At 48.7% G+C, this 57671-nt stretch carries 50 protein-coding genes and 1 tRNA gene (1 of these 51 running past the window's edge); 39 read left to right on the plus strand and 12 right to left on the minus strand.

Going from position 1 to position 57671, the window contains the following annotated elements:
- Positions 1–48: 48 nt before the first annotated feature.
- Positions 49–3570 (minus strand): pyruvate:ferredoxin (flavodoxin) oxidoreductase, encoded by a 3522-nt coding sequence (gene nifJ / locus WKT05_RS03065; protein WP_340412857.1) that lies wholly within the window; start codon positions 3568–3570, stop codon positions 49–51.
- Positions 3571–4375: 805 nt separating this feature from the next.
- Here nifJ and WKT05_RS03070 point away from each other — a divergent pair.
- The 12 genes from WKT05_RS03070 to WKT05_RS03125 all read left to right on the plus strand — a co-directional run bounded on the left by WKT05_RS03070 (position 4376) and on the right by WKT05_RS03125 (position 19834).
- Entirely contained in the window at positions 4376–5542 is a 1167-nt protein-coding gene (locus WKT05_RS03070; protein WP_340412858.1) for a CD0519/CD1768 family membrane protein, read from the plus strand.
- 92 nt (positions 5543–5634) lie between these two features.
- Entirely contained in the window at positions 5635–6009 is a 375-nt protein-coding gene (locus tag WKT05_RS03075) for a hypothetical protein (protein ID WP_340412859.1), read from the plus strand.
- Between the two features lie 199 nt (positions 6010–6208).
- Positions 6209–8737: a YhgE/Pip domain-containing protein gene (locus tag WKT05_RS03080; protein ID WP_340412860.1), complete on the plus strand. Its 2529-nt coding sequence runs from the start codon at positions 6209–6211 to the stop codon at positions 8735–8737.
- The gene (locus tag WKT05_RS03085) at positions 8730–10910 is read left to right on the plus strand and encodes a YhgE/Pip domain-containing protein (RefSeq protein ID WP_340412861.1); all 2181 of its coding nucleotides are present in this window, start codon (positions 8730–8732) and stop codon (positions 10908–10910) included. Before WKT05_RS03080 ends, WKT05_RS03085 begins: the two co-directional genes overlap by 8 nt.
- A 191-nt stretch (positions 10911–11101) precedes the next feature.
- Entirely contained in the window at positions 11102–12442 is a 1341-nt protein-coding gene (locus WKT05_RS03090; protein ID WP_340412862.1) for a DUF3798 domain-containing protein, read from the plus strand.
- A 77-nt stretch (positions 12443–12519) separates the two neighbouring features.
- Positions 12520–14115 (plus strand): sugar ABC transporter ATP-binding protein, encoded by a 1596-nt coding sequence (locus tag WKT05_RS03095; RefSeq protein WP_215507819.1) that lies wholly within the window; start codon positions 12520–12522, stop codon positions 14113–14115.
- Entirely contained in the window at positions 14108–15178 is a 1071-nt protein-coding gene (locus WKT05_RS03100; protein ID WP_251374905.1) for an ABC transporter permease subunit, read from the plus strand. The genes WKT05_RS03095 and WKT05_RS03100 overlap by 8 nt, the downstream gene beginning before the upstream one ends.
- Complete coding sequence (locus tag WKT05_RS03105) at positions 15171–16319, plus strand: ABC transporter permease subunit (RefSeq protein ID WP_215507821.1); 1149 nt, start codon at positions 15171–15173, stop codon at positions 16317–16319. The genes WKT05_RS03100 and WKT05_RS03105 overlap by 8 nt, the downstream gene beginning before the upstream one ends.
- A gap of 110 nt (positions 16320–16429) precedes the next feature.
- Positions 16430–17182: a formate/nitrite transporter family protein gene (locus WKT05_RS03110; RefSeq protein WP_340412863.1), complete on the plus strand. Its 753-nt coding sequence runs from the start codon at positions 16430–16432 to the stop codon at positions 17180–17182.
- 128 nt (positions 17183–17310) lie between these two features.
- The gene (locus WKT05_RS03115) at positions 17311–18189 is read left to right on the plus strand and encodes a radical SAM protein (protein ID WP_340412864.1); all 879 of its coding nucleotides are present in this window, start codon (positions 17311–17313) and stop codon (positions 18187–18189) included.
- Complete coding sequence (locus WKT05_RS03120; protein ID WP_340412865.1) at positions 18189–19532, plus strand: aminotransferase class I/II-fold pyridoxal phosphate-dependent enzyme; 1344 nt, start codon at positions 18189–18191, stop codon at positions 19530–19532. The genes WKT05_RS03115 and WKT05_RS03120 overlap by 1 nt, the downstream gene beginning before the upstream one ends.
- Positions 19529–19834 carry a hypothetical protein gene (locus WKT05_RS03125; protein WP_340412866.1) on the plus strand — a complete coding sequence of 102 codons (306 nt, stop codon included), beginning with the start codon at positions 19529–19531 and terminating at the stop codon, positions 19832–19834. The genes WKT05_RS03120 and WKT05_RS03125 overlap by 4 nt, the downstream gene beginning before the upstream one ends.
- 209 nt (positions 19835–20043) lie before the next feature.
- On the opposite strand, the gene WKT05_RS03130 is transcribed toward WKT05_RS03125, so the two are convergent.
- The 9 genes from WKT05_RS03130 to pgeF all read right to left on the minus strand — a co-directional run bounded on the left by WKT05_RS03130 (position 20044) and on the right by pgeF (position 28704).
- On the minus strand, positions 20044–21090 hold the full coding sequence (locus WKT05_RS03130; RefSeq protein ID WP_340412867.1) for a DUF4179 domain-containing protein: 1047 nt from the start codon (positions 21088–21090) through the stop codon (positions 20044–20046).
- The gene (locus WKT05_RS03135; protein ID WP_340412868.1) at positions 21087–21602 is read right to left on the minus strand and encodes a sigma-70 family RNA polymerase sigma factor; all 516 of its coding nucleotides are present in this window, start codon (positions 21600–21602) and stop codon (positions 21087–21089) included. The genes WKT05_RS03130 and WKT05_RS03135 overlap by 4 nt, the downstream gene beginning before the upstream one ends.
- Before the next feature lie 295 nt (positions 21603–21897).
- The gene (locus WKT05_RS03140) at positions 21898–24270 is read right to left on the minus strand and encodes a homocysteine S-methyltransferase family protein (protein WP_340412869.1); all 2373 of its coding nucleotides are present in this window, start codon (positions 24268–24270) and stop codon (positions 21898–21900) included.
- Positions 24267–24893, minus strand: coding sequence for a hypothetical protein (locus WKT05_RS03145; protein WP_340412870.1), 627 nt, complete (start codon positions 24891–24893; stop codon positions 24267–24269). Before WKT05_RS03145 ends, WKT05_RS03140 begins: the two co-directional genes overlap by 4 nt.
- Complete coding sequence (locus WKT05_RS03150) at positions 24886–25749, minus strand: methylenetetrahydrofolate reductase (protein WP_340412871.1); 864 nt, start codon at positions 25747–25749, stop codon at positions 24886–24888. Before WKT05_RS03150 ends, WKT05_RS03145 begins: the two co-directional genes overlap by 8 nt.
- 107 nt (positions 25750–25856) lie before the next feature.
- Complete coding sequence (locus tag WKT05_RS03155; protein WP_340412872.1) at positions 25857–26942, minus strand: glycosyltransferase; 1086 nt, start codon at positions 26940–26942, stop codon at positions 25857–25859.
- Entirely contained in the window at positions 26935–27729 is a 795-nt protein-coding gene (murI, locus tag WKT05_RS03160; RefSeq protein WP_340412873.1) for a glutamate racemase, read from the minus strand. The genes WKT05_RS03155 and murI overlap by 8 nt, the downstream gene beginning before the upstream one ends.
- A 119-nt stretch (positions 27730–27848) precedes the next feature.
- Positions 27849–27924, minus strand: a tRNA-Ala gene (locus tag WKT05_RS03165).
- Between the two features lie 54 nt (positions 27925–27978).
- Positions 27979–28704, minus strand: a complete 726-nt coding sequence (gene pgeF, locus WKT05_RS03170) for a peptidoglycan editing factor PgeF (protein WP_340412874.1) — start codon at positions 28702–28704, stop codon at positions 27979–27981.
- 57 nt (positions 28705–28761) lie between these two features.
- On the opposite strand from pgeF, the gene WKT05_RS03175 reads away from it, so the two are divergent.
- The 15 genes from WKT05_RS03175 (at position 28762) to WKT05_RS03245 (ending at position 44719) form a co-directional block, all read left to right on the plus strand.
- Positions 28762–29832, plus strand: a complete 1071-nt coding sequence (locus WKT05_RS03175; RefSeq protein WP_340412875.1) for a hypothetical protein — start codon at positions 28762–28764, stop codon at positions 29830–29832.
- 16 nt (positions 29833–29848) lie between these two features.
- Entirely contained in the window at positions 29849–30688 is an 840-nt protein-coding gene (locus WKT05_RS03180; protein ID WP_340412876.1) for a mechanosensitive ion channel family protein, read from the plus strand.
- A complete protein-coding gene (locus tag WKT05_RS03185) occupies positions 30685–30927 on the plus strand; it encodes a DUF951 domain-containing protein (RefSeq protein WP_215507841.1) in 243 nt (80 codons plus the stop codon). The genes WKT05_RS03180 and WKT05_RS03185 overlap by 4 nt, the downstream gene beginning before the upstream one ends.
- A gap of 79 nt (positions 30928–31006) precedes the next feature.
- Positions 31007–33745, plus strand: a complete 2739-nt coding sequence (secA, locus tag WKT05_RS03190) for a preprotein translocase subunit SecA (protein WP_340412877.1) — start codon at positions 31007–31009, stop codon at positions 33743–33745.
- 17 nt (positions 33746–33762) lie between these two features.
- The gene (prfB, locus tag WKT05_RS03195) at positions 33763–34872 is read left to right on the plus strand and encodes a peptide chain release factor 2 (protein WP_215507845.1); all 1110 of its coding nucleotides are present in this window, start codon (positions 33763–33765) and stop codon (positions 34870–34872) included.
- Positions 34873–34929: 57 nt separating this feature from the next.
- Complete coding sequence (locus WKT05_RS03200; protein WP_340412878.1) at positions 34930–36993, plus strand: Tex family protein; 2064 nt, start codon at positions 34930–34932, stop codon at positions 36991–36993.
- A 339-nt stretch (positions 36994–37332) separates the two neighbouring features.
- A complete protein-coding gene (locus tag WKT05_RS03205) occupies positions 37333–37989 on the plus strand; it encodes a YitT family protein (RefSeq protein WP_215507847.1) in 657 nt (218 codons plus the stop codon).
- Positions 37990–38149: 160 nt separating this feature from the next.
- Entirely contained in the window at positions 38150–38584 is a 435-nt protein-coding gene (locus WKT05_RS03210) for a hypothetical protein (protein ID WP_340412879.1), read from the plus strand.
- Between the two features lie 330 nt (positions 38585–38914).
- Positions 38915–40888 (plus strand): methionine--tRNA ligase, encoded by a 1974-nt coding sequence (metG, locus tag WKT05_RS03215; RefSeq protein ID WP_340412880.1) that lies wholly within the window; start codon positions 38915–38917, stop codon positions 40886–40888.
- A gap of 8 nt (positions 40889–40896) precedes the next feature.
- Positions 40897–41670, plus strand: a complete 774-nt coding sequence (locus WKT05_RS03220; RefSeq protein ID WP_340412881.1) for a TatD family hydrolase — start codon at positions 40897–40899, stop codon at positions 41668–41670.
- The gene (rnmV, locus tag WKT05_RS03225; RefSeq protein ID WP_340412882.1) at positions 41658–42206 is read left to right on the plus strand and encodes a ribonuclease M5; all 549 of its coding nucleotides are present in this window, start codon (positions 41658–41660) and stop codon (positions 42204–42206) included. The genes WKT05_RS03220 and rnmV overlap by 13 nt, the downstream gene beginning before the upstream one ends.
- Positions 42199–43071 (plus strand): 16S rRNA (adenine(1518)-N(6)/adenine(1519)-N(6))-dimethyltransferase RsmA, encoded by an 873-nt coding sequence (gene rsmA, locus WKT05_RS03230; RefSeq protein WP_251374907.1) that lies wholly within the window; start codon positions 42199–42201, stop codon positions 43069–43071. The genes rnmV and rsmA overlap by 8 nt, the downstream gene beginning before the upstream one ends.
- Entirely contained in the window at positions 43071–43409 is a 339-nt protein-coding gene (locus tag WKT05_RS03235) for an ArsR/SmtB family transcription factor (RefSeq protein WP_215507852.1), read from the plus strand. The genes rsmA and WKT05_RS03235 overlap by 1 nt, the downstream gene beginning before the upstream one ends.
- Positions 43410–43471: 62 nt before the next feature.
- A complete protein-coding gene (locus WKT05_RS03240) occupies positions 43472–43702 on the plus strand; it encodes a glutaredoxin family protein (protein ID WP_215507854.1) in 231 nt (76 codons plus the stop codon).
- Between the two features lie 144 nt (positions 43703–43846).
- Complete coding sequence (locus WKT05_RS03245) at positions 43847–44719, plus strand: DUF1002 domain-containing protein (protein WP_340412883.1); 873 nt, start codon at positions 43847–43849, stop codon at positions 44717–44719.
- A 62-nt stretch (positions 44720–44781) separates the two neighbouring features.
- Here the strand turns inward: WKT05_RS03245 and WKT05_RS03250 are convergent, their stop codons facing one another.
- Positions 44782–44979 (minus strand): DUF1858 domain-containing protein, encoded by a 198-nt coding sequence (locus WKT05_RS03250; RefSeq protein ID WP_148473268.1) that lies wholly within the window; start codon positions 44977–44979, stop codon positions 44782–44784.
- Between the two features lie 61 nt (positions 44980–45040).
- Positions 45041–45277, minus strand: coding sequence for a glutaredoxin family protein (locus WKT05_RS03255; protein ID WP_215507860.1), 237 nt, complete (start codon positions 45275–45277; stop codon positions 45041–45043).
- Positions 45278–45423: 146 nt separating this feature from the next.
- Here WKT05_RS03255 and WKT05_RS03260 point away from each other — a divergent pair, with 146 nt between their 5' ends.
- The 12 genes from WKT05_RS03260 to WKT05_RS03315 all read left to right on the plus strand — a co-directional run.
- Positions 45424–45930: a zinc ribbon domain-containing protein gene (locus WKT05_RS03260; RefSeq protein WP_340412884.1), complete on the plus strand. Its 507-nt coding sequence runs from the start codon at positions 45424–45426 to the stop codon at positions 45928–45930.
- A gap of 9 nt (positions 45931–45939) precedes the next feature.
- Positions 45940–46374 carry a peptide-methionine (R)-S-oxide reductase MsrB gene (gene msrB, locus WKT05_RS03265; protein WP_340412885.1) on the plus strand — a complete coding sequence of 145 codons (435 nt, stop codon included), beginning with the start codon at positions 45940–45942 and terminating at the stop codon, positions 46372–46374.
- Between the two features lie 69 nt (positions 46375–46443).
- Positions 46444–48702 (plus strand): 5'-nucleotidase C-terminal domain-containing protein, encoded by a 2259-nt coding sequence (locus tag WKT05_RS03270; RefSeq protein ID WP_340412886.1) that lies wholly within the window; start codon positions 46444–46446, stop codon positions 48700–48702.
- A gap of 238 nt (positions 48703–48940) precedes the next feature.
- A complete protein-coding gene (locus WKT05_RS03275; protein ID WP_285814621.1) occupies positions 48941–49192 on the plus strand; it encodes a Veg family protein in 252 nt (83 codons plus the stop codon).
- Between the two features lie 42 nt (positions 49193–49234).
- Positions 49235–50080: a 4-(cytidine 5'-diphospho)-2-C-methyl-D-erythritol kinase gene (gene ispE / locus WKT05_RS03280; protein WP_340412887.1), complete on the plus strand. Its 846-nt coding sequence runs from the start codon at positions 49235–49237 to the stop codon at positions 50078–50080.
- Positions 50052–50690 (plus strand): hypothetical protein, encoded by a 639-nt coding sequence (locus WKT05_RS03285; RefSeq protein ID WP_340412888.1) that lies wholly within the window; start codon positions 50052–50054, stop codon positions 50688–50690. Before ispE ends, WKT05_RS03285 begins: the two co-directional genes overlap by 29 nt.
- Before the next feature lie 498 nt (positions 50691–51188).
- Positions 51189–51803: a TetR/AcrR family transcriptional regulator gene (locus WKT05_RS03290; protein WP_340412889.1), complete on the plus strand. Its 615-nt coding sequence runs from the start codon at positions 51189–51191 to the stop codon at positions 51801–51803.
- Between the two features lie 107 nt (positions 51804–51910).
- Positions 51911–53680 (plus strand): ABC transporter ATP-binding protein, encoded by a 1770-nt coding sequence (locus WKT05_RS03295; RefSeq protein WP_340412890.1) that lies wholly within the window; start codon positions 51911–51913, stop codon positions 53678–53680.
- Positions 53677–55401: an ABC transporter ATP-binding protein gene (locus WKT05_RS03300; protein ID WP_340412891.1), complete on the plus strand. Its 1725-nt coding sequence runs from the start codon at positions 53677–53679 to the stop codon at positions 55399–55401. Before WKT05_RS03295 ends, WKT05_RS03300 begins: the two co-directional genes overlap by 4 nt.
- 25 nt (positions 55402–55426) lie before the next feature.
- On the plus strand, positions 55427–56017 hold the full coding sequence (locus WKT05_RS03305; RefSeq protein ID WP_340412892.1) for an MptD family putative ECF transporter S component: 591 nt from the start codon (positions 55427–55429) through the stop codon (positions 56015–56017).
- Positions 56017–56745 (plus strand): energy-coupling factor transporter transmembrane component T, encoded by a 729-nt coding sequence (locus WKT05_RS03310; RefSeq protein WP_340412893.1) that lies wholly within the window; start codon positions 56017–56019, stop codon positions 56743–56745. Before WKT05_RS03305 ends, WKT05_RS03310 begins: the two co-directional genes overlap by 1 nt.
- Positions 56742–57671 carry the 5' portion of an ABC transporter ATP-binding protein gene (locus WKT05_RS03315; RefSeq protein ID WP_340412894.1) on the plus strand. It continues 453 nt past the right edge of the window, so 930 of the gene's 1383 nt are visible here — the first part of the coding sequence; the start codon lies at positions 56742–56744; its stop codon lies off the right edge, out of view. The genes WKT05_RS03310 and WKT05_RS03315 overlap by 4 nt, the downstream gene beginning before the upstream one ends.

Genomic DNA, 57671 nt, shown 5'->3' on the forward strand with positions numbered 1-57671 from the left:
GCGAAAAAAGACCCCCGCCGAAGCGAGGGCCTTTGAGAAAAGCTGAGATTAGTTTTCTTCAGACAGTTCTTTGTAGCGTTTGTAGGTTTGTTTTGCATCTTCTTCCGAAGCGTCGAGAAGTTCTTCGCCTTCTTCGGGGGAGCGACGGAGCAAGGATGCGTAACGGTTTTCGCTCATAAGGAATTCGCGATAGGACTTGGAGGGTTCCTTGGAATCCATCTTGAAGGGATTTTCGCCCTTGGCGATGAGCTCAGGATTGTAGTGGTAAAGTTGCCAGTAGTTACTTTCGACGGCTTCTTTTTGTTGTTTCGTCGCATAAGCCATGCCCTTGGTAATACCGTGGTTGATACAGGGCGAGTAGGCGACGATGAGAGAGGGTCCGTCGTAAGCTTCGGCTTCTTTAATGACCTTGATTAAGTGGTTCATATTGGCACCGAGGGCGACCTTGGCGACGTAGATGTCGCGGTAGCTCATGGCCAACAGACCCAAGTCTTTCTTGGCGGTCTTCTTACCGGCAGCGGCAAATTGTACGACAGCACCCTTCGGGGTAGCCTTCGAAGATTGACCGCCGGTGTTGGCGTAAAGTTCGTTGTCAACGACGAGTACGTTGACGTCGGCGCCGGTTGCGAGGACGTGGTCCAATCCGCCGTAGCCGATGTCATATGCCCAGCCGTCGCCGCCGTACATCCAGAAGGATTTCTTGGTCAGTTGTTCTTTGTGAGCCAGGACATAGTCTCTTGCGACTAACGCTTCGCCGTCGAGATCCAAACGTTTCAGTGCGTCGATTACGGCGTCGCTGCGTTCGCGGGTGCCTTCGCCTTCATTGTAGTTGTCGACCCATTCCTTAAAGGCAGCTTTTGCTTCCTTGTCGTCGATGGCGGCGTTGACCTTTTCCAGTTCCATGGCGACCTTTTCACGTTGTTGACCGGTAGCCAGGTACAGACCTAAGCAGAATTCCGCATTGTTTTCAAACAACAGGTTGGACCATGCGGGACCGAAGCCTTGGTGGTTGGTGGTGTAAGGTGCGATGGGGAATGCGCAGCCCCAAGCTTGGGAACAGCCCGTGGCATTGGCGATGTACATTCTGTCGCCGAAGAGTTGGGTGAGAAGTTTCGCATAGGGGGATTCGGAACAGCCGGCACAAGCGCCCGAGAATTCGAGGAGCGGTTGTTCGAATTGACTACCCTTAATGGTGAACTTGTTCATGGGATTTTCCTTGTGGGACAAGGTCATGGCGTAATCCCAGTTTTCTTGTTCCGGAAGTTGCGATTCGAAACCTTCGAAGACAAGTGCTTTTTCCTTAGCCGGGCAAGTTTGTACACAGTTGCCGCATCCCGTACAGTCGAGGGGATCCACTTGAATGGCAAATTCGTATTGATCGAAGCCCTTGGCGGGGAGGCTGCGGAAGTTTTCCGGTTTGTTCTTTGCTTCTTCTTCATTTAACAAGAAGGGGCGAATGGCTGCGTGGGGGCAGACGAAAGAACATTGGTTACATTGGATACAGTTATCCGGTTGCCAACGGGGTACGTGAACGGCGATGCCGCGTTTTTCGAATTTCGAGGTACCCAAGGGGATGTAGCCGGATTCGTAGCCTTTAAATGCGGATACGGGCAGATCGTCCCCGTGAAGTTCCGTAATGGGAAGCATCATGTTGCGGACGTAATCCGATAAAGTCGGATCGACTTTCGGTTCTTCCACGGTGAGGTTCTTCCATTCGGCGGGAACGTCGAATTTGTGGAGGTTTTGATAGCCCACTTCGATGGCCTTGTAGTTCATGTTGACGATCTTGTCGCCCTTGTGTTGATAGGATTTCTTGGCGAATTCCTTCATTAAGCGTTCGGCTTCATCCATGGGGATGATTTCGGCGAGCTTAAAGAATGCGGATTGCAAAATCGTGTTGGTACGACGACCTAAGCCGATTTCTTCAGCCAATTCAACGGCATCGATGGTGTAGAATTGAATGTCGTTTTCTGCCAAATACTTTTTAACCTTGTTAGGCAGGTGTTCGGCGAGGGTTTCGTCGTCCCAAGTGGTGTTCATTAAGAAGACGCCGCCCGGACGAATTTCGTTGACGATGTCGTAGCGGGTAATGTAGCTTTGGTTGTGGCAAGCGATGAAGTCGCCGTAGGTAACGGCATTACTGTTACGAATCGGTTCGTGGCCGAAGCGCAGGTTGGATTTGGTGATCCCGCCGGTCTTCTTGGCGTCGTATTCGAAGTAAGCTTGAACGTACATATCCGTGTTGTCGCCAATGATCTTAATGGAGTTTTTGTTGGCACCGACGGTACCGTCGCCGCCCAGACCCCAGAACTTGCAGTTGATGATCTTGGGATTACGAATAACGAAGCTGCGATCCACCGGCAAGGAACGATAGGTAACATCGTCGACGATACCGACGGTGAAGTCGTCTTTCGGTTCGTTTTGATTTAAGTTTTCGAAGATGGCGTTAATTTGTGCGTGGTCAACGTCTTTCGAGGAAAGGCCGTAGCGTCCGCCGTAAATTTCAGGCGCATCTTTGGTATTGTTGTAAACAGCGGAAACGTCGAGATACAAGGGATCTCTGCCGCCCGGTTCCTTGGTACGGTCGATGACGGAAATCCGTTTAACGCTCTTGGGCATTTCAGCTAAGAAATGTTTTTTGGAGAAGGGGCGATAGAGGTGTACTTGTAAGTAACCGGTCTTTTGGCCTTCTGCATTTAAGCGATCGACGGTGTCTTTAACCAAACCGCTGACAGAACCCATACCGACGATGACGTGTTCTGCATCGTCTGCGCCGTAGTAATTAAAGAGGCGATAGTCCGTGCCCTTTAATTCGTTGACTTTGTTCATGTAGCTTTCTACGATTTCGGGAAGACGGTCGTAGAAGGTATTAATGGATTCTCTGGATTGGAAATAGGTATCCGGGTTTTGAACGATCCCTCTTTGTTTCGGGCGTTCCGGATTCATGGCGTTTTGTTTGTAGTGTTCGACGGCATCCCAGTTTAAAAGATTGCCCAGATCTTCGTAATCGAAGACTTCGACTTTTTGAATTTCGTGAGAGGTTCTGAAACCGTCGAAGAAATGCATGAAGGGTACGCTGCCTTCAATGGCTGCCAAGTGGGCGACGGCGGCCAAGTTCATGGTTTCTTGAACATCGCCGGATGCGAGCATGGCCCAGCCTGTTTGACGGCAAGCCATAACGTCGGAATGATCCCCGTAAATAGAAAGAACGTGGGAACCTAAGGTACGAGCGGCAACGTGCATAACGCCCGGATAAAGAGAACCGGCGGTACGGAACATACTGGGGATCATCAGGGCCAGACCTTGAGATGCGGTGTAGGTCGTGGTTAATGCGCCTGCTTCCAGCGAACCGTGCAAGGTAGCTGCAGCACCTGCTTCGGCTTGCATTTCTACTAAACGTACTTCTTGTCCGAAAAGATTCTTCTTGCCGTCAGCTGCCCAGCTATCGACTGAGGCTGCCATGGGGGAAGAAGGGGTAATCGGGAAAATTGCTGCTACTTCGGTAAAAGCGTAAGAGACATAAGCCGCCGCTTCGTTACCGTCCATAGACTTATAGACTTTTTCGGTCATGTACACACTCCTTAACATTCTTTCGAGATGATGTTCTATTGTCGGCGGACCGACAGGTGCGGGGAAGGGTTGTGTGAAAACGTTAACACATCGGGCTTCCTCGTCCTCAAAAAACATTATATACAAAGGGTTCTGAAAATGGTAGGTGAATTTCAGAATTCTATCAAAAACACAATTTCTAAAGAATTTTGTCGACAAACAACAATATTGGCGGATGTAAATTGAAAAAACAAAAAAATGAACGAAGGAAAAGGGGAAAGTTAAAACTTTCACGGTCCGAGGCAAAAATTTTCGGCTGTTTTTTAAATCAAAGGTGAGAAAAATGACGAAGCTTCATTAAAATGTGCGGACCGAATGATTCGATGGTCGAAATTTTCAGGGACAGCCGTTGCAATGGTTAACCCGGCCCGATTTTGCGCGCCCATCTTCGGCAGGCGGGAAAGTCGACGAAACAAGGGAAGCGAACCGCCGCATCGACGATAAAGCGAATCCCAAGGCGGAGGTTCACGCACGAAAGAACGATAGGAGGAAAAATTATTTTTGACGGGAAGGACGGTCGGGGTCGGGATTCCGGTTCATAGAATGCTTTTCATCGAGACGTAGTTAATTGAAAGAAGAGATAAATTCTCGTAGAAAAAGTCGTCATAAAAAAGGAGTTGGGCGATTTATTTTTCCTTAAGAGGCCGTGAAGATTTGATTGATCTCGTAGAGAAATTCGATTATAATATACATTTAAATAATCAATTCTCTGTTACCGGAGATGAATCCGAAAAATTTAGGCGCAAACAGGTGTACGGAGGTTTTTATGGACAGCATGAACGGAAAGAAGAAAGTAAAAGCCATAGGTGTCGAGACCTTTGTGTTTCTCGTTATACTTCTCGGCGGATTCTATTTAATCGGTCACAAAATGGGCGTCGGCATGATGTTCAAGACCATGATGGCCACGGCCCACGATCTGCTCTTGTCGACGGTCTTTTTAATTATGGCCATGGCCGTGTTGGCAGGCGCCATTAGCGGCGTCATGTCGGAATTCGGCGCCATCGCCCTGATTAATAAAATCTTCGCGCCCTTGATGAAACCCGTCTGGGGACTTCCCGGTGCCAGTGTCACCGGTGCCGTGGCCACCTTTTTGTCGGACAATCCGGCGATTATTTCCTTTGCAAAGGACAAGACCTTTACCCAATACTTTAGGAAGTATCAAGTGCCCGCCCTTTGCAATTTAGGGACTTCTTTCGGCATGGGCCTCATCGTCACCACCTTTATGATTGCCCAAGGCGAGGAATTTATCGCGCCGGCCATTATAGGAAATCTCGGCGCCGTGATCGGCTCCGTCGTCAGCGTGCGCCTGATGCTGATTCAAACGAAAAAATATTACGGCGACGCGGCTGAAGATCCCTACGACGAAACCTTGACGGCGGAAGATCTCGAAGGCAAAAATGAATTCCGCTACATTCGCGAAGGCAATCTCTTCCAACGCACCTTGGATGCGCTCCTCGAAGGGGGAAGAAACGGCGTGGATATGGGCGTGTCCGTCATCCCCGGCGTGCTCATCGTCTGCACCTTCGTCATGATGATTACTTTCGGACCCGGCGAGGGTGGCCAATACACCGGCGCGGCCTACGAAGGCGTGGAATTTTTGCCCTTGGTCGGTCAAAAGCTGCAATTTATCTTTGAACCGATTTTCGGATTCCAATCGCCGGAAGCCATCGCCTTTCCCATTACGGCACTTGGCGCCGTCGGGGCGGCGATTTCCCTCGTACCGAACTTTATTGCAACGGGCGTGGCCCTGCCCAACGACATCGCCGTCTTTACGGCCATGGGCATGTGCTGGTCCGGTTATTTAAGCACCCACATCGCCATGATGGACGCCTTGGATTCCAGAGAATTGGCGGGCAAAGCAATTTTGTCCCACACCATCGGCGGCTTGGCGGCGGGCATCGCAGCGCACTTCATTTTTATGCTCATCGGTTAAGACACAAAGGCGCGGAGGAATCTGCGCTTTTTTTATTGCCCTTTACGGGATTTGTGTTAAAATCATGTAGAAAACCGTGAAAGAAATGGGGAATGAATTTGCAAAGTTTGAATAAAAAAAGATTACGATGCTATGCCATTCTCGGCATCGCCATGATTTTATTGAGGCAAGGGGTAATGGCCGCGGGATTTATGCGGGCGACCACGAATTTCATCGCCGCATGGGGCATGGCCCTTGCGGGGATCGGCTTTGTCGTCTTTCACCTTGAATTGCGCCGCGGCCGGGGCATATCTCCTGAAGGCGAAGAAGTGCTCTTCGGCGGGCCGATGCTTCACGGCGGGCTTATCGTCGCCTTGTCGCTGTTCTTTTTTGCGCTGACATTGGCAAAGGGCCTGATTATCGGCGTCCTCTTCGGCGGCCTGCTTCTGCTTTTTACGAAGTTAATTCGCAATGTAAAACAATCATAGATGAACAGCCATGGGATCTCTGCGGAGATCCTGTTTTGATTTGAGGCCTGTCTTTTTTTATTTTCAAAATATGGGAAATAAATGGAGAAGGAAAAGAACGGAAGATTGTGTATTTGCCCCTGTGGCGGGTAAAAATTATAAATCGGAGAAAACCATTTAGCGACCGGTACGGATCAATCGTATTTTGGAAAGAGCCTTTATGAAAAAAGTAATGACAATTTTAAAACGGGATTTTAAGCGGATACTGACCAACGAGGCGGCACTTCTCGTTCTCGTGGGCATTTCTTTGCTTCCGTCTTTTTACGCGTGGTTCAATATTGCCGCAAACATGGATCCCTACGGAAATTTGGATCAGGTAAAGATCGCTGTCGCCAACGAAGACACCGCCGTGCCCTTTCAGGGGAAGGACCTTAATGCCGGCGACGAAATCGTGGCGGAACTAAAAAAGAACGACCAGCTCGGGTGGACCTTTGTGGATAAAGAGGCGGCCATCGAGGGAGTAAAGGCGGGGGATTACTACGCCGCCATCGTCATTCCTTCGGATTTTTCCTCGTCTTTTCTGTCCATTTTAGATGAAGGCGCCATTCGCTTCCCGGCCCTGGATTACTACGTCAACGAAAAACTCAACGCCATCGCGCCGAAGATCACCTCCACAGGGCTCGGTACTCTGGAAGCACAAATCGACAGTCGCTTCGTGGCCATGAGTTCGGAGATTTTAGGGGAAAAAGTGGCGAAGGCCACGACGGATTTCCGCGGCGAGACGGAGGAAAAGCGCGACGACGCCATTCAAAGCCTGGGCAAGGTGAGTCAAAACCTGGCGGAATATGAAACGGTGTTAAAAAACATGGACGGCGAGCTGAATCGCCTGTCGGAATTGAGCCGCGGCGCCCGCAAGGACGTCTCGGCTTTAAAGGATGCGGTAAAAAAAGGCGAAATCACTTTAGATGAAGCTTCGGCGCTCCTGGAAGAGACCCGGCGGCAAAGTGAAAAAATCGCCGGCGCCTACGAAAACATGATGGACGACATGGATCGCATGGCGCGCATGGCCGACACCTATTCCGAGAAAAAGTACTTATCTTTGGACCGAGACTTTACTTATGAAAAACAGCGCATCGAGCGCAGTCTCGTGGACATGGAATTGATTAACGACATAAACAGACGAATTCTGAGGGATTTGGACACGCTCTCGCCCATACCGAAAGAGGCGCGGCCCCTGGATGTCGTAGGGCGTTGGCAGCAAATCAATAAAAGGAACGGCGCCCTCTTGGACGCCGCGAGGGAGCAAAATGCGGCCATAAAATCGGCGAGAATCTCTCTCGAAGACAGCCACCGCACGATTCAAAATCGCCTGAAGGAATCCTCCGATGCCCTCGACGATTTAAGACTGGATTTTCGGAGCAGCGTTCCTCCGATCATGAATCAAAGCTTCGATTTGCTGAATCAAGTGGAAGGACATTTTTCTGCAAGCTTATCCACCATGCCCGTGCTCCTGGACGAATTTGATCGCCTGCTCGGCGACATGGAGGCCATGACCGAAGAGGCGCACAAAACCGTGGCGAACAGCTTGGATAGCTTGAAGCGGGCCCAAGACAGCATTTCCGGCTTGCAAAAGGATTTGGGGCAGTTGGCTCGAGGGCCCCTCTACGAAAAAATTCGCGAGGCCACCCATGTGGACGAAAAGACATTTACCACCTTTATGGAAAGTCCGGTGAAGATCAACGAACACGTGGTTTATCAAAGCGAGAACTACGGCAGCGCCATGACGCCCTTTTTCACGAACCTGGCCCTTTGGGTCGGCGGCATGATTCTTATTTCGATTATAAAAATCGACGTAGACAGAGACGAGTCCGTGGAACCATTGAGCTTTAAAGGAGCCTACGTCGGCCGCTGGGCCCTCTTTGCCTCGATCGGCCTGATTCAGGCCCTTATCGTCAGCGTCGGCGACCTGTGGCTTTTAAAGGTCCAGTGCGCCCATCCCTTCCTCTTTGTGCTTACGGCCCTCTTGTCCTCCCTGGCCTATGTGTCCATGATCTATTCCTTGGCGGCCACTTTCAGAAACATCGGCAAGGCCATCGCCGTTATCGTGCTGATCCTGCAAATTCCCGGCGCCTCCGGCACCTACCCCATCGAAATGATGGCGCCCTTTTTCCGCTCCATCTATCCCGCGCTGCCCTTCCACTACGGCATCGACGCCATGCGGGAGGCCATGCTCGGCGTGTATGGATTCCATTTGGGAAAATATTGGCTGATTTTGCTGGCCTATTTGCCCCTGTCTCTTTTCATCGGCCTGGTCGGTCCTCGGATCTTCGGCGGTCTCAACCATATTTTCGATTTAAAACTGGCGGAAAGCGAGCTGATCCACGGCGATCTTCCGGAGAAACAAAGCATTATGAGCGGCGACTTGATCCCCATGATTTTATCCCAAGATACTCGGGGCTTGGCGCAGGTGAAGGATAAGCACGCGCGCTTCTTTGCCGGCTACGAAAAAAAGAAGTACTATGCCTTTGTGGCTCTGGCCCTGGTACCCGGCATTTCCCTCTGTCTGCTCCTGGGCATGGACACCAAGATTCGCTACCTGGTCATTTGGGTCGCCTCCATCATCGCCTTTGCCACCTATTTGATTTGGCTTGAATATTACCGCCGCCGCTACGAAGTGGAAGCGGAGTGGTTGGCCCTTTCCGAATCGGAAGTATTGGATCGATTGAAAGAGAGGGACGCCCATGAATAAAATTAAGAACCATATTAAGGAAGATTTTTCCAGAATTAAAAACAACAGCATCGTCCTCGTGGTGTTTTTGGGCATTAGTTTGATTCCCTGCCTCTACGCCTGGTTTAACATTGCCGCCTCCTGGGATCCTTACAAACATACGGAGAACATTCCCATGGCCGTGGTCAATGAAGACAAGGGCTACGAGCCCACCTTGATTCCCAAAACCTTTGACATCGGCGAGAAGCTGAAAATGAACCTCGCCGTGGAAGAGACGGTGAATTGGATCTTTACGGATCGGGAAGATGCCGTGGAAGGCGTGAAAAGCGGCACCTATTACGCCGCCATTATTATTCCCGCCGATTTCAGTGAAAAGATGTTTTCATTCCTGTCTCCCGGAGGCGAAGCGCCGGAGCTGGAGTACTACGTCAACGAAAAGAAAAATGCCATCGCCCCGAAAGTTGTGGGAAAAGAAGCGGGCAATCTAACCGATTGGGTGAAAGAAACCTTCACGAAAACCCTCTACGACACGGTCTTCGATTCCCTCCTGACGTTCAAAGAAGACGGGGAAAATGCCCGCGTCGACGGGCTGTGGGATCAGCTGCAGCAACAATTGGGCCAAAGCAGCGATGCCTTAAGTGTGCAGGCCGCCACCCTGCGCTCCTTTAAACAATTGGCCGAGGCCTCGAAAGTGGTCATGAAAAGCGGCGACAATCTCATGGATACGTCCAAAAGCGCTCTGGACGAAAACATGGGGCGTATGAAGGAAGATCGAAAGGATTTAAATGAATTAAAATCCACATTAAACCTCTTTCGCCGAAACATGGAAACGGCCTTGGATAAAAACATCGCCTACATGGAAAAATTAGGCGGCGACGTGGACGATCTTTTCGAAGACGGAGAAGCGAAGCGCGACCGCTTTGTGGCCAATCGTCGGGCCGTGATCAGCACCTTGGAACAGGACATCAAAGACAAAGAAGAGATGGTGAGAAAAATCACGGATCTCAATGACGAGCTCCCCATTCCCCTTATGGGCTTGGAACGGGCGGCGGAAAAAATTTGCCGAAGCAAAGGCTACGAAGAGGCCATGCTCAAGGACCTCAAGGCCGTGGACGACGGGGAGGCCGAAGCCTACGAAGACATCGCCGCTCTGCGCCGTGAATTTCTCGACAGCAAAGAGAGAAACCAAGAGAATTTAGATGCCCTTCGCCGGGAAATCAACGAAACCATGTTTGCGCGTTTGGATTCCGTTCAAAATCAATTGGACGGCGTGGGCAAAGATACAGAAAAACTCTGGGCCGATGCCCGTCAGTCGGCGAAGGAAGTGGCCCGCCTGTCGGCCCGGCTTCAGGGAAATTTGTCCGATCTATCAAATCATATGGATCGTTCCATTGATTTAATCGACGGGGCGAAACAATCCGTCGACGACCTCTACGACAAAACCGTGGTATTGGAAAATTCCGAAGGCGTGGACAAGATAAAACTCTTTTTATCGGAAGATACGAAACAGTTGAGCCAATTTCTCGCCAAGCCCATGCAGACGCGCATCCACCACATATTTGCCGTGGAAAACTACGGATCGGCCATGGCGGCCTTCTACACGACCTTGGCACTGTGGGTCGGCGCGGTCATCCAGGTGGCGTTGATCGACGTGAAGACGCCGGCGTCCTACGAAGAAAAATACGGCGAATTTAAGCCCCACGAGCAGTATTTGGGAAGGCTCAGTCTGTTTCTGATTATCGCCACCATCCAAAGCCTGCTCATCGCCCTGGGCGACCTGTACTTTTTGGATATTCAGTGTTTGCATCCGGCTCATTTTCTCTTTACAACCTGGGTGGCGTCCATGGTATTTACCATGGTCATCTACACCCTGACCGTCTCCTTCGGCGACATCGGAAAAGCTATCTGCGTCGTGCTCATGGTGATTCAGGTGGCGGGCAGCGGCGGGACCTTTCCCATCGACGTGGCGCCGAAATTTTTCAGGACCATGTATCCCTTCCTGCCCTTCGTACACAGCATGAATGCCATGAAAGAAACCATCGCCGGTTTTTACGGCGCAACCTACACCCGGTCCCTTTTGATCCTTCAAATCTATTTGATCGGATCGTTGGTGCTCGGCCTCGTTCTCAGAAAGCCCATTGTAAAATTAAACGACCGCTTTATGGAGCGTTTGGAAGAGACCAAAATTATGTAGACAAACGAGAAAAAATCTTCTCTGTCCTTTTTGCGACGGGGAAGATTTTTTATTATAAATTGTTTCAAGAGGGAAACTAGAAAAGACTTTTATAATTCCTTGACTTTCGGACTTTAGTAGACTAGAATATTAGCAACTTAAGGAAAAACTTAAGTGCAGAAAAAAGACTTAGGGATTTAGGAGAGATGACTATGAAACTAAGAAGAAGACGCATTCTGTCCATGGCTCTCGTAGCCATGATGCTGTTAGTCTTTACGGCGGCCTGTACCAAAGTCGATACCGGAAATTCCGGTAACAAAGGCGGCGAGGCACCGAAAGAAGCGACGCGCGCAAAATTTGAAACCTTAAAAGACGGCGACCCGATTCACATCGGTATGGTAACCGGTACCGTATCTCAAGCGGAAGACGAATTCCGTGCGGCTCAAGAAGCCATTAAGAAATACGGCAACGCCGACGAAGGCGGCATGATTCGCCACGACACTTACCCCGACCGTTTCGAAGCGGAACAAGAAACCACCATTTCCAAAATTGTCGCCATGGCAGACGACCCGGATATGCGTGCTGTTATCGTGAACCAAGCCGTTCCCGGAACCTCCGCCGCATTCCAACAAATCCGCGCCAAACGCCCGGACATCATCTTAATCAACTTAACCGCACAAGAAGATACGGTAATGGCTGAAAACAGCTCGGACTTAGTATTAGATGCCGACAACGTCAGCCGCGGCTACCGCATCATCAAGGCAGCAAAAGACATGGGCGCAACGAAGTTTGCTCACATTACCTTCCCCCGCCACATGTCCATCGAGCTTTTGGCTCTGCGTCGTGCCATTATGGAAGAAGCCTGCAAGGACTTAGGTCTTGAATTTATTTCCTTAAACGCACCTGACCCCACCACCGACATCGGTGTTCCCGGCGCACAACAATACATTGCAGAAAACATTCAACCCTGGATCGACAAATACGGTAAGGACACGGCGTTCTTCTGTACCAATGACGCCCACACGGAACCCTTGTTAAGAGGGGTTGCAGCCGGCGGCGCCATCTTCGTAGAACAAGACTTACCTTCCCCGATTATGGGTTATCCGAAAGCATTCTCCGTGGACATTCAAGACAAGGCCGGTGACTGGAAAGCCATCAATGCAGAAGTTGAAAAAGCCGTTGTCGCAGCCGGCGGTTCCGGTCGCATGGGTACCTGGGCATACTCCTTAGGTTACTCCCTCACCTTAGGTGCCGTTGACTTAGTACAACAAGTACTCCACGGCAAAATGGAACTGACCAATATCGACAACATCATCGACTGCATCGACAACTACACCGAAGGTGCCAAGTGGATGGCTGTTAACTACGTGGATCGCGCAAGCGGCGAAAAGAAAGACAACCACATCTTGCTTGCACAAGACACCTATGTCTACGGCAAGGGTTACCTGGGCATGGATAAGGTCGAAGTACCTGAAAAATACATGACCATGAATATCGACTTGGATGCCATTAAAGCTTCGCAAGAACAAGCTGAAGGCGAAACAGGTGAATAATCGTTCAACACACGATCATATGCATTGGAGATAAACCAGCGATCTTCGTTGGTTTATTTCTCATTAGGAGGTAAATTTTGGCTGAGAACATGATGGAGGTCCGACATGTCGAAAAGCGCTTTGGCGAAAACGTCGTATTAAAAGACGTAAGCTTCTCCTTAAAGCCCGGTGAAATCCTCGGGCTGGTCGGCGAAAACGGCGCAGGCAAATCGACCTTAATGAATATCATCTTCGGAATGGAAGTCATTCGGGAAACCGGAGGCTTCGACGGAGAAATCCTACTGAACGGCGAACCCATTGATTTTAAATCACCTATCGACGCCTTGGATGCGGGCATCGGCATGGTACACCAGGAATTTAACTTAATTCCCGGGTTCACCGCCGCCGAAAATATTACGTTTAATATGGAGCGCACCAAGCAATCGGTGATCTCCTCCATCTTCGGAAAAAAGTATGCCACCATTGACACGGAGGCAAACATCGCCCTCTCCGGCGAATCCCTCGATACCTTAGGCGTGAGCATCGACCCGAAAGGGATGGTCTCCGAAATGCCTGTAGGACATAAACAGTTTATCGAAATCGCGCGGGAAATTACCCGCGAAGACGTGAAGCTCATTATTATGGACGAGCCCACCGCCGTCTTAACCGAATCGGAAGCCGATCAACTGATGAAGGCCCTTCAACGGTTGTCGGACATGGGCATCGCCATTATCTTCATTACCCACCGTTTGCGTGAAATTCTGAGCATTTGCGATTCCATCGTCGTGCTTCGCGACGGAGAAATCGTGGAAAGCCGAAAGAACGAAGGCTTGAGCATCGACCAAATCGCTGCGTGGATGGTGGGCCGTGAAAACGGCATTCGCCCCGAAGGAAAAGACCCCAATCGGAAAGTGTCCGAAGAAGTGGCCCTGAGCATACGAAATTTGGCTGTGGATATGCCCGGCGAACAGGTTTACGACGTGAATCTCGACGTGCGGGAAGGGGAGATTCTTGGCATCGCCGGTCTCGCCGGCCAAGGCAAACTCGGCATCGCCAACGGCATCTTGGGCACCTATCCCGTATCCGGCTCCGTGGAATTTCACGGAAAGCCCCTGGCCCTCGGACACACCAATAAAATTTTAAAAAGCAAGATCGCCTTTGTCTCCGAAGACCGACGAGGCGTGGGCCTTTTATTAGACGAGCCCATTTACTGGAACATCTCCTTTAACGCCATGCAGGTTCAAAACAAGTTCATCAAACGGGTTTTGGGTATGCGGTTTAGAGATGAAGCGGAAATGAAACGGGTTTCCGACGAATACATTCAGTCCCTGGCCATTAAAACCACAGGTGGCCACCAAAAGGCGGGGAATCTCTCCGGGGGCAATCAACAAAAAGTCTGCTTGGCAAAGGCTTTGTGCATGGATCCGGAGCTTTTGTTTGTATCGGAACCGACGCGGGGCATCGATATCGGCGCCAAGGAATTGGTGTTAAACGCCCTTGAAAAGATTAATCGAGAAGAAGAGACGACCATCGTCATGATTTCTTCAGAATTAGAAGAATTGCGCAGCATTTGCGACCGTATCGCCGTCATTTGCGAAGGGCGCATTGCGGGCATCTTGCCTGCCACGGCAGATCCCGGCCAATTCGGCTTGTTAATGAGTGGTGAGAAAGTAGAGGTGGATACACGTGAATAAAACATGGATTCAACGAATCGGGCTGCCTCGACTGATCATCGGTCTATTCCTATTGGCCCTGTTTGCCGCGGCACCGGCCGCCGGCGTGTCTTTGGCGGATTCCATTCAAAACGTCTTGGCCCGGTTCGGCATGTTTTCTATTTTGGTACTGAGCTTGATTCCCATGGTGCAATCGGGCTGCGGGCTGAACTTCGGTTTGCCCATCGGCATCGTCGCCGGTATTTTAGGTGGCGTTACCAGCATTGAATTCGGCCTGACCGGATTCGCCGGCATCTTCTTGGGGATGCTTTTAGGTGCCTTGGTTGCCGTCGTCTTCGGCTGGGGCTATGGCGTCTTACTCAATAAAATCAAAGGCGACGAAATGTTGATCGCCACCTATGTGGGCTATTCCTTTACGGCCTTTATGTGCATGATCTATTTGATCCTGCCCTACAAAAATCCGGTCTCCGTATTGAGCTACGCCGGTAAAGGCCTTTCCCAACAAATTCCCGTCGCCGCCTACTGGATGCACAACACCGTCGATGCCGCAGGCACCAGAAGCTCCACCGGCGTCTTGACGGACTTCCTTAGCTTCCACATTTTCGGCGTGCGCATTCCCGTAGGGATGTATTTGATCTTCGCCGTCTTGGCCCTGGCCGTGTGGGCCTTCTTCCGCACGAAAACCGGTACGGCAATGACCGCCGTAGGATCCAATCCCGAATACGCCAGAGCCGGCGGCATCAACATTAACCGTATGCGTCTGTTCTCGGTTATTCTTTCCACCGTCATCGCCGCCGTGGGCATTATCGTCTATCAACAATCCTACGGATTTATTCAGCTTTATCAATCGCCCTTGTCCTTTACCTTCCAAACCGTGGCGGCCCTTTTAATCGGCGGCGCCAGTATTAACAAGGCAAATATTCCCAATGTCATCATCGGGACCTTCCTGTTCCAAGGGATTATTACCTTGACGCCGACGGTCATTAACGGGGCCATTAATATCGACGTGTCGGAAGTACTCAGATTGATCGTCACCAACGGTATGATCGTCTACGCATTGACCAGGAGGAACAATAATGAATAAGTCCTTTACATCAAAGCTGTCGCGATACGCGGTGCCGATTCTGTTTATTATCATCATCGCCATCGGCTTATGGATCGCCAGGCCGCCTTTAAGCTATGTCACTTCGGAAATCGGAAAGCGCATGGTGCGCAACACCTTCCTCGTCCTTTCTTTGATTATCCCCATTGTCGCCGGCATGGGCATTAACTTCGGTATCCCCTTGGGCGCCATGAGCGGCCAAATCGGTCTGATCTTTGCCCAAGACTGGGGCATTACAGGGCCGGCGGGCATTTTAGTCGCCGTGTTAATCGGTACGCCCATCGCCATTTTGCTGGGTAAATTCTCCGGCCACGTATTAAATCGTGCCAGAGGACGAGAAATGATTACCTCCATGATGCTCGCCTTCTTTATGCTGGGCGTGTACATGCTCTTTTTGCTCTATCTGTGCGGGTCTTTGGTGCCCATGCACAATCAGGCCATGATTTTGTCGAAAGGCTACGGGATCAAAAATTCCATCACCCTTACCTCGGGTCACGCCATCGACAACATCTTGCTTTACAACATTAATTTCCCCGTGTCGGCTACCCAAAGGGTAAACATCGACATTCCCGTGGTTACCATTTTAATCATCGCCTTGCTCTGCGCCTTTATCGTATGGTTTAAAAAGACCAAGCTGGGCCACGACATGAAGGCCGTCGGGATGGATCAAGTGATTTCCGGAAACGCCGGGATCTACTCCGACAAAGTGCGGGTACAATCCATCGTGATCTCCACCGTGCTCGCTTGCTACGGGCAAATTATCTATTTGCAAAACATCGGTACCCTGGCCACTTACGCCGGGCAAGACCAAGCGGCCCTTTATGCGGCAGCGTCGATTCTCGTCGGCGGCGCCAGCGTTATGCGGGCCACCATTCCCAATGCCGTCATCGGAACCATGTTGTTCCACTTAATGTTTATTATTCTGCCTCAAGCCGGACGTATCTTAACCGGCGATGCCATGATGGGTGAGTACTTCCGTACCTTCATCTCCTACGGTGTCGTTACCGTAGCCTTGATTATGCACGCCTACAATCGCATCAAACAAGCGGAAGAAGCGCGTCAGGAAAACAAGCGACAGGCATTAGGTGAAGGAGAGGATTCCTCCCCGACGCCTGCATCTTAAATAAAGTTGCTTCGCCGAAGAGGCGAGAAAAGGGCGCCCGGTGCGCTCTTTTTTCTTAACCGCGTATCTGCAAAAACGCGGCGATAGGATGTATTTGCGGGAGGTGTTTTATGTTTCGAAAAGAAGTAGAAAGCGTCGCTCAGGCGGCGGCGGACAAGGTTCGTTTTTTAAATGAAAACCCCACAGGTTATTTCGCCTCGTCTCTCATGGCGGGGATGTTTATCGGTTTCGGTATTTTGCTTTCCTTTACCATCGGCGCCATGGGCTCCATGCCTCTTATGAAACTTTTCATGGGCATGTCCTTCGCCTGTGCCTTAAGCTTGGTCATTATGGCGGGGGCGGAGCTTTTTACGGGTAACAACATGGTCATGGCCACGGGCTTTATGGAAAAAACGGTCTCGGCCAAAGATGTGTTGAAACTTTGGGTGATCTGTTACGTGGGCAATTGGCTCGGGAGCATTCTCCTCGCCTGGATCTTTGCCCACACGGGCCTTATGACCGAGGCCTTTTGTGCCGCCGTGGCACCGGTGGCGGCGGCGAAGGTGAGCATTCCCTTCGGCGCGTTGCTTTTGCGGGCCATATTATGTAATATGCTGGTCTGCCTCGCCGTGTGGTGCTCCATAAAAATGACCTCGGAGACGGGGAAACTCATCATGATCTTCTGGATCATCGTCATCTTTTTTACGGCGGGCTTCGAACACTCCGTTGCCAATATGGTGCTTTTATCCCTGGATTTTATGGCGCCGGGGACGGCCATGACCATGGGAAGCTATTTTTACAATATTTTAACGGCAACCTTGGGCAATATGATCGGCGGAATTTTCTTCGTCGCCGTGCCCTACGCCCTTATGGCAAAGAAATAATTTTACGCCATGAAATAGAGAAGCGATCGGCATCCGGTCGCTTTTTCCTTGTTTTCATGCTTTCCACGGCCTTTCATGGTATAGTTAAGTAGACAACAGTCAAGTTCAGAAACAGAAAGGAAGATTTTATGCACTACACAGGACAAACATTTCGCCCGCCGAGAGAGGCCTACAGCCCGCTTTTGGAAGTGACGGTGGGTTGTTCCCACAATGAATGCACCTACTGTGCCATGTATAAGGACGTAAGTTTCAGAAAGGCGCCGAAGGAACAGGTCATCGCAGATCTCCAAGAGCTTTCGCCCTATGCCGATCGGCTGGATCGCATCTTTCTTTTAAACGGCGACCCCTTTATTTTAGATACGGCCTATCTTTTAGAAATCGCCGATTGGATTTACGAGTACCTGCCCAATATCGAGACCATTACCTGCTATGCGTCGATTTTCGATATAAAAAATAAAAGTGTGGAGGATTTGAAGCGGCTGAGAAAGGCCGGCTACAATCAATTGTACATCGGCATCGAAACCGCCCACGATCCCACCTTAAAGCGCATTAAAAAAGGCTGCACCCAAGAAGACGAGTACCGCGAGCTGGCCAAGCTTGAAGAAGCCGGCATCGACTGGATCTGCATGGTGATGTCCGGCATTGCCGGGAAAGAAGACAGCTTTGCCCATGCCGAGGAAACGGCGGCACTTTTAAACAAGCATCAGCCCTTGAGCGTCTCGCCCCTGACCACCTCGGTGCACGCGGGCACGGAGCTTGCGGCAGAAGTGGCGCGAGGGGAATTCGTGCCCTTGACGGAAGGGGACATTCTTCTCGAGGAAATCCACCTTCTGGAGCACTTGGATCTCAACCCACGGGCACTGTTTTTCGGCGTCCACGCCTACAACACGGCGCCGGTCATCGGCCGCTTCTCTGAAAAAGAAGAGATGCTCAGAAAGCTTCGGGCGGTCTACGACAGCATGACGGAAGAGCAGAAAAACGCGCGGCTGCAACGCTACGGTTATTAATGAAAAGGCCGTTATATCAAGCCGTAAAAGGCCTTCGCGGCGGGGTGAATTTCGCCATGCCCGGGCATAGGGGCCGCGTGGCTTTCGATTTCGACTTCAAGGACGACTGGACAGAGGTCACCGGGGCGGACAATCTTTTAAATCCCACGGAGGCCATTGCCGAGGCCCAAGCTGAAATCGCCGCGGCTTACGGCGTGAAAAAAAGCGTCATCGTCCCGGCGGGATCCACCACAGGGATCAAGCTGGCCCTTTACCTTGCCGCGAAGCCCGGGGAGACGATTTTGATTCAGCGCAATTCCCACCAGTCCCTCTTTCACGGGGCGGTGGCGCTGGATCTCCGTCTGTCTTATTTGCCGGCACCGGTGGATGAGGCCACGGGGCTTTTTTCCGGCGTGGATCCCGAGGACGTGGCTAGGGCCTTGGACGCGGATCCGTCGATTTCCGCCGTATTTTTGACGAGTCCCGATTATTTCGGCGGGGGACTTATGATAAAAGAAATCGCAGACATCGTCCACGCCCGAAACAAAATCCTCATCGTGGATGAGGCCCACGGCGCTCACTGGGCCTTTACGCCCCTTGCGGAGAAGAGCGCCGTTCGCCATGCCGACTACACGGTGCAGTCGTTGCACAAGACCATGGCGGCCCTTACCGGAGCGGCGCTTTTGCACATAAATAGCCATGTGGAGGAGGAGACGCTTTTAAAGGGCATGGGCCTTTTTCTTTCCACCTCGCCGTCCTATTTGCTCATGCTTTCCTCGGAATACGCCGTGGCGGCGGGGAAGGACATGGATTGGCAGAAGCTTCTCTGCCATCGTGCGCGGATCGAAAGCCGCCTGCCGCAAATCACTGTCGTCAAGGCGCGGGGGCCCTTTGTGGCCTGCACGGATCCCATGAAATTTCTCTTCCACCTGCCCGGCTACCGCGGCGACGACGTGGTATCTCTTTTGGCGGAGAAGGACATTTATCTTGAAATGGGCGACGACTATTATGCCCTGGCCATTTTGTCGCCCTATCACACAGACGAGGATGTGGATCGATTGATTCGTGCCATCGCATCCTTGCCGAAGAAAGAAGAGAGGACAGGCGTCGAGAAGGGTATATATCCGAAAACGGAAGCGGTTTTTCCGCCGCGGGCGGCTTTCTTTATGGAGACGGAATCTGTGGCCATCGGCGAATCCGAAGGCCGAGTGGCGGCACAAAACATCACGCCCTATCCGCCGGGCATTCCCATCGTCACCTACGGAGAGCGAATCACTGAAGAGGTTATGGCGGCCATTTCAGAAAGAGAAGACAGCATCGGCTTTGAAGACGGAAAAATCACGGTCATTAAGGAGGCATTATGAAGTATTATCTCGTCGAAGGCAAGTTCAAGACCTTTAACTTTTCACTTTACGATGACGAAAACAAGGCGCTGAAGGAAGAATTCCATGACTTTTTACAAGCGGGCATGGATCGAGGGGATTTCCTCATGTTCGGCGATAAGGCCCACGGCTTTCTCGGCTTGGTTAGAGGCAATCACTTAGATGAAGTGTTGTCGGAATTCGAAAACGACCCGCTGACACTGGCCGATGTGGTGGAATACCGCATCGTCGAAATCGAAGATGCCATCCTCAGCAACCATCCGGAGAAATTTTTAGAAAAATAAACAAGCAAAAAGCGAGCACACTAGGCTCGCTTTGGACGCAAGACAAGCGATCAACACCATTAGGTGTTTATCTTCTTATGTGCGTTCCTGTATGAAAAATGCCGAAGTCCAAAGGGGCTTCGGCATTTTTTGCGATTAAAAGGCTCATGATCGTTAATGTGATTTATTTTTATACGATCAAAAACGTTCATTTTACGAAAAGGCAGGATTCATTTGCTTGGAGACAAATTAAAGGTAAATTCGTCGCCTATCGCCCGTTCCCCATCGGATTCTTTCCCGCTACGGTTTGAAAGTTCCGCTTTGTATAATTGACAGTTCAATGATGTGATGTCGTTTAACAATTCATCGGCAGTGACTTCGCTGGTAACCGGTGAGAAGTAGAGGGTCGACGTGTTTTCATCTGCTTCGATCGTTTCAAAATAAACCAAGCGACCTTTGGAATCTCTCGCCTTCACTGAAAAAATAGTGTCCTTCGCCGATGGCGGATAGGTGAGTATCATTTTTTGTGAAGCCGGGCTCATGGTGAATTCTTTAATCATAATCCCATTTGAATTCGGTACGGCAAAATCTTTTGCGATGATCCTTTTCTCCATTTTCATCTTCGCCATATCCACATGGGTAGTAATAGAAATTTTTTTGCTGTTGCCTAAAAGCGTGTCAAAGATAAACTCCAGCTGTGCCGTGCCTTCCTTCGGTAGGGGACTTTCCAAGGAATATATTAAAGATGTGGCGGTTACATTGGGCTTGCCCGGCAAATTTCCTTCCTGGCCGCTTGAGCCGAGGACGCTGACTTTTTTTCCGTTTACTTTAAGCTCCGCTAAGTTGGCACCCTCCGACAGCTTTTCACCTGGACCATTGAAGCTCAAAAGCACGGCGTAGAGATTATTGTCCTCTGTCGTGATGGTATCCAAAACATATTTTTTGCCGTCGATTTCGAAGGGTTCATGTAATTTGACGCTATACTTGTCTACATCGGCTGAAAGACCCATTGCACTCGACAAACTCAGTGTGATGTTGTCCGTGATCTCTCTCGTCTTTGCCAAAACATAGCCGTCGGATGCATAGTTCGTAACGCCAAAGGCCAATAGCAATATGGCCGCGATCGCTCCTGTTTTTCTGACGAAAAGTTGCCTCTTGTTGTTGCGTTTCAATTTCTTCACCACCTTTTTGAGATTTTCTCTTTCAAAATCTTTGAGAGGAACCTCTTCGTATTCTATTTTCATATCGTTCAATCGATCGTAGAGATTATCTTTCATACATTTTCACCTCTCCATCTTCTTAAAAGCTTCCTCGCCCTGCTAACCTTTTGATAGGCATTTTCCGTGGAAATATGTTGCTCCGATGCCGCCTCGCCATAGGAAAGCCCGCGAATAAAAATATTTTCAAAGAGTTTTTTATCCTCATCGTTTAAGGCGGATAGAATCTCTTGTATTTCTAAATTGGAATGGACGTCGGAATCTTTTGACGCGGAATTTTCGTCGAGAAGAATAGCTTCAAATTTGCTTTCTCTTCGGAGCAAATCGATGGCTTTGTATTTTGAAACCGCAGCACACCAATTTTTAAAAGACGATCTCGACGAATCAAAATAGTCGATATTTTGCCAGATACTTAGAAGAGAATCATTCATCGCCTCGTCCCAAAGGCTCGGGTATTTCCAAAGTGTTTTTGAAATAACGCCTTTTAACACTTTCCCATATAATTCGATGACGACGTACAACGCGTCTTCATCTCTGTTCTTCAGCCTTTTTATCAATTCTTTAGTCTCCATATTTCCTCCTTTCACTAGTATATTCGTGCCGGGGTTCATAGTTCTGACAATTTTTTCAGGGGCTTCTTATTAAAATAAGGCGAGCTTCACTTATTCCCGATTGCAGACAAATACCGTCTTTAGTCGAATTTATCTTTTTTTTATGGCGCGGAATCAGCCGACAGTTTTTAATCGTTGACGATTTAGCGTTTAAGTAGATTTGAGGCCATAAAAAAGGAAAGGTGAATCATGTGATTCTCCTTTCCTTACCCATCGCTTCGAAGCGAGCACAGGCTCGCTTTTTCTATGTTGTAATTTACTTGTCTTCAAAAAATGTTTCCGCAAAGCGCACGGAAGCCATGGCGTCTTTGCAATAAACGTGGGCACCGATTTCTTGGGCATAGTCTTCCGTTAAGACGGCGCCGCCGACCATAACCTTTGTGTCGGGGGCTTGTTTTTTCAGAAGGTCGATGGTCTCTTCCATAAAGGGCACCGTGGTGGTCATGAGAGCGGAGAGGCCCACGAGGGGAATGTGCTCTTCTTTCACCGCCGCCACGATTTTTTCCGGCGAGACATCTTTTCCCAAGTCCAAGATATCGAAGCCGTAGTTTTCCAAAAGGGCCTTCACGATGTTTTTTCCGATGTCGTGAATGTCGCCTTTCACCGTGGCCACGAGAATGCGGCCTTTGTTTTCGGCCACATTGCCTTCTTCGTCCATTTTGGCGCGGATCACCGTAAAGGCCGCGGCGGCGGCATCGGCGGCGCGAAGGAGCTGGGGCAGGAAGAGGGTCTTTTCCTCAAAGCCTCGGCCCACTTTGTCCAGAGAGGGAACCAAGTAGCCGTTAATAATGTCGATGGGGCTGTGATCGGAAAGAAGGGCCACGGTCATGTCCTTGGCATCTTTGCTCAGGCCCTTTTCGATGGCGTAGGAAAGATCCCGGTCGCCGGCGTGAGCCGCGGTTTTTTCTTCTTCCGTAAAGGCGGCGATGAAATCGCTGAAATCCGGATCGCAGCCTAAAAGGGCCATGGAGGATTTGTAGGCCTTTTGCATAAGGGCCGAGGAGGGATTCACGATCCCTGCACTGAGCCCGGCGGAAAGGCACATGGCGTAGAAATTGCTGTTAATGAGCTCCCGATTGGGCAGGCCGAAGGAAATATTGGACACGCCCAAGGTGGAGTGAAGGCCGCGGGCTTTCAAACGGCGCAAGGTTTCGAGAACCACGACGGCGCCGTCTTTTTGGCTGGAGATGGTCATGGCCAAGGGGTCGAAAAGAAACGCTTCGGGCCCCAGGCCGTAGAGGGCGCCTTCTTCGAGGATGGCATCCACGATGGCCATGCGCTTTTCCACCGTTTTCGGTATGCCCTCGTCGTCTAAGAGAAGGGCCACGCAAAGTCCGCCGTATTTTTTCGCCACGGGAAAGACGGCGTCCATGGTGGATTTTTTGCCGCTCACGGAATTAAGTAAGGGCCGGCCGTTGTAGATGCGGGCGGCAGCTTCCATGGCATCGGGGTTGCTGGTGTCGATGGCCAGTGGCAGATCGCACACCCCTTGCAGGGCGCGGATAATTTCCGGCAGCACCGCCACTTCGTCAAGGCCGGGCACGCCCACATTGACGTCCAAGACGTGGGCGCCGTCTTCTTCCTCTTCCAAGGCGATGGCCAGCACCGCCGAGGTGTGGCGATCCTTCAGGGCCTGCTGAAGGTATTTTTTTCCCGTGGGATTGAGCCGCTCGCCGATCATCACCGGCTTTTCGTCGAAGTCCACGACATGGGTGTAGGAGCTTACGGCAGATCGGGGGCGCCCCTTCGGCGGGGTGACCTCAATGGCGCGGGTTTTCTCCACGGTTTTTTCGATGTAGGCGGGAAGGGTGCCGCAGCAGCCGCCGAGTACGCCCACGCCCATCTCCGCAAACTGAATCATGTAATCGGAAAAGGCCTCGGCGTCGATGTCGTAGGTGGTTTTTCCGTCTTTTATGCTCGGCAGACCGGCATTGGGGCTCACGATGACGGGGATGGTGGCGAGGGACGTCATTTTTTCCATAAGGGGCAGGGTTTGCACCGGGCCGAAGGAGCAGTTCATGCCGATGGCATCGGCACCTAAGGCTGTGGTCATTTCCACAAAGGCGTCCATGTCGCAGCCCGTTAAGAGGCGTCCGTCTTCCTGAAAGGCGGCGGTGACGAAGACGGGAAGATCCGAATTTTCTTTGGCGGCGAGTAGGGCCGCTTTAATCTCGTAGGTATCGGACATGGTCTCGATGGTAATTAAATCCGCCCCGGCCGCGGCACCGGCCAAGACGATTTCCTTAAAACAATCGTAGGCGTCTTCAAAGGGCACATCCCCCAAAGGCGCCAGAATTTTTCCCAAGGGTCCGATGTCCAGAGACACGTAGCCGTGGCCTTCCAGATTCACGGCGGCTTTTCCGTTGGCCACGGCGGCAGCCACCACCGTTTCGACGGACACGTGGTCATCCGAAAACTTAAAGCGGTTGGCGCCGAAGGTATTGGTGAGGATAATGTCCGCGCCGCTTTTTAAATAGGCTCGGTGCATATCAACGATGACTTCGGGTGCGTCGATGTTTAAAATCTCCGGCAGGGCCCCGGCCTCCAAGCCCTGTGCCTGTAAGTAGGTGCCGCAGGCGCCGTCGTAGTAGAGGCGGCCCTTTTTTAATGAATCCAATAGGGATGTCATAGATTCCTCCGATCCAAACCCATAAGGGCGGTAATAGTTTTTGTCGGGACGAGCATATTGCCTTCTGTCAGGGCGATATGCATTTTTTTATCCGCCTGCAAACTGCGAATCAAGGGCCACTGAAATTCCAAACCGAAATCGGCGAAGCCGGGGGAGAAGCGGGGATGGCCAAAAAAGCCCTGTTGCGCCGCTTCGTCCCGCACTTGGGCGCAGTAGTGATTGGCGTAACTTTCTAAGTACTCGCAGCAGCAGGCGTCGGTAATAAAAGCGTCGGCCTTCGATGTAATAAGCAGGCGGCTGATCAGCCGGTCCACGGCGGGGCCCAAGGTCATGGCGAAGAGAAGGGCGTATTCGCTGGTCTTCATATTCTTTTGAAGCATTTCACTTTCAGTAGAAAAGTCGCCGAAGACGATGGCGCCGTCTTGTTTCGTTATGGGACGAAGGGAAGCCACGGCGCGTACATCCACCGTGTCTTTGAGGCGCAACAAATTCCGCTCCACATCGGCGGAGGTGGCATCGTCGGGGGAATTTCCCTCCAGGCGCAGGTAGCGGTATATTTCTCTGCGCCGTAAATCCTCGAGATCGAGGGCGGGCACGTCGTGAATGGACGCCAGATCAAGCATGGAAAAGGCGGCCTAAATCGCGGACGATCCGCTCCGGAATGGCCGGCTTATTCATGGTGTAGACGTGAATACCGCTGACGCCTGCAGCCACGAGATCCGCCATTTGACTTTCGGAATAGGTTAGCCCCGCATCGAACATGGCGTCGGGATTGTCTTTAAAGCGATCCACCATGCGCAAGAGGGGATCGGGCAGGGCGGCATCGCTTAAATCCTTGATGCGGCGCACTTGCCCGGCGCTTGTAATGGGCATAATGCCGGCTAAAATAGGCACGTCGATGCCTATGGCGTGGGCCTTTTCCAAAAAGCGGTAAAAGACCTCGTTGTCGAAGAACATTTGCGTGGTTAAAAAGTCCACGCCCATGTCCACCTTTTCCTTTAACTGACGCAGTTCTTCGTCCATGGAAAGGGCGGGGTCGTTGCCCTCGGGGAAGCAGGCGGCGCCGATGGTAAAATCGCCGCGTTCGCGGAAGTATTCCACCATGTCTTTGGCATAGGGCAAGTAAGCGTCCTCGCCCAGCTCCCGGGCGGAGTCGCCGCCTAAGACGAGAATGTTCTTTACTTTGTTTGCCGTGAGTTCGTCGTAAATGGCGGGAAGCTCCGTTTTCGGAATGCCCGAGCAGGTCAGGTGTGCGATGGAGGGAATTCCCATCACTTCACTGACGGCATTTGAAATTTGAATGGTTTGATCGCCGCCGCTGCCGTCGGCCTTAAAGGTGACGGACATAAAGTCGGGCTCGTAGGCCGCCATGCGCGCAGCTGAGGCCATAACGGCCTTCAAAGACATTCGTTGATTCGGGGGAAAGATTTCAAATGAGAGTCGTGTGTGATTGGGTGAAAAAAATTCTTTAATGTGCATAAATTACCTCCAAAAGTAATTTTCACATTATAACACAGAAAGCACGTCGCGCAATAGCGTTTCGTGAATGGTGAGACATATTTCACGCGAAAGGCCGGCGACGTGCTTTATTTTTTCTTGGCGAAGATATAAAAATGTTGGACAAGATAACTGATGACGAATACGGTAATTTCCACGCAGAGTTTCGCTGCCGTGGCTTGAAGGCCTAAGACATGGCCGTAGAAACTTAAGAGCAGGCTGTTTGCCGCAAGAAGGAGGGCGACGAGGGCGGCGTACTGCAAGAAATCTTCGATTAAGGGATCGTTGGATTCAAAGACGTAATTGCGGTTTAAGTAGAAATTTAAATTGGCGCTGATGAGCCGAGCCGCCACATTGGGAATGGTCAGAGCATAGGGGATATTGAAAGGGCGGGCAAGGTAATAAAATAAATTAAAAAGCAGAAAGTCCAGGGTGAAGCTAATGATGCCGCTAATTGTAAAGAGCACGGCTTCTCCGTTATCCAAGAGGCTGCGAAAGATCCGCGCCGAATCTTTCACGGCATCGTAGTGGGATGTGGAGTTTTCCTTGTCCCTGTAAATGGTTTCGATGGGCACCTGCACCAGGGGATAGGGGCTTTTCGCCCAGTCCATGAGCTGGCGCATTTCGTATTCGTAGCGCTCGCCCTTCGTGGCAAGGAGCAGATCCAAATGCTCGGTGCTGAAGGCTCGAAGGCCCGTTTGGGTGTCGTCCAAATCCTTGATGCCGGAAAGGTAGCCGAAAAATTTCGCCGTGAGGCGATTGCCGACGCGGGAGCGTAGGGGCGTGTTCTCGGGAAAATCCCGCACGCCCAATACGAGGGCGTTCGGATTTTCGTGTACCGCCTTGAGAATGCGCAGGGTATCTTCGGGGCTGTGCTGGCCGTCGGCATCGGCGGTAACGATAAATTCCACATCGGGCATGGAAGAGGCGATCTTTTCCATGGCATACTTCATGGCGTAGCCCTTGCCTCGATTGGTTTCGTAAGATAGAAGCGTGACCTCGTCGGGTAGTTGATCGAAGAGAGGTTTAAAGGCCTCGCCGCTTCCGTCGTCAACGACGAGCACCTGAAGCTTTTTGGCGAGAAGGGCCTTTGCAAATGAAAGAAGGCTTTCGTCGGGCTCGTAGGCGGGAATTAAAACCAGATCCCGATTGGATTCAAAGACGCGATCAGTCATTGTCTGTGCCCGGGGAAATAAATTCGATTTTCATGGGCACCGTGCGGCGCAAAAATGCCGCCGTGTCCTCTGTTAGTTTGCCTGTAAAAGCCATTTGCAATTTCCCCTCTCCTTCCTTTTTAATGTTTCCGCCCAGTTTTCGCATGAGCTGGCGCACCGTGGCGCCGTTGCCGTCTAAAATTTCCATGTGGGCGGGTAGCAGTTCGCGGAAAAGATCCCGATACCAAATAAAATGGGTGCAGCCCAAGACCAAGGCGCCGTATTCTTCCAATGGATAGGAGGCGAGAATGGTTTCCATGTCGTAGCGCACGGCGTCGGTGTTAAACTCCAGCCGCTCGGCGAAATCCACCAAATTCGGCAGAGGCAGAATGTCTACCAGGCGGTCGTCGTCGAATTTTTCGACGAGGCGGCGCAGGCGGGCGCTCTTTCCCGTGCCCTCCGTGGAAAGCACCAGGATCCGCTTTAGGTCCACATCGTGTTCGATGGCGGGCTTAACGGCGGGCTCCATGCCTACAATGGGCAGGGTGTATTTCTCCCTCAGGTAATCGGCGGATGTGACCGTGGCCGTGTTGCAGGCGAGGAGTACGGCTTTCGGCGAATAGGGGCGTGTGGCCTCCATCATGTGATCCAAATAGCCGCGAATTTCTTCGGCATCCTTCGGGCCGTAGGGCACGTGGGCCGTGTCCCCGTAATAAATAAAGTGCTCCGAGGGCATGGCGCGAATCGCTTCTAAAAGCGCCGTGACGCCGCCGAGGCCGGAGTCGAAAATAACAATTGAATCCCCCATAAGTCACATCCTTTCTTAAAATATTATAACAGATGACCGAGCGCAGTTTGCGAAAGGGCCCTTTCATATGTCAAAGTTTCGTTAAAAGGGCATAAAAAAAGTCGCCCTGTAGGCGACTGTGGTGGAGATGAGGAGAATCGAACTCCTTACCTCTTGAATGCCATTCAAGCGCTCTCCCAAGTGAGCTACACCCCCGCAATTGAGTTCTTGATTAGTATACGGGGATGTAAGAAAAATGTCAAGCCCTTTTTAAAGAAGAATCGAAAATAAAGCATTGCTCCCGAAATCCGGCGCGTCCCGGCGAAACGAATGGTAGCGGGAATCGGTGAGGGTATCGGCGGGATCGATGTCGATGTTTTCTGCCAAGACGCCGACTTCACGAAGCATGCGGGCGTTGGTTTGTTTCATGTCGATAAAGTCGTGGGTTGCATCGTCAGGAGAGATGACATCACTTGCAAAAGCAAATGCCGCTCGCCAAAGGGCGCTTACTTCCTTGCCCACCTGAAAGCTTTCGGGACCGATGCAGGGCCCGATAAAGACCAAGACATCCTTCGGGTCCGTGCCGTAATGCTCCATCATGGCAGAGAGGGCCTTCGCCGGCAATTTCTGTACCGTGGAGCGCCAGCCCGCGTGAATGGAGGCCATGGCGGCCTTCGCCGGGTCGTAAAGGAGCACCGGCGTGCAGTCGGAAATGCGTGTAACGAGAGCCAGGTGCTTTTGATTTGTAATCATGGCGTCGGTATCAGCTACAATGCGGTAGCCGAAGTAATCGTCGCCGCGGCGGGCACCGTCGATGAGGGCCACGTGATCGGAGTGGGTTTGGTTCATATAATACACGTCCATTGCTTCGACGCCGAGGTCGTGAAGAAAACGGGCGGTGTCTTTTTTGAAGTGATCTTCGCCTAATGCGGCGCGAAAATCGTAGGGCTTTTTCGATACAGCAAAGCGTATCCCTTTAGAATCTCTGAGTAACACAGTTTATCCGCCTTTCCATCTTTCTTTCCATTGGTTATAATGGTGCTGGAGGATTTTATGAGCAAATTTAAAAAGAGGATTGGCCTCTTTCTTTTTATTATAATCGCGGCGAGCTTGGGAATCAAAGGAAAGAGCCTGCTTCCCTGCAAAGCCGACGCCTTGTTTCAGGTAAAGACCGATCAGGAAATTTTAAATATGAGCATTTTAAAAGGCGGCGTGCTGGCCACCTTCGACGGCGATCGCCTGGCCTTTTACGACAGACAGGGCAGGAAAAAGACGGTGGACCGCTTAGGCGAAGGGCAAAAGGCCTTTTTCGGCGAATCCGACGCCATGCTCTACGACGAAGACGTGGACAAAGTGGCGGTATTCGGCGAAGACGGAAAGGAAAAGCAATCCTACCGCATCGACGGCACCTTGTTTAATGCCCGGGTGCAAGAAGGCACGCGGATTTTCCATTGCCGCTACGACGACGGGGAGAAACTTTTCGTCGCCACCGACGGCGGGGGGCTCACGGAAGTTTTTCAGACGAAGAATTACATTTTGGACTACCGCTTCGATTCATCTAAGTCCTTTGTGGTGACGGAGCTTTCCAACGCGGCCAACGGCTATAAGACCACGGTGTATCGCGAAGAGGGAAAGGGCGATCGCGGCGCCATGGCCTCGACGGAATTTCCCATGGAAGTGGCCATGCGCATGGTCATGGGGAAGTACCCTGTGGTGGTGACGGAAAAGCATTTGTACGGCTTGGACAAGGAGCTGATTACACAAAAGACGCCGATTTTATCCGACGTCACCATGTACAAGAGCCGTCTCTATTCCCTTCACAGCGGTTTGCTCAGCGTCTACGACGGCAAGCTTAGGGAAAAGAAACACTACCTGATGGAAGCCAATGTGGACCGACTGGCGGTAATGAATGAAGGGCTTTTCGCCTACGGCAATCGGGAGATTCTCTCGCGGCCCATGTCTTCGGCCCCTGTGCACATTCGCTTCGATGACAATCAGGAAAAGCTCCTCTTAAAAGACGGCTACCTTGCCGCCTACGAACACAAACACGTGGCCTTTTATCGTCTGAAGCCCCATTTTTCTTTCGGGAAGAATAAGATTCAGGAATTAAAACATAGAGAATAAACAGATGGGAGATGTTATGGCTGAAATTAAAGCCTTTTTATTTACGGCGCCGGGGAAATTAAGTATTCCCGGCATGATCCTCGCCGGGATCTTTCTCTTTTTTGTCTCGCGAATTGCCGTGAGCCTTATCGGAAAAGTTCTGAACAAATACATCGCCGATCGCGAGAAAAAAGCGGTGCGAAACAAGCGCCGGGTTATTACCTTAACCCATTTGGCGGGGAATGCGTCGAAATACGGCATCTACGGCCTGGCCCTGTTGATCTTCTTAAACCTTTGCCGGGTCAACACATCCACCTTAATTGCCACGGCGGGGATCGGCTCCTTGGCCATCGCCATGGGGGCGCAGGAAATCATTAAAGACTTTATCAATGGCTTTTTCATTATCTTCGACGATCAATTTGCCGTCGGCGAATACGTGGAATGCGCCGACAAAAAAGGCTATGTGGTGTCTTTGGGCTTTCGCGCCACGGTGATTCGCGATTTCGACGGCACCCTCCACACCGTCCCCAATTCCGCCATCCGCATCGTCACCAATCGGGGGCGAGGAAAAAAGCGGGCCAAGGTGGTGGTGCCCATCGACCGCAGCGAAGATCCGGACCGGGTCATCCATGTGGTGGAAGCTGCGGCAAAATCGCTGAAAGAGAAATACCCGAAGTCCACCACGGAAGTGTGGGGCGTGACGGGTTTTATCGCCAACGGCTACGAGATTACCGTGGTGGCCTGGGACGAGGCGCGCAATCAATTTGACATCGAATACGATCTGAGAAAAGCCATCGCCAAGGCCATGAACGCGGAAAATATTAACATACCCATCGCCCGCTACGACGCGGTCCCCTTTAAAGGAGAGGTGAAATGAACCGACTGTATTACGAAGAAGGCGACGTGGTCACCTTGAAAAAAGGCCACCCATGCGGCGAAAATCTGTGGAAGATTTTGCGTACCGGCGTGGATATAAAACTGGCCTGCATGGGCTGCGAGCGCACCATTTGGATGGCCCGCATGGATTTTGAAAAGCGCGTCAGAAAAATTAAAGAAGGCGAAAAAATGGTGGCCATCGTCCACCATCGGCCGAAAGACGACGCCGAAAGTGTATAAATGATGAAATATTCCCCTTTCGTTGCGGGATCGGACGAGATTTGTTAAAATAAAAAGTTAGTGAAAGGAACGTGTATAAATGTCTCTATTAGATAAAATATTCGGCACCTACTCCAATCGGGAGATTAAAAAAATCCGCCCGACCATGGAAAAAGTCCTCGCTTTGGACAGTGCCATGCAAGAATTAACCGACGAAGAATTAAGAGAAAAGACCACCGAATTTAAAGGCCGCGTCGCCGGCGGCGAGTCCCTTGATGACATCCTTCCCGAAGCCTTTGCCGTGGTTCGCGAAGCCGCCGACCGGGTTCTCGGGATGAAGCACTTCCCCGTGCAAATTCTCGGGGGGATTGTACTGCACCAAGGCCGCATCGCCGAAATGAAAACCGGTGAAGGGAAGACCTTGGTCGCAACCCTGCCCGCTTACTTAAATGCTTTGGCCGGCAAGGGCGCCCACGTGGTTACGGTCAACGACTACTTGGCCGAACGTGACAAGCAATGGATGGGAAAAGTCTATTCCTTCTTAGGCATGACTGTGGGCTGCATTCTCCACGACATGACGCCAGAAGAGCGGCAAGTGGCCTACGGCGCCGACATTACCTACGGGACCAACAATGAATTCGGCTTCGACTACCTCCGTGACAACATGGTGGTCTATCAGGAAAATCAAGTTCAACGGGAACTCTACTACTGTATCGTGGACGAAGTGGACTCCATCTTAATCGACGAAGCCCGTACCCCCTTAATCATTTCCGGTCAAGGGGATGAATCCACAGAGCTCTACACCCAAGCGAAAAACTTCGTAGACACCTTGACCAGCAGAGTCAAGGATCAGGCGGAAGAAGCGGAAGACCGCTTTAACCGAGAATTCCGCGAAGAAACCGTAGACTACGTCATCGACGAAAAGCAAAAGACCGCCACCTTGACCGAAATCGGCCAAGGAAGGGCTGAAAAATATTTCGGCATCGACAATTTAACGGATCCCGACAATACGGAGCTTCTCCACCACATCCACCAAGCCTTAAAGGCTCAGGGCACCATGCATAAAGACATCGACTACGTGGTGGACGACGGCGAAATCATTATCGTCGACGAATTTACCGGTCGTCTCATGTACGGCCGTCGCTACTCCGAAGGCTTGCACCAAGCCATCGAAGCGAAGGAAGGCATCGAAGTGCGGGCCGAATCGAAAACCTTGGCGACGGTTACCTTCCAAAACTTCTTCCGTATGTACAAAAAGCTCGCCGGTATGACCGGTACGGCCATGACGGAAGAATCGGAATTTAGAGAAATCTACAACATCGACGTCGTGGAAATTCCCACCAACAAAGAAGTGATCCGTGTGGACCAAGACGACGCCATTTATCGCTCGGAAGATGCGAAATTCCGCGCCGTGGCCGATGAAATCGCCCGTCGCCACGCCACGGGCCAGCCGATTCTTGTGGGTACCGTATCCATCGAAAAATCGGAAAAACTTTCTTCCTATCTTAAAAAGCGCGGCATTCCTCACAAGGTATTAAACGCGAAGCGCCACAAACAAGAATCTGAAATCGTCGCCCAAGCCGGTCGCTACGGCGCCGTGACCATCGCCACCAACATGGCCGGTCGTGGGACTGACATCGTCCTCGGGGGCAATCCCGAGTACATGGCCAAGGAAAAAATGGCCAGAGAGGGCTTTGAACCGGAAATGATCGATGCGGCTGATAGCTACTTTGATACAGACGATGAAGAAATCTTGGCAGCAAGAAAGCGCTTCAGCGAGTTGCGGGACGAAATTAAAGTGGAAACCGACGCCGAAAAAGAAAAGGTCATCGCCGCCGGCGGCTTGCACATAATCGGTACCGAACGCCACGAATCCCGTCGAATCGACAATCAATTGCGGGGTCGTTCCGGTCGTCAAGGGGACAAGGGTAGCACGAAGTTCTACATTTCCGCCGAAGACGACGTTATCCGCCTCTTTGCCGGCGACCGCTTCAAAAAGGTCATGGACGGCATCGATGCGCCGGAAGATGAGCCCATCGAAGCAAAAATGCTCACCCGCCTCATCGAATCCGCCCAACGGAAAGTTGAAGGCAACAACTTCAGCATCCGTAAAAACGTCTTGCAATATGACGACGTCATGAACAAGCAACGGGAAGTTATCTATACGGAACGTGAAAAAGTATTGAAGGGCGACGACCTTTCCGGCGACATCGCCTCCATGACGGAAGATTTAATCGACGACACCATCGACTTCAACGTGAAGGTCAACGACAAACACGAAAAATACATCGACTACGAAAGCATTTACCGCTTCGGCCGGGCCGCCTTCGATTTCGACGAAAACTTTATGGACGGCCACGAAAAGGCAAGCGCCGATGAACTTAAACGCTTCATGAAGGAAGAAGCCAAAGAAGCTTACGCCCAAAAGGTGGAAGAATTCGGCGAAGAAGCCTTCCGCGAAGTGGAACGTGTCGTTCTGCTGCGCGTCGTAGACCAACGCTGGATGGATCACATCGATGCCATGGATCAATTGCGTCAAGGGATCGGACTCCGAGCCGTCGGTCAAATCGATCCGGTGCGCGCCTATGCCGAAGAAGGCTTCGATATGTTTGAAGCCATGAACGAAAGCATTCGCGAAGAAACCGTGCGCATTATGTTCCACGTGCAAAATCCCGAAAAGATGGAACGCAAGCAAGTGGCCAAGGAAGTGAAAACCGTCAATCCCGACAGCGGCGTACAAGAACCCATTCGTCGCACGGAGAAAAAAGTCGGTCGTAACGATCCCTGCCCCTGCGGCAGCGGCAAAAAGTATAAACACTGCTGCGGCAAAAACGCCTAAATCAGGAAAGGATCCCTATGGAGCAAAATATATTTCTGGATCGGGGACGCCTGGAAGCGGTTGAAGAGCTGGTGGAGCGACTGGCCAAGAGCATCGACATCGAGGGTCTGAAGCAGACGAATCAGGCGCTTACGGAAAAAACCATGGCGCCCGGCTTTTGGGATGACTCCGAAGCGGCGCAAAAGGTGATCCGCGAGCAAAATGCCATTAAATCCCGCACCGATGTGTACGACGAACTCGTGGAAGCCATGGAAGAGTCGGCCGTGATGCTGGAGCTTATGGAAGAGGAAGATGACTTCAGTTTCTACGATCAGCTCAAGAAAAATCTCGATGCCATTGAAGAAAAGGCCCACGATTTTAAAATCCAAACCCTTCTAAACGGCGAGTACGACATGAACAATGCCATTCTCGCCATTCACGCCGGCGCCGGCGGGACGGAGGCCCAAGACTGGGCGAATATGCTCTTAAGGATGTATACGCGCTATGCCGAAGGCAAGGGCTATTCCGTGGAAGTGTTGGATATATTGGAAGAAGACGAGGCGGGCATTAAATCGGCCACGCTTCTGATTTCCGGGCCTCACGCTTACGGCTACTTGAAGTCGGAAAAAGGCGTGCATCGCCTGGTGCGCATCTCGCCCTTTGATGCGGCGAAAAAGCGCCACACTTCCTTTACTTCCGTGGACGTCTATCCGGAACTGGACGACAACATGGATGTGGAGATCAATCAGGACGATTTAAAAATCGACACCTATCGTTCATCCGGTGCCGGCGGTCAACACGTCAACACCACCGACTCCGCCGTGCGCATTACCCACATTCCCACGGGGATTGTGGTGCAATGCCAAAACGAGCGCAGCCAAATTCAAAACCGCGAGCAGGCCATGAAAATGCTTCAGGCTAAACTCGTGGCATTAAAAGAAGAGGAACAAAAGGAAAAGATCGAGGACCTGGCGGGGAATTACGCCCAAATCGCCTGGGGCTCTCAGATCCGCTCCTATGTTTTCCAACCCTACACCATGGTGAAAGACCATCGCACCGGCGCTGAAGTGGGCGATGTGAATCGGGTCATGGACGGGGATTTGGATCCCTTTATTAATGCCTATCTGGAAGATAAAGCGGAAGCTTAACAATAGAAAGAATGAATGAGAAGAGAGGCTCGCCCTCTCTTTTTAAATGGAGGAACCATGATTATCGGAAGGATTTTAGCCGAGGAATTTCATATCGCCTCGGAGAAAATGGACGCCACGTTAAAACTTTTAGACGAGGGAAATACCGTGCCCTTTATCGCCCGCTACCGAAAGGATGTTACCGGCGGCATTGAAGACGAGGTGCTTCGTAAAATCGAAGGCAGAAAAAATGAACTGGAGAAGGTGGCGGATCGCCGGGAAACGGTGCTGAATACCATCGAAGGCCAGGGCAAGCTCACGGAAGAATTAAAGGCGACCATTGAAGGCATTTGGGATATGCAGTCCTTGGAGGATTTGTATCGCCCCTACAAGCCCAAGCGGCGAACGCGAGCCACCGATGCCCTGGAAAAAGGCTTGGGACCTCTGGCGGAAAACTTTTTGTCTGACGGGTCTTTAACGGATTTTGAAGGCGAGGTAGAGGCCTTTGAAGGCTTAGAGAAAGAAGAGATTCTAAAAGGCGTGAGCGACATTGTGGCTGAGGCCGTCTCAAACGATGCGAAGGTACGCCGCCTGCTTAAGAGCTATTTGTGGCGCCGCGGCGTGCTCACGACGGAAGCGGGGAAGGAAGCGGATCCCGCCTACAGCATGTACGATGATTTCACCGCGCCCCTAAAAGAGGTGAAGAACCACAACATCCTCGCCATGAATCGCGGGGAAGGGGAAGGCGCCGTAAAGGTAAAGATTCAGTGCAGCGAAGAGACGTTGATCTCCATGATCCTTCAGGTGGCAGGCCCTAACGACGAGAAGCGGGAAGTCTTTCTTCCCATGGCGGAAGATGCCTTTAAGCGGCTCCTCTTTCCTTCGTTGGAACGGGAAATTCGCCGAGATTTAAAGGAGCGGGCCGAAGCCGATGCCATCGAGGTCTTTGCACAAAATTTAAAGCCTCTTCTCCTTATGCCGCCACTGGGCCATTACGTGGTCTTGGGCCTCGACCCGGGCTACCGCACGGGCTGCAAGGTTGCCGTAGTCGATGAAAACGGAAAGTTTTTAGACAACGCCGTCATCTTTCCCGCGCCGCCAAAGCCAAGGGTGGAAGAGGCGAAAAAAATCATCGAGGGTCTCGTCGAAAAGCACGGCGTGAAATTTATTTCCATCGGCAGCGGCACGGCCAGCTACGAAACGGAGCAATTCGTCTCGGGTCTCATTGAAGAGAAGCAATGGGATGTGGCCTATGCCGTGGTAAGTGAAGACGGCGCCAGCATTTATTCCGCATCGGAACTGGGCATCGAAGAATTTCCCGATCTGGACGTTACCGTGCGTGGCGCCATTTCCATCGCAAGGCGGCTTCAGGATCCCTTGGCGGAGCTGGTGAAAATCGAGCCGCGGCACATCGGCGTGGGCCAATACCAACACGATCTGGACAAAAAAGCCCTGGACGATCGCCTGCAGGGCGTGGTGGAAGGCGCCGTCAACGAAGTGGGCGTGGACATTAATTCCGCATCGCCCTCCCTTTTGAGTTTCGTTGCGGGCATCGGTCCGAATCTCGCGAAAAACATCGTGGCCTATCGGGAAAGCGAAGGGGCCTTTAAAAATCGCCGGGAGATCAAAAAGGTGAAGGGCCTGGGCGAGAAGGCCTTTGAACAATCGGCGGGCTTTTTGCGCATACAAAACGGAGAAAATATTCTGGACCGCACCGGCGTGCACCCGGAATCCTACGACTTGGCGGAATTGATCCTGAGGGAAGAAAGCCTCACCGACGAGGAAAGAGAAATCCTCGCCCATGCCGGCGCCTTTACCGTGGAAGACATACGCAGGGAGCTAGAAAAACCGGGCCGCGACCCCCGCGGCGACACGGAAGATGTGGGCCTGCGCCGCTCGGCACTCACCATGGAAGAATTGGTGCCCGGGCTGGAACTGGAAGGCGTGGTGAAAAACGTCGTGGACTTCGGCGCCTTTATCGACATCGGCGTCAAAAAAGAAGGGCTATTGCACATTACAAAATTAAAAGGAAAGAGAAATCGCGCCATCTACAATCTGTTAAAAGTCGGCGACCGCATGAAGGTGGTCATCGAAAAAGTGGATAAAGAACGGGGCAGGATTTCTCTGGATGTAAAAGAATAATTGAAGCGGGGCGGCGTCCCCGCTTTTTCCCTATCGCGGGAGAAAAGGATTGAAAAGAAATAGTGTATGTGGTATACTGATTGCGATGGTACTGTTTTATTACGGTGGTTGCCGATTTAATCGGTAGTTTTTATCTGATGCAGGGTATGCGATGAGTGTTTGAAAAGTGCCTGATGTGGGATTTTTCGAGCCGTTAAGCCTATCCGTTGGCTCAGAGTTTTTACAAGAAAAAATCAGCAAAACAAAAAGCATCGACACCATCCGAAGATTGCGATTTAGGAGAACCTAAGACGGCAGTCTTTTTTTGGTTCCCTAATCCTTGAATTAGGAGTGACAATTATGCTCAGTTCTTTGCTGAGAAACCTTGAACTTACGAAGAAAGATTTTTTCAAAATTCTGCTGGGTTGCGCCATTATGGCTTTCGGCGTGGTCAATGTCCACGAACCCTCTCAAATCACCGAGGGCGGCGTTTTGGGCTTGGGCCTGTTTTTAAAGAAAGTCGTGGGGCTGAATTTGGCCTATGTCTCGCCGATACTGGACGGCATTTGTTACGGCCTGGGCTTTTCCATGTTGGGCAGATGCTTCTTAAAGAAGTCGGCCGTTGCCACATTGGGCTTTTCCGTCTTTTACTGGATTTTTAACTTTATGGGCCCGGTCCTTCCCAGTTTGTATCACCTGCCCCTTCTCGCTGCCATAGCCGGCGGGATCTTTATCGGCTGCGGTTGCGGCATTGCCGTCTCGGCCGGAGGCTGCGCCGGCGGCGACGACGCCCTGGCCATGGTGATCTCGAAAAAATTAAAGTGGCCCATTTCCCGCGCCTACTTCTTTACCGATGCAGTTGTACTTACACTGTCTCTTACCTACATTGCACCGACACGGTTGATATTCTCTTTTCTCACGACGATTATCTCCTCTTACTTAGTCGGTCAATTTGAATTAAAGATGAAGGCACCGGCTTGGCAAGTGAGCCAAGGCGGCATCGAGAAAAACGCATAATTGAGTATGAAAATAGAGGCAGAGACGATTGTATCCATGTCTCTATTTTTATATTAAGGTATAAAAGATATTTGTAAGATAAACGATTATGACTAAAAGGGCGGAACGGAAAAAGAATAAACAACGGGACAATGCAGAGTTGTGTCGAAGGGAGATTTAAATGATGATGGCAAAGAGGAACCTAGGTAATCCCTATCTATTTCGAATGATTCCTTGGGCATTGTTTCCAAATGCTGTCGGATTTCTTTTCAGCGTTATGTTTGGGGATGATCTTGTGGTCTGTCGAATGAGTCAGCTTCTTACTTTCTTTCTTTGGCTTTTGCTCTTGCGCGGACTTAGAAAAAGATCGCAAATTACGGGACGGGATTTTATAAGGGCGCAGATTGTATCCCTTGTTATCGCATTGCTCGTTAATGAAATCTTGGTCTTTATGCCATTAGAAATCATTGCCGCCGGGCGGAGCGTTTCGTGGGATTTTCCTTTTGTGGAGCTCGCAACATTCGCGGGTTCGAAGTTCCCGCTCATTGCCTTATGGCTTGCAACTTTCATCGTTGATCTGTTCTTTGTTGATTTTCGTGTGAAGTCATTGCAATAGGTGTGCGTATAGGTTGAGTGCGGCGTTAAGAGGTAAGATTACATTCAGGAAAGTCATAATCATGAAATGACAAAGAAGAGGCATATGCCATTGATCGGCAAAGCCTCTTCTTTTTTCAATTAAAAGCGGATGTCGCCTGAAGTCTGCACCGACAAGTCACGGTTTTTATGGATTTTCTATTTTCTTTGTTATTTTTGCAGCTTCTTTAAAAAGTATAGCATGACGAGGGTTTATTGCGCAGAACTTGCCTTGATAGTATAATTGTTACAAGAAATTTTTTTCGGCCATCCTCTATGGTCGAGCATATCATCTATATGCAAGGAGGCATACATGTCAAAGAACTTTTACGTTACAACGCCCATTTATTACCCAAGCGACAATCTACACATCGGCCACACTTACTGCACCGTGGCTGCCGATGCGGTGAAGCGTTTTAAGACCCTGCAAGGCTACAATGTCCTGTTCACCACCGGCACCGACGAACACGGCCAAAAGATTCAGGAAAAGGCCAAGGAAGCTGGCAAGGAACCCTTGGAATACATCGACGCCATTGTAGACGATACCAAGGCTCTCTGGAAGACCATGGACATCCACTACGATTCCTTTGTGCGCTCCACGGATCCCCAACACGAAAAAAACGTGCAGGCGTTGTTCCAAAAGCTCTACGACAAGGGCGAAATCTATAAAGGCGAATACGAAGGCTACTACTGCACGCCCTGCGAATCCTTCTGGGCCGAATCTCAATTGCTGGAAGGCCATTTGTGCCCGGACTGCGGCCGCGAAACCCACCTGCAACACGAAGAAAGCTATTTCTTCCGCCTTTCCGAATACCGGGACAAGCTTCTTCAATACTACGAAGATCATCCGGAATTTATTCAACCGGCTTACAGAAAAAGCGAAATGATCAACTCTTTCTTAAAAGACGGATTGGATGACTTGTCCGTCACCCGCTCCACCTTCGACTGGGGCGTGCCCGTTCCCTTCGATGACAAACACGTCATCTACGTTTGGATCGACGCCCTGTCCTGCTACTTAACCGGCGCGGGCTTCGGCACCGACGACGAGCAATTTAAAAACTTCTGGCCGGCGGACGTCCATTTGGTAGGCAAGGAAATTATGCGTTTCCACACCATTATCTGGCCCGCCATGCTCATGGCACTGGATCTGCCCCTGCCGAAACAAATCTTCGGCCACGGCTGGATTCTCTTTGACGACGACAAAATGAGCAAGTCAAAGGGCAATATTATTTATCCCGAACCCATTATCGACCTTTACGGCGTCGACGCTCTGAAATATTTCCTCTTGCGGGAATTTTCCTTCGGTCACGACGGCAGCTTCAATGTACAAAGCTTTATGAAGCGGCTGAATTCCGACTTGGCCAACGACTTGGGGAACTTGGTCTCCCGCACCGTCTCCATGATCGAAAAATACAACGACGGCATCGTCCCCGCGCCTCACGGCGAAACGGCCATCGACAACGAATTGAAGGATCTGGCCGTCAGCATTTGGGGTGAGCTGGAAAAAGAAATGGAGACCTATCAATTCTCCACGGCACTGGAAGCCATTTGGAAATTGGTTCGCCGCAGCAACAAATATGTAGACGAAAACGAACCCTGGGTCTTGGCCAAAGGCGGCGAAGACGAAAAGAAACGCTTAGATACGGTTCTCTATAATTTGGCGGAATCTTTGCGCATCGTCTCCATCCTTCTGTCCTTCTTCATGAACAACACGGCCATTTCCATCGCCGAACAAATTACGGCGACGAAGGATTTCGAAGCGGAAGACGCCACGCGTTGGGGCCTTTTGGAACCGGGCAAACACGTGGGCGAAAAGAAGATCATCTTCCCGCGCCTCGACATCGAAGAAGAAACGAAGCGCCTCTGGGATGCCAACCACGCCCTCATCGAAAAGCGGAAAGCGGAAAAACTCGCCAAGGGCGAAGCGGTGGAAGAGGAAGAGGAAGCCTTGGATCTGAAGCCGGAAATCACCATCGACGACTTCGATAAACTGGACATTCGCGTCGCCACCGTGGATTCCGTGGAAGATCACCCCAATGCCGATCGCCTCTACGTGCTAAATCTCAGCGTCGGCGACGAAAAGCGGGTCATCTGCTCGAGCATTAAGGAATATTACACGAAAGAAGAGCTGACGGGCAAACAAATCCTGCTCTTGGCCAACTTAAAGCCCACGAAATTGCGTGGCGTTCTGTCTCAAGGCATGCTCCTTGCGGCGGAAGATAAAGACGGAAAATTGTCTCTGGCCACCACCATGGAACAATTAAAATCCGGTGCAAGAATCAGTTAGGAGGATCTATGATAGACGCCCATTCCCATTTGGAAAATGAGGCATTTGACGACGATCGAGAAGAAATTATCGCCTGCATGGAAGAAGACGGCCTGGATGCCGTGGTGAATGTGGGAAGCGATATTGAAACCTCCCGCGCCGTGGCGGACTTGGCGAAAAAACACGACCGCCTTTACGCCGTGGTGGGGGTTCATCCCCAAGAGGCGAAGTACTACGACGATGCCGTGCGGGCGGAATTGGTGGAGCTGGCAAAGGACGAAAAGGTGCTGGCCATCGGCGAGTGCGGCCTGGACTACTATTATGAAAATTCGCCGCGGGACGTGCAGCGGACTGTCTTTCGCGCCATGTGTGATTTGGCGGCGGAAGTGGACCTGCCTCTGGTGATCCACTCCAGGGATGCGGCGGAGGAGACCTACGACATCGTTCGGGATTTCCTCGAGGCCCATCCCGGCCACCACGTGCTCATTCACTGCTACAGCTATTCCGTGGAAATGATGGCGCGCTTTATGGCCCTGGGCTGCTACATTTCCCTGGGCGGTGTGACCACCTTTAAAAACGCCAAAGTGCCGAAGAAAGTGGCGGCGGCCGTGCCCTTGGATCGCCTGCTCTTGGAAACGGACTGCCCCTACATGACTCCGGAGCCCAATCGAGGCAAGCGCAACGAGCCCAAGTATGTGGCTTATGTGGCGAAAAACATCGCCGCCCTCAGGGACATGGACGTGGCGGATCTTGTGGCGCACACAGATGAAAATACGAAACGGTTTTACAAATGGAAGAAATAATACAAGAAGTGATCGTGGTCGAGGGAAAAGATGACATCGCCCGAGTGAAGAGCGCCCTGAAATGCGATGTCATGGCCACGGGAGGCTACGCCTTCGGCGAAAAATTTTTGCGCGAGCTGAAAAAAGTGGAGCGTCGCCGCGGCGTCATTATTCTCACGGACCCTGATTACATGGGCAAGCAAATTCGCCGGCGGCTTACAGAGGCATTGGCCTCGCCGAAGCAGGCCTATTTGCCGCAGGACAAGGCCCTTTATAAAGACGACATCGGCATCGAAAACGCACGGCCTGAGGATATTCGGGAAGCGATTTATCGTGCCAAGCCCATGAAAAAAGTCTACGAAGAAACATTTACCAAGGCGGATATGATTCGCTACGGCATGACGGGGGCATCGGATGCGGCAGGGCGCCGCGAAAAAATGGCCGAGGCATTGGGCATCGGTCACGGCAACGGCAAGCAATTTCTGCAGAGACTCAACAGCTTCGGCATTTCCGTCGAAGAATTTGAGCGCATCTATGAGGAGGTGTTCGGTGGATAAACGACTATACAGCCCGGCCAGGATCCGAGAGATTCAAGAGAAATGGGGCTTTCGCTTTCAAAAATCCCTGGGCCAAAACTTTCTCATGGACGGAAACATCGTCCGCGCCATTGCCGACAATGCCGACGTCGGCGAAGGGGACGTCGTCTTAGAAATCGGCGCCGGCATCGGCACCTTAACGGAAGAATTGGCCCTACGCGGCGCGAAAGTATTTTGCGTGGAAATTGACGAGCACTTAAAGCCCATTCTCGATGAAACCCTGGGCGCATACGAAGACGTGGAGATTTTCTACAAAGATGTATTAAAGACGGACCTCAAAAAAGAACTGGCGGCCCGCTTCGGCGATCACAAGATTAAAGTGGTGGCCAATCTGCCCTATTACGTGACCACGCCGATTTTGTTGCATCTTTTTAATTCGGACCTGCCTTTGGAATCGGTTCACGTCATGGTGCAAAAAGAAATGGCAAATCGCATGGCAGCCAAGGCCGGAACGAAGGCCTACGGCTCCATCTCCGTCTATTTACAAATGCGCTCCGATGTGGCCGTGGCCCTCACCGTGCCCCGCACCTGCTTTATGCCCCAGCCCAATGTAGACAGTGCCGTCTTGGCCCTTACGAATTTTAAAACCGATCACCGGGAAAATCTGAAGCGGGCCGAGGCCGTGGTGCGGGCGGCATTTTCCAAGCGAAGAAAAACCGTGTTAAACGCCCTGTCCACCTACGGCTTCGAAATCGAAAAGGATCAGATCCTTCAGGCCTTGGTCGATACGGGCATTGACCCCGGTCGTCGGGCCGAGGCCATTACCGTGGAAGAGTATCGGATTTTGGCGAAAAACTTTCCGAAAGTAGAAAAGGAGGGCGACTAATGGCGGAATACAGCGACGAGACATTTCACGCCTTTGTAGAAAACGAACCTTTAATCGAAAGCTTAAGCGGCATTTTTAAAGTCATGGCCGATCCCACGCGATTAAAGATTTTGTACGCCCTCATGTTGGGCACCTGCAATGTATCGAAACTGGTGGAACTTTTAGGCATGAGCCAATCCTCCATTTCCCATCAGCTCATTCTTCTGAAAGAAGAAGGGCTTATTCGCTCGAGAAAAGAAGGGCGCAAAGTCTACTACTCCCTGGACGACGACCATGTGGCGACCCTCTTTACCATGGGCTACACCCACGCCATGCATAAAATTGGCGAAGGTGATTAAGCCCATACCTCGCGGGTATAAATTGAGTAAGCGAAATCATGAATTATTTTGGAGGAATGACAATGTCAGAAGTAAAAGTTTATACAAGCAACACCTGTCCTTATTGCACCATGGCAAAGGATTATCTGAAGGAAAAAGGCATCGAATTTGATGAAAAAAACGTGCAAACCGACGCAGCTGCAAGAGATGAATTGATCTCCATGGGCTACACCGGCGTACCTGTTTTGGTCATCGGCGAAGAAGAAATCGTCGGCTTCGATCGCGCACGCATCGACGCCGCCTTGGCAAAATAACGAAACTGAAAAAGGGGCTTCGGCCTCTTTTTTTCGTGCCGAAAAGCAAAAGTTTTCTAAAAAATAGCGAAGACATTTCTTTTTCGGCGGCGGTTCGCGGCCCCTGTGTTATAATGGCATACGAAAAAAGAAGTGGAGGAGATTATGAAATTTCTAAAAAAATACATGGCAGCGGCTCTGGCCCTTCTCATGCTCGTTATGATTCAGGCGCCGGTATTCGCCGATGCCGTGGAAGGCGACGTGATTCTGTGTTTCGGTCAGGACCTTACGCCCGAACAACGAGAGGCCTTGATGAAGCGCTTTAACGGATCGGACAAGGATCAAATCATCGAGGTTACCAACAAGGAAGAGCACAAATACCTGGGCGATTTCGTGCCCGAATCGAAGATCGGTCGCAAGGCCATTTCCAGCGCCAGAGTGGAATACACCGCCGAAGGCAGCGGCATCGAAGTGGAAACCTCGGAAAGGATCCGCTACATTACCCACGATATGTATCGCCAAGCCCTGGAGACCGCGGGGATTAAAGATGCGAAGATCACCGTGGATGCGCCGATGAATGTCAGCGGCACGGCGGCACTTACGGGAATTATGAAGGCCTACGAAACCTCGACCGGCAAAAAAATCAGCGACAAGGTAAAAAAAGCGGCCAACGAAGAGATGGTCGTCACCTCAGATTTAGCACAAGAGGTGGGTGCGGACAAGGCCACGGGTCTGGTGAAAGACATTAAGGAAAAAATCGCCACGGAAGCGCCGAAGAGCCGGGAAGAAGTGCAAAACATCATCATCAACATTTCCAATGAGTACAATCTCAATCTGACCGCCGAGCAAACGGATAAGTTGACGAACTTTTTCGACAATTTACGAAAGACGGACATCGACTGGCACGGTTTGGCCGATAAAGCAAAAGGCGCCGCCGATCAGGCGAAAGAATACATTAACAGCGAAGAGGGCCAAAGCTTGCTTCAAAAGATCAAAGCTTTTTTCGCCGATCTGTTCAATTCTATTTTCAACAAATAAAAAAGAACCCGCTCCGGCGGGTCCTGCAATGAAAAAGGCCTCCCTGCGCGGGAGGCTTTTTGTTATTTTGCTTCAACGATTTTGTTTAAAGCCTTCATCAGTTCGTCGGCATCAAAACCGTGAACATAAGCAGCTTCTTCTAAGGACTCCATTTGACTGGAGGGGCAACCTACACAGCCCATGCCAAATTGCATGAGGATGCGAATGGCTTCCGGGTATTGGCGAACCAAATCGCCGATTAAAGTATCTTTTGTAATCATCCTAGCCTCCTTAAGCTTTATTTTCTCATTCATTTTATCCTATGGGAAAAAGAATGGCAAGTTAGATCAAATTTTCCTTCATGTAGGCGATGATGTCGTCGGATTCCAGCATCCATGTATCGCCGTAGTGGAGGCAGGGAACTTGTTTGCCGCCGCTGCCTTCCAATAATGCCTTTTTCGCTTCGTCATCTTTGTCTACGAAGACGACGTCCACCTTTTCTACGCCCTCTTTTTCCATAAAGTCGATGACTTTTTTGCAAAAGGGGCAATAGGTAGCCGCGTATAATTTATAATCCATGGTATTCCTCCTTCTTCTTGTTATTTGTTTTATACCCAAGTGATGGCTATTCACACATGAAGGGATGAATTGAAAAAAAGTCTAATCCTTCTCTAAGTCGTAAAAATGACCGCGGCCATGTGGTATGCTTTATTTGAGGTGAAGGTATGGATATTTTTAACAGCATCGGCAAAGGTTTTGAAGACCTTTCCAATCAGGTAAAAGATTTAAGCATAAAGGGCCTTTACAGTGCGAAGGAGGCCTCCAATGTGGCGAAGTTACGCATGCAAATTCGCGAGCTGGAGGCGAAAATTCTGGAGGAATACACCCATTTAGGGGAAGTTTATTATATGGAAATGCGGGAGCAGTCTCATTTGGCGGACACGACGAGCTCCGAGTTGCTCTTCGCCATCGACGAATTGCAAAAAGAAAAGGCGAGTCTGGAAAATCGCATGGCGTCGAAGGAGCTCGGGGGAGAGGTGTTCCGCTACGAATGCCCGGATTGCCACACGGAAATCGACAAGGATACGAACTTTTGCCCCCACTGCGGCAGAAAAATCGAGACCATTGAGTTAATCGCCGATGATCCGGATTTTGTAGAATGCAAGAACTGCCATTTCCAGGCGGAGGCCGGGGCCACGTACTGCCCACGCTGCGGCACGCCTTTGGCATAGGAGGTATTGATGGACAAAAAAGAATTAGACGAAGCGCAACTCAGGGAATCCTTAGGCGATGTGGCCTATCACGTGACCCGAGAAAAAGGCACGGAGCTTCCTTTTTCCCATCCCTACGATCACTTATTCGACGAAGGCATCTATGTGGATGTCATTACGAAAGAAGTCTTGTTTCTCTCGAAAGATAAATTCGACTCCGGTTGCGGCTGGCCCGCTTTTTCTAAGACGGCTCCCGACGCGCCGATTAAGGAAACCACCGACGGGCGCTTCGGCATGATTCGCACGGAAGTGGAGACGGAAACCACCCACTTGGGTCACGTCTTTAACGACGGGCCGGTGGAAGCCGGCGGTTTGCGCTACTGCATTAACGGCGCCAGCATCGAATTTATTCCCAAGGAAGAGATGGAGAAAAGAGGGTACGGTTCTTGGCTGGATTGTCTCTAAATTGAAAAGACTAAGGCGGGTAATCAAGGGTATAATAGATGTATACGTTAGTGAACTAAAGGAGGTATCATGAAACGGAAATTTTTATCCCTGGCACTGGCATTGGCCATGGTCCTCGGCGTCATCGCCGGCCCCATGAGCGTATTTGCCGCGCCGGCAGAAGAAACCAAGACCATTACCTTGCTTCACACCAATGATGTCCACGGACACATGGTAGCGGAGTACGGCAAAGACAAGAAACTCACCAATATCGGTTACGCACGGGTGAAAACTTATGCGGACAGCATTAAAAATGCAGTGCTTTTAGATGCCGGGGACGTGACCCACGGTACGGCACTGGCCGGTATTGAAAACGGCAAGGGCGTCATCGACGTCATGAAGGCCATGGGCTACAAGGCCATGGTGCCCGGCAACCACGACTTCAACTACGGCTATCAAGCCCTGGTGGATTTTAAAAACCAAGCTGCACCCGCAAAAGGTTCCTCCGAAGGCTTCGATATACTGGCTGCCAACATCATTAAAAACACCGGAACCAACGACTTTAAAGGCCAAACCATCCTCGATGTAGACGGCGTTAAAGTCGGTATCTTCGGCATTGCTACGGAAGAAACCAAAGTAAAATCCAATCCGAAGAACACCGAAGGCATTACCTTCTTAAATCCCGTCGAAGTGGCGCGCGCCCAAGTGAAATCTTTGAAGGATCAAGGCGTTGATGTCATCGTCATGTTGGCCCACGTAGGCATCGACGATGCCACGGTTGTAAAAACATCCGACATCGCCAAAGCTGTTGACGGCATCGACGTCATTATCGACGGCCACTCTCACACCACCTTGCCCGAAGGCAAAGTCGTGAACAATACCCTGATCGCGCAAACGGGCTACTACCTGAAAAACTTAGGCGAAGTAAACATCACCTTAAGAGGCAAAAATGTTATTTCCAAGACCGCCGTTCTTCGCGACGCCAAATTCTTCGAAAACATTGAAGAAAACAAAGACATCGCAAAGAAACTCGACGCCATGTACGAAAACAACAAGAGCAAACTGGAACGCGTCGTCGGCACCACCGCCGTTGATTTAGACGGCGCAAGAGAACACGTGCGCGCACAAGAAACCAACTTCGGCAACATGGTGGCAGACGCCATGCGCGAAGCGGCAAAATCCGACGTGGCGTTTACAAACGGCGGCGGCATCCGCGAAACGATTCCCGCAGGGAAGATCGACATGACCCAAATCTGGACCGCCTTCCCCTTCGGAAACACCATTATGAAGATCGAAGTCTCCGGCGCCGATTTACTGGCCGCTTTGGAATTCGGCGTAGCCGATGCACCGGCACCTCAAGGGAAATTCCCTCAAGTCTCCGGCGTCAGCTTTAAATACGATCCGAAACAAGAAGCCGGCAAGCGCGTCTACGACGTGAAGGTAGGAGACAAGACACTTGATCTCGAGAAAACCTACACCTTAGCCACCAATGACTTTATGGCATCCGGCGGCGACGGCTACACCATGTTCGCCAAAGGCAAAAAGCTCGGCGACTACGGTATGTACACGGAAGTTCTGGAAAAATATCTGGCTGAACACAAAAATGTGAACCCGAAGGTCGAAGGCCGCATCGTGGCCGAAGCGAAGGGCGATGTAAAACCCGTCGAACCGACCAATGCCTTCACCGACATCAAGGGCCACTGGGCAGAAAAGGTCATCCTTTCCGCAACGCAAAAAGGCCTCTTTAAAGGCGTAAGCGACACCCTGTTTGCACCGAATGAACCCATTACCAGAGGCATGCTTGTGTCCGTCTTGGCCCGCCTGGAAGGACAAGATGTCAAACAAAAGGCAGCCAATCCCTTTACCGACGTCAAAGCCGGCGAATGGTACGAAAACGGCGTCGTTTGGGCAGCCAAGAACAAATACGTCCTCGGTTATGAAGACAATACCTTTAAACCGAACCAAAAGGTTACCCGCGAAGAAATGGCCACCATTTTAGGTCGCTACGTTGAAGGCAAGAAAGTCCCCTACACCCTGGACTTGAAAGAACCCTTCTCCGATCAAAAAATGATTTCCAAATGGGCCCTCGAACCCATCGACATCGTTCGCCACACCAACTTAATGCAAGGTCGCGAAAACAATCAATTCGTACCCAAGGCATCGGCTACCCGTGCGGAACTGGCCAAAGTTATGGATGCGCTGGATGAAATCGTCCGCGCTACGAAAAAAGTCGATGAAAAGGTAAAAGCGGAAGAAAAAGGTAAGAAAGCCGAAGAAAAGAAAGTTGCACCTGAAAAGAAGGCAACGGAAGATAAAAAAGCAGTCGAAACTGAAAAGAAGGCAGCTTAAATGAAAAGGAAAAGAGAGCCGGCGACGGCTCTTTTTTCATGGGAAGAAAAGGGCTTGTAAACAGAAGGTGAAAAGAAGATTAAAAAATACTTGGATTCACGAATATTTCTCTTGACCGACCCTCTTTTTTGCGGTATTATATAGCGTTATTTGCCTTGACAAACAGCGGGGATTATTGTATACTTGTATCACATATAATTGTGTGGATAGAAGGGCGGTCCCAATGACACAAATGGATATGATAAAAAACGAATTGTCAGAGCATATTGGCAAAGAGGTAATTGTGAAGGCAAATCGAGGGCGCAAGCGCATAGTCACCCGTAAAGGCGTGCTCACGGCGGTCTACCCCTCCCTGTTTGTCATTAGCATCTCTTCCGACGATCGCAGCGATCGAAACATTTCATTTACCTATGCCGACGTACTCACGTCCACGGTAAAAATTATGATCCTGGAAGAAGATGCGGATTCGGCTAAATTAAAAATATCGTAGTGAAAGGCTCCCTTGGCGGAGCTTTTTTTATGGGAGGATACCTTGCGCGCCTACGGAAAAATCAATGTCGGCTTGTGGATTTCAGGCAAACGAGCCGACGGCTACCACGAAATAAAAACACTTTTTCTGCCCATCGGGCTATATGACGAGATTGAAATAGATAAAGCCGCTGCCTTTTCCATTGAAGGGCCCAATTACGGGGAGAAGGATCTCATGGCGAAGGCCCATCGTTTTTTAGAAAACCGCTTCGGCCCCTTGCCCGTGAAGATAATAATTCAAAAAAACATTCCGGCGGGGGCGGGCCTTGCCGGGGGCACAGCCGACGGCGCCCTGGTCTTAAAGGCCGTGAGAGACATTTACAGCCTGCCTGTTACCGATGAGGAACTGATCCATGACTGTGCTGTACTGGGGGCGGATTTCCCTTATTGTCTTTACGGCAAGGCCGCCGTAGGCGAGGGGATCGGCGATGTGCTCCGGCCTGTAAACATCCCGCCCTATCCGGTGCTTCTGCTCAATCCGGGCTTTTCCGTGTCCACGAAAGCGGCCTACGAAAAGGTGAAGGCCTTTCACGAAACAGCCGCTGTAGACGATGCGGTGAATCTTCTGAAAGAAGGACGACTCGAAGGGCTCAGGGATGTGGTGGTCAACGACCTTTATCCCGGCGTCAGCGGTATGCATCCGGTCATCGACGGGATGATTCGCAATCTTTACGAGGCGGGGGCGGCCTTTTCTCACATGTCCGGCTCCGGGCCCACGGTGTACGCTTTGTTTAAAAAAATAGAGGATCGGGACGCCGCCTATGCTATACTAAGAAAGAAGTATAAAATCGTAATCAAAACGGAAACGGCGGGAGAGGAACATGGAACGATTGGGAATAGCCATCAATGACAAAGCGGGCATGTATACGGCGGCCGCGCTGATTCGGCGTCGCCCGGATCTTTCTTTCACAATCCTATACGATCCCGCCACGGGCGAGGATTTTTACAAAAAAAACAAAGCCCGCTTCTGCTCCATGAAGATTGATGCTGCCTTGTGCTTAACCCAAGACGCAGATGGCGATTTCGCCGAGCTTCTGAAGAAGGCTTCCGCAAAAGGCCGCACCATGGGCTATCGAAACCACGATGTGAACACGGAATTTTTGGCCCACACCGTGGCAGACGGCTTTTTTCACCACAGCTATGTATTAAACATGATCGATTCCTACGAGGCGCGCTTTGAAAAAGGCGGCACGTTGGTGTTGGCCCTTCTGGGCTACAGCTACCGGCGAGACGATTTTTCCCGCGCGTTTAAAGAAAAGGAAATCGCCGTGGCAGATCCCCTGGACCGTTGGCTTGAAACCTTCCCCGAAACAGAGGAGGAGGGTGAGTGCCGCTTTTTTTGGACGGTATGGGACTTTTCCGTGGAGCGGTTCATGGGCGAGCTCTTAGGCGAAGCGGTGCGCTTCAGAAAATATTACCCCCACCCCTGGCTACGGGGCGAGGTGTCGAAAAAAAGATAATACGAAATGGCCCTCTCTGCATGATGCACTGACCCCCAAAAGTTGGACCGAGACATCCACTCTTGGGGGTCTTTTCATTGAAAAAACAATGACGAATAGAAGAAAGAGAAGATTAAAATCATTTAAAGCAGATAGAGAAAAGATAATTGCCGCGACAACACGCCCATTAAAAATTCTTCAGTTCACTGAAAAGAGAAGTTACGTCTATCGAAGACGGCAAGGATACGCGGGACAATCAAACACTTAAATGCGTCAACTCTAACGATCGATTCAAAGAAAAGTAAAAAGGCGAGATTCCGAAGTAAATCGTGAATAAATGAATACAACCTAGATCAAATGCAATATAAACAACATGCTGCAAGCGAAGCGTTGAAAATTATGACCAAATTAACAGGAGTACTCTATATGTAGATTGTCTAGGCTCCGCTCTTGACAAAAACAAATGAGAATGATAGCCTATATTAAGAGAACGAGTGTCGGTCAATAGGTGGTGAGGTTTTGGCAAAAAGAAATATAAAGGATCCGGAAGAAAGAAAACAGGAGCTTATAAATATAGCATCCAGGCTTTTTGAGAAGAATGGATATGAGAAAGTTTCTGTGCGAGATATTCTCGCAGAAGTTAATGGTGCACCTGGAATGTTTTATTACTACTTCAAATCAAAAGAAGATATTTTCTTGGCGTGTATGGAAACATATTTTGATGAAAAACTAAAAAATAAGTTGGATATACTCCAAAATAAGGAAATAGATTACGAAGAAAGAATAAAAACTTTAAGGGAACTTATAGTAAAAGATATCGGTCAATTTACGACAAGATATAATTTTTCAAAAGAGAATTCAATTACAGATAACTCTTACAGGCTATGGGAATTGATTCATTACATTGGAAAATTTATAGATGTCTATTCAGAGTTTATAATTGAAGGAATTGAAAATAAAAAAATAGAAAATAATATGGGAATAAACAGAGAAAATGTGAGAAGTTTTGCAGCTTTTATTTTATACGGAGCTGTTGGAACAATATATAATGACTATATTATTAAGGGAGAAAACAAAACAAATTCAAGTGAAGCCTTTGGAATAATAGGTGAACTATTTCAAAGACCTCAGTAGAGAAAAATAAAATATAAGTATTTTACAAGGGAAACATCAAGGGTGTTTTCCTTGTATTAGTTTTAAGGCAAATGAACGAACTCGTTCGGTAAGGAGGTATGTTTTAGATGAAAAAGAAGAAATCAATCAAAGATATTATTTCCTACAGTGAAATAAAAAAAGGACAACTTGTAGGAGGGATATTATTTGTTAGTCTTGGTATGCTATTAAGTATTTGTCCAATTTTGGTGATATACAAAGTCATAAAATCTCTATTTTTATATGGAAAATTAGAACAAAGTACAATACAGTTCTGCATCTATGGACTTGCAGCAGTGGTATTGTCATATTGCTTAACTTACATTGGCGGTATTTTATGCCATAAGTTTTCATATGTTTTAATAGCTAACTTAAAAAAGAAGATATTATTTCATATTGGGAATCTTCCTTTAGGATTTTTTACCGGAGACAACAAGTCAAAAATAAGGCAAGTATTAGGATCGGACATGAATCAAATTGAGGGATATTTTTCTCATCAATTACCAAATTTAATTTCAACTTTAGCACTAATTTTAGCAATGATAATTGTTATGTTGAAGATAAATTTAATATTAGGTCTTACGACTTTGTTAATTATATTTGTCGGTTTAGGAATTCAGATTGCAATCATGGCAAAGATTATAAAGTCAGGTGGACTTGAGAAGAACTTTGCAATATTGGATCAAATTAATTCAGCAACTAGTGAATATGTTAAAGGTATGCCGGAAGTGAAAATATTTGGAACAGGAGCAAAATCATTTAAAACTTTTTCAAAGTCAGTAGGAGAATATAGAGACTTTACAAGTTCGATGACATCAATGATAAGACCGGGATTTGTTTCATTTAGAATGTTTATTTTATCTGTTGCTACATTCATAGTTCCAGTAGGAATACTTTTAATGTCACGTAATAATAACTTGGATTTTGCTACAGTTTTTATTTTCTATTTGATTCTTGCACCTGCCATTAGCGTACCTGCATTAAAACTTAGAGATTTTGCAGAAGGGATGAATTTACTAAATGAAGTTGTTTTGAGAATCTACGAAATTATAGATCAAAAAGAATTGGCAATTGAAAATAGCGAGGAAGAGATAAAAGGTCATGATCTTGAATTCGAGAATGTAAGATTTTCTTATGGAGATGAAGAGGTTTTAAAGAATATAAGCTTCTGTGCTAAACAAGGAGAAGTTACAGCATTAGTTGGCTATTCGGGAGCAGGCAAATCTACCATTGGAACGCTAATACCCAGATTTTACGATCCTTCAGAAGGCTCTATTAAAATAGGTGGGGTTAATATAAAAAATATTCCGATGAACGACTTAATGGACAAGATAGCATTTGTTTTTCAAGACAGTGATTTAATCACAGATACAGTCTTCAATAATGTTGCTATGGCAAAGACAGGCTCCACAAAAGAGGATGTCATTAAAGCATGTAAAAAAGCAAGATGTCATGATTTTATTGTAAAACTTCCTGATGGGTATGACACTGTTTTGGTTAAAGGAACTCATTTATCCGGAGGAGAGAAACAACGTATTGCCGTGGCAAGAGCAATTTTAAAGGACGCACCGGTATTAGTATTAGACGAAGCAACAAGTTTTGCAGACTCTGAAAATGAATATCTTATGCAGGAAGCTTTATCTGAATTGGTTAAAGATAAGACGGTTATCATGATTGCGCATCGGTTAAATACCATAGAGTATGCAAATCAAATTTTAGTAATATCTGATGGAAAAATTGCAGAAAGAGGGAAGCATGAAGATTTAATCCTTGCAGATGGAATATATAAGCGACTTTATGAAATTTATAAGAAAACAAATATTTGGCAAATGGATATAGAAGGGAGTGAGAATGAATGATAAGTAATATTACTTTGGGGAAGATGAATAATATAAGAAAATCCATTGCCTTAAATGTTTTGGCTTCTATTTCCAACCTTATACCATTTATTGCTTTGGCGAAAATTGTAGAAACACTATTTTTAAATAGAGGTGCAGATAGTATAGATACGAGCCTTTTATGGAAGTATTTTGGGATAATGGCAATATTTTTCTTTGTAACATTCTTATTGGAAAATTTAGCCACAAAATATACCTATGAACTTGGATACAAGTCAAGTGCAGATGGAAGAATTGAGCTTGCAGACCACATAAGAAAACTGCCGATAGGTTATATTTCAGGGAAAAGCTCAGCAGAGATATTAGATACATTAATGAATGATTTTTTCAAAGTTGAAACGGCAGTAACGCACCAACTACCTCAATTCTTCAGTGGTCTATGTGTAGCAGTTCTTTGCTCAATATTATTTTTGATCATTAATGTAAAAATGGGAATAGCAACACTTATAGGACTACCTATTTCTGTTCTACTTCTCACACTCATGCAAAACTTTCAGAAAAAAATCTATTTGAAAACAAAGAAAATGAGGATAAAAGAGGAAGAAGATACAAACGAATATTTGGATGCCATTAAGACTCTAAAAGCTTATAACAGCATAGATGATACATTAATAAAACTTGAAGAAGATATAGATAACTCAAAAGACGCAAATATTAAGAGTGAGAAAGGGGTTGGTTCATTAACTACTATAGCAAGTATGATTTTAAGAATAGGACTTCCTTTGATGAGTTTAGCCGGTTCCTATTTATTTATAAATGGATCTTTGGAAATTGATACATTTTTAATGTTCTTATTTGTAGGCACAAGAATTTTTGATTCCTTGGAGCTTGCACTTGTAAATTATACAGGTCTACAAATGGCATCAGTTTCAGGAGAGAGAATCATTAACCTATTTAACGCTGAACCCATGTCAGGAAATTGCGATGTAATCGAAAGCAACAAAATTGAAATCTGTGATGTTTCATTTTCTTATAAGGAAACTAAGGTTATCGATAATGTTTCATTAGACATTAATGAAAATGAATTAACTGCTTTTGTTGGTTACTCTGGCTCTGGAAAATCTACACTGATTAAATTAATTTCCAGATTTTATGATCCTAATGAAGGGACAATTAAAATTGGTGGAGTAGATTTGCTAACAGCCGACCCTGATAAATTAATGGATAAATTTTCTGTTGTGTTTCAAGATGTGTATCTTTTTAAAGACACAATTTATAACAACATAAAGTTTGGAAATGAAGATGCGAGTAAAGATGAAATCATGAATGCTGCAAAAATGGCAGGAGCTTATGACTTTATAGTCAATAAAGATGATGGATTTGACACTATGATTGGACAAGGAGGAGCGACTCTGTCTGGGGGTGAGAAACAAAGAATATCAATAGCGAGAGCAATATTAAAAAATGCCCCAATAATACTACTTGATGAGGCAACATCTTCGCTTGATCCTGAAAATGAACTTATTATACAAGAAGCAATATCAAATTTAATTAAGAATAAAACAGTTGTGGTTGTAGCCCATAAATTAAGAAGCGTAATGGGGGCTGATAAAATTGTTGTTTTAAACAAAGGAAAGGTAGAGGAAGTTGGGAAGCATGAAGAACTTATTAAAAATGAAGGACTATATAAAGACTTGTGGAATTATCAAGAAAAGTCTAAAGAATGGAAGATTGTACAGTAACAATCAATTTTAAAGGAGGAAACTTATGAAAACACAAAAGAAATCATCAAAAAATGCAGTTACAGCCGGTGTTTTAATTGCACTTTACTTTGTAACATATTTAGTAATTGGGGCAATATCTATGCCTGTCCCTGTTTTATTTTTACTAATGCCTATGCTTGTAGCACTACTTGCTGCACCAACCTATCATATGCTTCTTGCAAAGACAAAGTCAGCTACTGCTATTGTAATCGCAGGTATTTTACCAAGTATTTTATTAGTTGCAACAGGGCATATTCCAATTGCACCATTAGTGGCAGTGCCTGCCGGAATAATTGCTATGTTCATAGCAAAAGGTGGAAATTATGCAGACTTTAAGAAAAATACAATTAGTCATATGTTTTTTTCTCTAAACTTATTTGGAGGATTCTTACCAATTTGGGTTATGAGAGAAGCATTTTTTGAAAGTGTAATAAAAGGTGGCTTAGATCAAAGCTTTTGTAACACAGTAAGAGCATGGACACCAATATGGATGTTACCGGTTATGATCATAGGAACATTTATATTCTCTTTGATCGGTTCTTATTTTACAAAGAAAATACTAAATAAAAAGTTGGAATCCGCAGGAGTTTTATAATGGAAAATTCAAAGTTTGTTCTGGGGTCAAAATATGACCTCAGAACAAAACTTATCTTACTTATAGGTGCGAATATTTTAATTTTTATGGGATTCAGTTTGGTCTATCAAAGCCTTATTACATTATTTTTCCTTGCCATTATTATTAGTGAAGGTTATAGAAAATCTGCGATAAGGTATATTTTATTTTTTGTAATAAGTGTAGTATTGGAAAAAACTTTAGCCTATTTTAGTATGAATTTTCTTTTGAATTTAATTTTATTTATCTTGGCAATTGGAAGAAAATTTCTGCCATGTATTATCGTGGGTAAATGGATTTTAAATTCCACATCTGTTTCCGGTGCAGTGGCAACATTACAAAAATTAAAACTTTCAAAAGACTCGCTCATAATGATTTCTGTAATATTTCGATGTTTGCCTACCATTAAAGACGAATGGAGTCATATAAATATGGCGATGAAAACGCGAGGAATTAATTTCAACTTAATAAATTTAATAAGGAAACCAACATTAATTATGGAGTACTTTTTTGTACCCTTATTCGTAAGTGTGATAGAAATTGGGGATGAGCTCTCTCAATCAGCCATTATAAGGGGGCTTGATGCTCCTGTTCAAAAAACAAGTAGATACCTGATTAAGTTTAGAAAAAATGACATTGGTGTTCTAATTCTTATGATTTTAATTTTATCAATAGTAATATTTATGAAAGTGTCGGGGTGGGACTTATGATTGAAATTAGAGAATTAAGTTTTAAATACAAGGGAGGAGCTAATTACTCATTAAAAGACATTAATTTAATTGTAAAAAAAGGAGAATGCATTCTTCTATGTGGTAGAAGTGGTTGTGGAAAGTCGACTCTCTTAAAGCTTATGAATGGCATAATACCCGAGTTTTATGATGGGGACATTTCCGGCAGTGTTATGGTCAATGGTATGAATATATTTACCACACCAATTTATAAATTATCTAAGAGTGTAGGCACGGTTTTCCAAAATCCCAAAACACAATTTTATACAACCAATACAACCGATGAAATTGCTTTTGGTTTAGAAAATTACGGCATAGAAAGGGAAGTAATTAACAAAAGAATTGAAGAAGTTGAAAAAGAGCTTCATCTTGAAAACTTGATGAATAAAAATATATTCAGTCTTTCCGGAGGAGAAAAGCAGAAGATTGCTATAGCAAGCATTTACGCATTAAACCCAGAGATATTTATTCTTGATGAACCATCTTCAAGCTTAGACATAAAGTCAATGAAAGAACTATCGCTTACAATAAAAAAGCTTAAATCTTTAGGAAAAACTATTATTATTGCAGAACACAGGCTGTGGTATTTAATAGACATTGTTGATAGAGCAATATACTTAGAGGATGGAAAAATCATCAGAGAATATAGTATGGACGAAATTGAAAATCTAAGTGAAGATGAACGAATGAGAACGGGACTTAGGCATTCTGATTATAAAGCCATTGAAAGATTTGATGATTTTGAAACTTCAAATAAAGGGACTTTATTAGAGTTAAAAAATCTGATGTTCAAAAGAAGTACCAGAACAATTTTGTCCATTAAGGATCTTAAATTTAGCTATGGGAATATTATTGGGATTGTTGGAGAAAATGGAATTGGGAAGTCTACATTAGCAAAAATCATATGT

The organism is Peptoniphilus sp. HCN-40583, from assembly GCF_037892835.1.
In the GTDB taxonomy this organism is placed as follows: domain Bacteria; phylum Bacillota; class Clostridia; order Tissierellales; family Peptoniphilaceae; genus Aedoeadaptatus; species Aedoeadaptatus rachelemmaiella.

Bases quoted from the DNA above. Each gene is read 5' to 3' on its own strand.
- nifJ (WP_340412857.1), bottom strand. From the start codon at position 3,570: ATGACCGAAAAAGTCTATAAGTCTATGGACGGTAACGAAGCGGCGGCT.
- WKT05_RS03070 (WP_340412858.1), top strand. From the start codon at position 4,376: ATGGACAGCATGAACGGAAAGAAGAAAGTAAAAGCCATAGGTGTCGAG.
- WKT05_RS03075 (WP_340412859.1), top strand. From the start codon at position 5,635: ATGAATTTGCAAAGTTTGAATAAAAAAAGATTACGATGCTATGCCATT.
- WKT05_RS03080 (WP_340412860.1), top strand. From the start codon at position 6,209: ATGAAAAAAGTAATGACAATTTTAAAACGGGATTTTAAGCGGATACTG.
- WKT05_RS03085 (WP_340412861.1), top strand. From the start codon at position 8,730: ATGAATAAAATTAAGAACCATATTAAGGAAGATTTTTCCAGAATTAAA.
- WKT05_RS03090 (WP_340412862.1), top strand. From the start codon at position 11,102: ATGAAACTAAGAAGAAGACGCATTCTGTCCATGGCTCTCGTAGCCATG.
- WKT05_RS03105 (WP_215507821.1), top strand. From the start codon at position 15,171: ATGAATAAGTCCTTTACATCAAAGCTGTCGCGATACGCGGTGCCGATT.
- WKT05_RS03110 (WP_340412863.1), top strand. From the start codon at position 16,430: ATGTTTCGAAAAGAAGTAGAAAGCGTCGCTCAGGCGGCGGCGGACAAG.
- WKT05_RS03115 (WP_340412864.1), top strand. From the start codon at position 17,311: ATGCACTACACAGGACAAACATTTCGCCCGCCGAGAGAGGCCTACAGC.
- WKT05_RS03120 (WP_340412865.1), top strand. From the start codon at position 18,189: ATGAAAAGGCCGTTATATCAAGCCGTAAAAGGCCTTCGCGGCGGGGTG.
- WKT05_RS03125 (WP_340412866.1), top strand. From the start codon at position 19,529: ATGAAGTATTATCTCGTCGAAGGCAAGTTCAAGACCTTTAACTTTTCA.
- WKT05_RS03130 (WP_340412867.1), bottom strand. From the start codon at position 21,090: ATGAAAGATAATCTCTACGATCGATTGAACGATATGAAAATAGAATAC.
- WKT05_RS03135 (WP_340412868.1), bottom strand. From the start codon at position 21,602: ATGGAGACTAAAGAATTGATAAAAAGGCTGAAGAACAGAGATGAAGAC.
- WKT05_RS03140 (WP_340412869.1), bottom strand. From the start codon at position 24,270: ATGACATCCCTATTGGATTCATTAAAAAAGGGCCGCCTCTACTACGAC.
- WKT05_RS03145 (WP_340412870.1), bottom strand. From the start codon at position 24,893: ATGCTTGATCTGGCGTCCATTCACGACGTGCCCGCCCTCGATCTCGAG.
- WKT05_RS03150 (WP_340412871.1), bottom strand. From the start codon at position 25,749: ATGCACATTAAAGAATTTTTTTCACCCAATCACACACGACTCTCATTT.
- WKT05_RS03155 (WP_340412872.1), bottom strand. From the start codon at position 26,942: ATGACTGATCGCGTCTTTGAATCCAATCGGGATCTGGTTTTAATTCCC.
- murI (WP_340412873.1), bottom strand. From the start codon at position 27,729: ATGGGGGATTCAATTGTTATTTTCGACTCCGGCCTCGGCGGCGTCACG.
- WKT05_RS03175 (WP_340412875.1), top strand. From the start codon at position 28,762: ATGAGCAAATTTAAAAAGAGGATTGGCCTCTTTCTTTTTATTATAATC.
- WKT05_RS03180 (WP_340412876.1), top strand. From the start codon at position 29,849: ATGGCTGAAATTAAAGCCTTTTTATTTACGGCGCCGGGGAAATTAAGT.
- WKT05_RS03185 (WP_215507841.1), top strand. From the start codon at position 30,685: ATGAACCGACTGTATTACGAAGAAGGCGACGTGGTCACCTTGAAAAAA.
- secA (WP_340412877.1), top strand. From the start codon at position 31,007: ATGTCTCTATTAGATAAAATATTCGGCACCTACTCCAATCGGGAGATT.
- prfB (WP_215507845.1), top strand. From the start codon at position 33,763: ATGGAGCAAAATATATTTCTGGATCGGGGACGCCTGGAAGCGGTTGAA.
- WKT05_RS03200 (WP_340412878.1), top strand. From the start codon at position 34,930: ATGATTATCGGAAGGATTTTAGCCGAGGAATTTCATATCGCCTCGGAG.
- WKT05_RS03205 (WP_215507847.1), top strand. From the start codon at position 37,333: ATGCTCAGTTCTTTGCTGAGAAACCTTGAACTTACGAAGAAAGATTTT.
- WKT05_RS03210 (WP_340412879.1), top strand. From the start codon at position 38,150: ATGATGATGGCAAAGAGGAACCTAGGTAATCCCTATCTATTTCGAATG.
- metG (WP_340412880.1), top strand. From the start codon at position 38,915: ATGTCAAAGAACTTTTACGTTACAACGCCCATTTATTACCCAAGCGAC.
- WKT05_RS03220 (WP_340412881.1), top strand. From the start codon at position 40,897: ATGATAGACGCCCATTCCCATTTGGAAAATGAGGCATTTGACGACGAT.
- rnmV (WP_340412882.1), top strand. From the start codon at position 41,658: ATGGAAGAAATAATACAAGAAGTGATCGTGGTCGAGGGAAAAGATGAC.
- WKT05_RS03235 (WP_215507852.1), top strand. From the start codon at position 43,071: ATGGCGGAATACAGCGACGAGACATTTCACGCCTTTGTAGAAAACGAA.
- WKT05_RS03240 (WP_215507854.1), top strand. From the start codon at position 43,472: ATGTCAGAAGTAAAAGTTTATACAAGCAACACCTGTCCTTATTGCACC.
- WKT05_RS03245 (WP_340412883.1), top strand. From the start codon at position 43,847: ATGAAATTTCTAAAAAAATACATGGCAGCGGCTCTGGCCCTTCTCATG.
- WKT05_RS03250 (WP_148473268.1), bottom strand. From the start codon at position 44,979: ATGATTACAAAAGATACTTTAATCGGCGATTTGGTTCGCCAATACCCG.
- WKT05_RS03255 (WP_215507860.1), bottom strand. From the start codon at position 45,277: ATGGATTATAAATTATACGCGGCTACCTATTGCCCCTTTTGCAAAAAA.
- WKT05_RS03260 (WP_340412884.1), top strand. From the start codon at position 45,424: ATGGATATTTTTAACAGCATCGGCAAAGGTTTTGAAGACCTTTCCAAT.
- msrB (WP_340412885.1), top strand. From the start codon at position 45,940: ATGGACAAAAAAGAATTAGACGAAGCGCAACTCAGGGAATCCTTAGGC.
- WKT05_RS03270 (WP_340412886.1), top strand. From the start codon at position 46,444: ATGAAACGGAAATTTTTATCCCTGGCACTGGCATTGGCCATGGTCCTC.
- WKT05_RS03275 (WP_285814621.1), top strand. From the start codon at position 48,941: ATGATAAAAAACGAATTGTCAGAGCATATTGGCAAAGAGGTAATTGTG.
- WKT05_RS03285 (WP_340412888.1), top strand. From the start codon at position 50,052: ATGGAACGATTGGGAATAGCCATCAATGACAAAGCGGGCATGTATACG.
- WKT05_RS03295 (WP_340412890.1), top strand. From the start codon at position 51,911: ATGAAAAAGAAGAAATCAATCAAAGATATTATTTCCTACAGTGAAATA.
- WKT05_RS03300 (WP_340412891.1), top strand. From the start codon at position 53,677: ATGATAAGTAATATTACTTTGGGGAAGATGAATAATATAAGAAAATCC.
- WKT05_RS03305 (WP_340412892.1), top strand. From the start codon at position 55,427: ATGAAAACACAAAAGAAATCATCAAAAAATGCAGTTACAGCCGGTGTT.
- WKT05_RS03310 (WP_340412893.1), top strand. From the start codon at position 56,017: ATGGAAAATTCAAAGTTTGTTCTGGGGTCAAAATATGACCTCAGAACA.